Annotated in this window: 57 protein-coding genes and 2 pseudogenes (1 of these 59 cut by a window edge); 51 read left to right on the top strand and 8 right to left on the bottom strand. The window is 63.9% G+C overall.

All coding sequences use genetic code 11. The annotated features are described in order from the left end of the window. Nucleotides 1-256: 256 nt before the first annotated feature. The 3 genes from HYR72_22560 to HYR72_22570 all read left to right on the top strand — a co-directional run bounded on the left by HYR72_22560 (nt 257) and on the right by HYR72_22570 (nt 1,606). The gene (locus HYR72_22560) at nt 257-676 is read left to right on the top strand and encodes a hypothetical protein (protein MBI1817769.1); all 420 of its coding nucleotides are present in this window, start codon (nt 257-259) and stop codon (nt 674-676) included. A gap of 89 nt (nt 677-765) precedes the next feature. Further along, nucleotides 766-1,194 carry a hypothetical protein gene (locus HYR72_22565; GenBank protein MBI1817770.1) on the top strand — a complete coding sequence of 143 codons (429 nt, stop codon included), beginning with the start codon at nt 766-768 and terminating at the stop codon, nt 1,192-1,194. Further along, nucleotides 1,184-1,606, top strand: coding sequence for a hypothetical protein (locus HYR72_22570; GenBank protein ID MBI1817771.1), 423 nt, complete (start codon nt 1,184-1,186; stop codon nt 1,604-1,606). Before HYR72_22565 ends, HYR72_22570 begins: the two co-directional genes overlap by 11 nt. Nucleotides 1,607-1,632: 26 nt before the next feature. Here HYR72_22570 and HYR72_22575 read toward each other — a convergent pair whose 3' ends face one another. The 3 genes and pseudogenes from HYR72_22575 to arfB form a co-directional block, all read right to left on the bottom strand. Next, nucleotides 1,633-2,079, bottom strand: a complete 447-nt coding sequence (locus tag HYR72_22575) for an SHOCT domain-containing protein (GenBank protein MBI1817772.1) — start codon at nt 2,077-2,079, stop codon at nt 1,633-1,635. Nucleotides 2,080-2,423: 344 nt separating this feature from the next. Further along, a pseudogene (locus HYR72_22580) lies at nt 2,424-3,962 on the bottom strand (glycoside hydrolase family 44 protein). An 827-nt stretch (nt 3,963-4,789) separates the two neighbouring features. Beyond that, nucleotides 4,790-5,224, bottom strand: a complete 435-nt coding sequence (gene arfB / locus HYR72_22585) for an aminoacyl-tRNA hydrolase (GenBank protein MBI1817773.1) — start codon at nt 5,222-5,224, stop codon at nt 4,790-4,792. A 20-nt stretch (nt 5,225-5,244) separates the two neighbouring features. On the opposite strand from arfB, the gene HYR72_22590 reads away from it, so the two are divergent. From HYR72_22590 to HYR72_22680, 19 genes are all read left to right on the top strand, one after another. Beyond that, complete coding sequence (locus tag HYR72_22590; GenBank protein MBI1817774.1) at nt 5,245-6,573, top strand: MFS transporter; 1,329 nt, start codon at nt 5,245-5,247, stop codon at nt 6,571-6,573. Between the two features lie 50 nt (nt 6,574-6,623). Further along, the gene (locus HYR72_22595; GenBank protein ID MBI1817775.1) at nt 6,624-7,358 is read left to right on the top strand and encodes a class I SAM-dependent methyltransferase; all 735 of its coding nucleotides are present in this window, start codon (nt 6,624-6,626) and stop codon (nt 7,356-7,358) included. Between the two features lie 354 nt (nt 7,359-7,712). Then, nucleotides 7,713-8,786 (top strand): hypothetical protein, encoded by a 1,074-nt coding sequence (locus HYR72_22600; protein ID MBI1817776.1) that lies wholly within the window; start codon nt 7,713-7,715, stop codon nt 8,784-8,786. Nucleotides 8,787-9,613: 827 nt separating this feature from the next. Further along, nucleotides 9,614-9,829 carry a hypothetical protein gene (locus tag HYR72_22605; GenBank protein MBI1817777.1) on the top strand — a complete coding sequence of 72 codons (216 nt, stop codon included), beginning with the start codon at nt 9,614-9,616 and terminating at the stop codon, nt 9,827-9,829. 3 nt (nt 9,830-9,832) lie between these two features. Continuing rightward, the gene (locus HYR72_22610) at nt 9,833-10,162 is read left to right on the top strand and encodes a type II toxin-antitoxin system PemK/MazF family toxin (protein ID MBI1817778.1); all 330 of its coding nucleotides are present in this window, start codon (nt 9,833-9,835) and stop codon (nt 10,160-10,162) included. 194 nt (nt 10,163-10,356) lie between these two features. Continuing rightward, the gene (locus HYR72_22615) at nt 10,357-10,956 is read left to right on the top strand and encodes a DsbA family protein (protein ID MBI1817779.1); all 600 of its coding nucleotides are present in this window, start codon (nt 10,357-10,359) and stop codon (nt 10,954-10,956) included. Nucleotides 10,957-11,098: 142 nt separating this feature from the next. Continuing rightward, complete coding sequence (locus tag HYR72_22620; protein ID MBI1817780.1) at nt 11,099-11,935, top strand: alpha/beta hydrolase; 837 nt, start codon at nt 11,099-11,101, stop codon at nt 11,933-11,935. A gap of 315 nt (nt 11,936-12,250) precedes the next feature. Continuing rightward, complete coding sequence (gene pheA / locus HYR72_22625; GenBank protein MBI1817781.1) at nt 12,251-13,345, top strand: prephenate dehydratase; 1,095 nt, start codon at nt 12,251-12,253, stop codon at nt 13,343-13,345. Between the two features lie 19 nt (nt 13,346-13,364). Continuing rightward, nucleotides 13,365-14,483 carry a histidinol-phosphate transaminase gene (locus HYR72_22630; protein ID MBI1817782.1) on the top strand — a complete coding sequence of 373 codons (1,119 nt, stop codon included), beginning with the start codon at nt 13,365-13,367 and terminating at the stop codon, nt 14,481-14,483. Further along, complete coding sequence (locus tag HYR72_22635) at nt 14,467-15,324, top strand: prephenate dehydrogenase/arogenate dehydrogenase family protein (protein MBI1817783.1); 858 nt, start codon at nt 14,467-14,469, stop codon at nt 15,322-15,324. The genes HYR72_22630 and HYR72_22635 overlap by 17 nt, the downstream gene beginning before the upstream one ends. After that, nucleotides 15,321-16,601, top strand: a complete 1,281-nt coding sequence (aroA, locus tag HYR72_22640; protein ID MBI1817784.1) for a 3-phosphoshikimate 1-carboxyvinyltransferase — start codon at nt 15,321-15,323, stop codon at nt 16,599-16,601. Before HYR72_22635 ends, aroA begins: the two co-directional genes overlap by 4 nt. After that, on the top strand, nt 16,598-17,281 hold the full coding sequence (locus HYR72_22645) for a (d)CMP kinase (protein MBI1817785.1): 684 nt from the start codon (nt 16,598-16,600) through the stop codon (nt 17,279-17,281). The genes aroA and HYR72_22645 overlap by 4 nt, the downstream gene beginning before the upstream one ends. 61 nt (nt 17,282-17,342) lie before the next feature. After that, entirely contained in the window at nt 17,343-19,076 is a 1,734-nt protein-coding gene (locus HYR72_22650; GenBank protein MBI1817786.1) for a 30S ribosomal protein S1, read from the top strand. 7 nt (nt 19,077-19,083) lie between these two features. After that, nucleotides 19,084-19,392 (top strand): integration host factor subunit beta, encoded by a 309-nt coding sequence (locus tag HYR72_22655; GenBank protein ID MBI1817787.1) that lies wholly within the window; start codon nt 19,084-19,086, stop codon nt 19,390-19,392. An 8-nt stretch (nt 19,393-19,400) separates the two neighbouring features. After that, a complete protein-coding gene (locus tag HYR72_22660; GenBank protein MBI1817788.1) occupies nt 19,401-19,898 on the top strand; it encodes an HIT domain-containing protein in 498 nt (165 codons plus the stop codon). An 85-nt stretch (nt 19,899-19,983) separates the two neighbouring features. Next, nucleotides 19,984-21,381, top strand: a complete 1,398-nt coding sequence (locus tag HYR72_22665) for a sigma 54-interacting transcriptional regulator (protein MBI1817789.1) — start codon at nt 19,984-19,986, stop codon at nt 21,379-21,381. Nucleotides 21,382-21,489: 108 nt separating this feature from the next. Continuing rightward, the gene (locus tag HYR72_22670) at nt 21,490-23,082 is read left to right on the top strand and encodes a VWA domain-containing protein (GenBank protein MBI1817790.1); all 1,593 of its coding nucleotides are present in this window, start codon (nt 21,490-21,492) and stop codon (nt 23,080-23,082) included. Nucleotides 23,083-23,441: 359 nt separating this feature from the next. After that, nucleotides 23,442-24,170 carry a hypothetical protein gene (locus HYR72_22675; GenBank protein ID MBI1817791.1) on the top strand — a complete coding sequence of 243 codons (729 nt, stop codon included), beginning with the start codon at nt 23,442-23,444 and terminating at the stop codon, nt 24,168-24,170. Nucleotides 24,171-24,598: 428 nt separating this feature from the next. After that, the gene (locus HYR72_22680) at nt 24,599-27,439 is read left to right on the top strand and encodes a hypothetical protein (GenBank protein MBI1817792.1); all 2,841 of its coding nucleotides are present in this window, start codon (nt 24,599-24,601) and stop codon (nt 27,437-27,439) included. A gap of 62 nt (nt 27,440-27,501) precedes the next feature. Here HYR72_22680 and HYR72_22685 read toward each other — a convergent pair whose 3' ends face one another. Further along, a complete protein-coding gene (locus HYR72_22685) occupies nt 27,502-27,936 on the bottom strand; it encodes a hypothetical protein (protein MBI1817793.1) in 435 nt (144 codons plus the stop codon). 108 nt (nt 27,937-28,044) lie between these two features. On the opposite strand from HYR72_22685, the gene HYR72_22690 reads away from it, so the two are divergent. From HYR72_22690 to HYR72_22805, 24 genes and pseudogenes are all read left to right on the top strand, one after another. Further along, nucleotides 28,045-28,404 (top strand): nucleotidyltransferase domain-containing protein, encoded by a 360-nt coding sequence (locus HYR72_22690; protein ID MBI1817794.1) that lies wholly within the window; start codon nt 28,045-28,047, stop codon nt 28,402-28,404. Then, nucleotides 28,394-28,796, top strand: a pseudogene (locus HYR72_22695) (HEPN domain-containing protein). Before HYR72_22690 ends, HYR72_22695 begins: the two are co-directional and overlap by 11 nt. Before the next feature lie 2 nt (nt 28,797-28,798). After that, nucleotides 28,799-29,482: an NnrU family protein gene (locus HYR72_22700; protein ID MBI1817795.1), complete on the top strand. Its 684-nt coding sequence runs from the start codon at nt 28,799-28,801 to the stop codon at nt 29,480-29,482. A gap of 84 nt (nt 29,483-29,566) precedes the next feature. Beyond that, a complete protein-coding gene (locus HYR72_22705; GenBank protein ID MBI1817796.1) occupies nt 29,567-30,571 on the top strand; it encodes an NAD(P)-dependent glycerol-3-phosphate dehydrogenase in 1,005 nt (334 codons plus the stop codon). A 23-nt stretch (nt 30,572-30,594) separates the two neighbouring features. After that, the gene (locus HYR72_22710; GenBank protein ID MBI1817797.1) at nt 30,595-30,846 is read left to right on the top strand and encodes a hypothetical protein; all 252 of its coding nucleotides are present in this window, start codon (nt 30,595-30,597) and stop codon (nt 30,844-30,846) included. A gap of 162 nt (nt 30,847-31,008) precedes the next feature. Continuing rightward, nucleotides 31,009-31,167, top strand: a complete 159-nt coding sequence (rpmH, locus tag HYR72_22715) for a 50S ribosomal protein L34 (protein ID MBI1817798.1) — start codon at nt 31,009-31,011, stop codon at nt 31,165-31,167. 29 nt (nt 31,168-31,196) lie between these two features. Further along, nucleotides 31,197-31,520 (top strand): ribonuclease P protein component, encoded by a 324-nt coding sequence (rnpA, locus tag HYR72_22720; GenBank protein MBI1817799.1) that lies wholly within the window; start codon nt 31,197-31,199, stop codon nt 31,518-31,520. Then, nucleotides 31,517-31,774: a membrane protein insertion efficiency factor YidD gene (gene yidD / locus HYR72_22725; GenBank protein ID MBI1817800.1), complete on the top strand. Its 258-nt coding sequence runs from the start codon at nt 31,517-31,519 to the stop codon at nt 31,772-31,774. The genes rnpA and yidD overlap by 4 nt, the downstream gene beginning before the upstream one ends. A gap of 3 nt (nt 31,775-31,777) precedes the next feature. Continuing rightward, nucleotides 31,778-33,406, top strand: coding sequence for a membrane protein insertase YidC (gene yidC, locus HYR72_22730; GenBank protein ID MBI1817801.1), 1,629 nt, complete (start codon nt 31,778-31,780; stop codon nt 33,404-33,406). Between the two features lie 8 nt (nt 33,407-33,414). Then, nucleotides 33,415-34,179: a protein jag gene (locus HYR72_22735; protein ID MBI1817802.1), complete on the top strand. Its 765-nt coding sequence runs from the start codon at nt 33,415-33,417 to the stop codon at nt 34,177-34,179. Between the two features lie 32 nt (nt 34,180-34,211). Beyond that, nucleotides 34,212-35,582 carry a tRNA uridine-5-carboxymethylaminomethyl(34) synthesis GTPase MnmE gene (mnmE, locus tag HYR72_22740; protein ID MBI1817803.1) on the top strand — a complete coding sequence of 457 codons (1,371 nt, stop codon included), beginning with the start codon at nt 34,212-34,214 and terminating at the stop codon, nt 35,580-35,582. 38 nt (nt 35,583-35,620) lie between these two features. Then, on the top strand, nt 35,621-37,495 hold the full coding sequence (gene mnmG / locus HYR72_22745; protein MBI1817804.1) for a tRNA uridine-5-carboxymethylaminomethyl(34) synthesis enzyme MnmG: 1,875 nt from the start codon (nt 35,621-35,623) through the stop codon (nt 37,493-37,495). Next, a complete protein-coding gene (gene rsmG / locus HYR72_22750) occupies nt 37,495-38,145 on the top strand; it encodes a 16S rRNA (guanine(527)-N(7))-methyltransferase RsmG (protein ID MBI1817805.1) in 651 nt (216 codons plus the stop codon). The genes mnmG and rsmG overlap by 1 nt, the downstream gene beginning before the upstream one ends. A 58-nt stretch (nt 38,146-38,203) precedes the next feature. Next, the gene (locus HYR72_22755) at nt 38,204-38,998 is read left to right on the top strand and encodes a ParA family protein (protein ID MBI1817806.1); all 795 of its coding nucleotides are present in this window, start codon (nt 38,204-38,206) and stop codon (nt 38,996-38,998) included. 4 nt (nt 38,999-39,002) lie between these two features. Continuing rightward, on the top strand, nt 39,003-39,845 hold the full coding sequence (locus HYR72_22760; GenBank protein MBI1817807.1) for a ParB/RepB/Spo0J family partition protein: 843 nt from the start codon (nt 39,003-39,005) through the stop codon (nt 39,843-39,845). A 119-nt stretch (nt 39,846-39,964) separates the two neighbouring features. Then, nucleotides 39,965-40,432 carry a polymer-forming cytoskeletal protein gene (locus HYR72_22765; GenBank protein MBI1817808.1) on the top strand — a complete coding sequence of 156 codons (468 nt, stop codon included), beginning with the start codon at nt 39,965-39,967 and terminating at the stop codon, nt 40,430-40,432. A 132-nt stretch (nt 40,433-40,564) separates the two neighbouring features. Next, complete coding sequence (locus HYR72_22770) at nt 40,565-40,999, top strand: hypothetical protein (GenBank protein ID MBI1817809.1); 435 nt, start codon at nt 40,565-40,567, stop codon at nt 40,997-40,999. Continuing rightward, the gene (locus HYR72_22775; GenBank protein ID MBI1817810.1) at nt 40,996-41,583 is read left to right on the top strand and encodes an ATP synthase F0 subunit B; all 588 of its coding nucleotides are present in this window, start codon (nt 40,996-40,998) and stop codon (nt 41,581-41,583) included. The genes HYR72_22770 and HYR72_22775 overlap by 4 nt, the downstream gene beginning before the upstream one ends. Then, a complete protein-coding gene (atpH, locus tag HYR72_22780; GenBank protein ID MBI1817811.1) occupies nt 41,580-42,128 on the top strand; it encodes an ATP synthase F1 subunit delta in 549 nt (182 codons plus the stop codon). Before HYR72_22775 ends, atpH begins: the two co-directional genes overlap by 4 nt. A 26-nt stretch (nt 42,129-42,154) precedes the next feature. After that, on the top strand, nt 42,155-43,663 hold the full coding sequence (locus HYR72_22785) for a F0F1 ATP synthase subunit alpha (protein ID MBI1817812.1): 1,509 nt from the start codon (nt 42,155-42,157) through the stop codon (nt 43,661-43,663). Between the two features lie 18 nt (nt 43,664-43,681). Beyond that, nucleotides 43,682-44,539, top strand: coding sequence for an ATP synthase F1 subunit gamma (gene atpG, locus HYR72_22790; protein ID MBI1817813.1), 858 nt, complete (start codon nt 43,682-43,684; stop codon nt 44,537-44,539). A gap of 26 nt (nt 44,540-44,565) precedes the next feature. Then, complete coding sequence (atpD, locus tag HYR72_22795; GenBank protein MBI1817814.1) at nt 44,566-45,972, top strand: F0F1 ATP synthase subunit beta; 1,407 nt, start codon at nt 44,566-44,568, stop codon at nt 45,970-45,972. Continuing rightward, nucleotides 45,973-46,383, top strand: coding sequence for an ATP synthase F1 subunit epsilon (gene atpC, locus HYR72_22800; GenBank protein MBI1817815.1), 411 nt, complete (start codon nt 45,973-45,975; stop codon nt 46,381-46,383). A 76-nt stretch (nt 46,384-46,459) separates the two neighbouring features. Then, on the top strand, nt 46,460-49,825 hold the full coding sequence (locus tag HYR72_22805; GenBank protein ID MBI1817816.1) for an AAA family ATPase: 3,366 nt from the start codon (nt 46,460-46,462) through the stop codon (nt 49,823-49,825). Nucleotides 49,826-49,851: 26 nt separating this feature from the next. On the opposite strand, the gene HYR72_22810 is transcribed toward HYR72_22805, so the two are convergent. After that, nucleotides 49,852-50,304: an ATP-binding protein gene (locus HYR72_22810; protein ID MBI1817817.1), complete on the bottom strand. Its 453-nt coding sequence runs from the start codon at nt 50,302-50,304 to the stop codon at nt 49,852-49,854. Beyond that, nucleotides 50,294-51,640, bottom strand: a complete 1,347-nt coding sequence (locus HYR72_22815) for a SpoIIE family protein phosphatase (protein MBI1817818.1) — start codon at nt 51,638-51,640, stop codon at nt 50,294-50,296. The genes HYR72_22810 and HYR72_22815 overlap by 11 nt, the downstream gene beginning before the upstream one ends. A gap of 54 nt (nt 51,641-51,694) precedes the next feature. Between HYR72_22815 and HYR72_22820 the strand changes: the two genes are divergently transcribed. The 5 genes from HYR72_22820 to HYR72_22840 are packed head-to-tail and all read left to right on the top strand — an operon-like array spanning nt 51,695 to nt 56,061. Further along, on the top strand, nt 51,695-52,708 hold the full coding sequence (locus HYR72_22820; GenBank protein MBI1817819.1) for an ABC transporter substrate-binding protein: 1,014 nt from the start codon (nt 51,695-51,697) through the stop codon (nt 52,706-52,708). Between the two features lie 3 nt (nt 52,709-52,711). Next, nucleotides 52,712-53,929, top strand: a complete 1,218-nt coding sequence (locus HYR72_22825; protein MBI1817820.1) for an STAS domain-containing protein — start codon at nt 52,712-52,714, stop codon at nt 53,927-53,929. 10 nt (nt 53,930-53,939) lie between these two features. Next, complete coding sequence (locus HYR72_22830) at nt 53,940-54,872, top strand: ABC transporter permease (protein MBI1817821.1); 933 nt, start codon at nt 53,940-53,942, stop codon at nt 54,870-54,872. Beyond that, on the top strand, nt 54,865-55,677 hold the full coding sequence (locus tag HYR72_22835; GenBank protein MBI1817822.1) for an ATP-binding cassette domain-containing protein: 813 nt from the start codon (nt 54,865-54,867) through the stop codon (nt 55,675-55,677). Before HYR72_22830 ends, HYR72_22835 begins: the two co-directional genes overlap by 8 nt. 48 nt (nt 55,678-55,725) lie before the next feature. Continuing rightward, nucleotides 55,726-56,061, top strand: coding sequence for an STAS domain-containing protein (locus HYR72_22840; GenBank protein ID MBI1817823.1), 336 nt, complete (start codon nt 55,726-55,728; stop codon nt 56,059-56,061). Between the two features lie 32 nt (nt 56,062-56,093). On the opposite strand, the gene HYR72_22845 is transcribed toward HYR72_22840, so the two are convergent. Further along, nucleotides 56,094-57,410 (bottom strand): acetyl-CoA hydrolase/transferase family protein, encoded by a 1,317-nt coding sequence (locus tag HYR72_22845; protein MBI1817824.1) that lies wholly within the window; start codon nt 57,408-57,410, stop codon nt 56,094-56,096. Between the two features lie 179 nt (nt 57,411-57,589). Further along, nucleotides 57,590-57,671, bottom strand: partial view of a DEAD/DEAH box helicase gene (locus tag HYR72_22850; protein MBI1817825.1) — the end only. It continues 1,229 nt past the right edge of the window; only the last 82 of its 1,311 coding nucleotides appear in the window; its start codon lies off the right edge, out of view; it ends in the stop codon at nt 57,590-57,592.

A 57,671-nucleotide genomic window follows, 5' to 3' on the forward strand; every position in this document is an offset into this window, starting at 1 on the left:
TCACTCCGACTGTCCCTTTTGGGTTGTTGCATTCCGACTCGCTCGCGGCGCACCGCCCGCCACGGGTTTGCTCGTGTGCGGACCTGGCATCGCAGGTGCTCTCTGTCAGCTCAAGCATGATCACAAACGCCAGCGCGATTTTCACGCTGGAAACCTCGAGAGAGAAAGAGAGACCGCAACGATGGAGCAATCTCCGCAGCTAGAAAATTGCGACAGCATGACGCGCGTTCAACTGCACGACCACATGGTTGAACGAGTGCGGCAGGCGCTGAGCACGGAAGGCATTCGTGCCCATCACGGCGGCCGCCGCGCGGGGTCTCGCGAGGCCGCGAACCGGTTCGACCTGCTCACGGGCGATCTCACCATCGCGGTCCGCGTGGCCAAGCGGTCGAGCTTTTCCTGGCGCGTCTCGGTCAACGGCAAGCGGTACAGCTACCGCTACTCTGGCCATCGTTGGAATCTGCACTCGCGCGGCAGCACCAACCTGCGGCCTGACGTGTGGGTCTTCGTCGCGGCGGGCGAGGCCTTGCGGTTCTTCGTCGTGCCCGGCCGGCGCGTGCGCGGTTTCTACACTCTCACCTTGCGCGAACCGAGCAAGACGTGGCTGCGCGGCTACGCGGATCGCTGGGAAACGCTGCGCGAAGTCGTCAGCGCCCGGCATCAGAGGGCGGCGTGATGAGCAGCCCAGCGTTGCACTGCGGTGAAGCCAGCGAAGTCCCAGCAACTCACCACCAACAACGACCTGTGCAGAGAGAAGGATCGACCATGCGTGCCGCGCGAAGAGGAGCCGACTTCGATACCGGGCTGCCGGACAAGGATGCGGGCGGCGGCGAAGGTGTCCGTGGATTGATGCGGGCCGTCTTGCTGGACGCGATCATGTGTATGCGCGGGCGCGTCGGTCAGCCGCAGGAACGCGCTCGGCTGGCCTCGGAGGCGAGGCGTTGGATGATGTCGACGGTTCGTAGCTGGCCGTTCTCGTTCGAGAGCATCTGTGACGTTCTTGGGCTCAGCGCGCCCTATCTGCGGCGCACCCTGCTGCGCTCAGTCACCTCCGCCGCAGGCGAAGAGTCGGCAGAGGCTGGCGCAGCGGACGACATGGTGCGCCGGCTGAGCGTGTTGCGCATGCGCGGAAATCAAATCACGCAGGTGGTCGCCACCAGACAATGTGGAAGGAGAAAGAGCCGTGGCCGTTGAAATTCACACCAAGCATTCAGGTGCGGCGGTCGTAGCCGATCGTCGCGACGACCAGGTGCGCTGCAACCATGCGCACTGCGACACGGATGCGATCTTCTCGAACTGGCAGTTTCTCGCGGCCGTCGCCTGGCGTGGCTACCAGACCCATGGCTGCGGCGCGGTCGTGGTCAGTCTGGCCGCCGAGTGTGCAGATGTCGCGTACGCCAGTGGCGCGTTGCCGGCCAGCTACGCGCGTTTCGTCGAGCGCTACGATCCGCTCGAACAGATCGTCGTCGTGGTTCGCCACCAAGCCGACGAGCATATCTATGTGATGAATGGCTGGCCCTCACCGCAAAAATGTTTCGAAGCCGGCGCGGGCCACAGCATGAACGCGAGTCTGTATTGCCTGCCGCGCGACAGCTGGCAGCAGTAGCGGGGCGCCGCCGCAACACGCGGCGCTCACACGTGGGTCAGGATGGTTTCGCGCTTGCGCTGGAATTCCTCGGTTGTGATGAGGCCTTGATCGCGCAGCTTCTTTAATTCCAGCAGCCGGTCGGCGCCGATGCGCACGGGCTCGGACTTCGTCACGGGCACCGGCAACCGGCGCGCGCGGCGCTTGCCGATCTTCGTGAGACGCAACAGCACGTACGCGCTCCACGCCCCGGCGATGCCCCACAGCGCACTGTTGGCGAGCAGCACCTCGGTGAAATAGAGGTTCTGCAAGCGCCGCGAGATCAGCGCAAACAGCGGCAGCGAACACAGGTCCCACAAGCTGTCGCCGGTTGCCTCGAGCGCCTGCACGGAGAACGGGGCCTCATGGATGTGAAGCTTCCATCCATACCACTGCAGACTGAAGTGAACGGCGACTACCGCGAGAAACACGCCGCTAGTGATCATGTCGCGCATGCGCATGTTGCTTCTCCCGCGCTACCTCGTACGAATATCCCGAGTCATTCGCGCGTGCTCAATCTTTAGCGTGGTGTCGCTGTGCGCGTCGGCCGTCGCGTCGCGGTCGGCGTGGTGGTGGACGTACGGGTGCGGGTCACCGTGCGCGTCGGCGTCCGCGTGGGCCGACGCGTCGCGGTCCGCGTTGGAGTCGGCCGCCGCGTGGCCGTCTTGGTCGGCGTGATCGTCGGTCGCCGCGTCACCGTGCGCGTCGGCGTCCGCGTGGACACACGCGTTGCGGTAGCGGTCGCCGTCTGACTTGGCGCCCGCGTGGTTGTGGCGGTCGGTGGATCTGTGGGTGTGTGCGTCGGCGTCGGGGTGCTGGTGGCCGGCGGCGGAATCGGCGTCCCACCGCTCGCCACCACCAGCAACGTGATCGAGTTCGACGCGAAGGTTGTGCTGATGTCACCGGCGACGACTGTCAGATCGGCGAGTCGCTCGATCGCGCCGAGATTGTTGCTGCTATAGCGATAGACTTCGGCGCGCCCTGCCGTGACGAGGTTCGCCAGCGCCGCATCATCGGTGAGCGGTTGGTTTGTTTTATTGATGACCATCACGGTCAGCGCGCCATCCCCGCTGCGTTGCGCCGCATAGATCGCCAGCCGCTCCTGATCGTCGCTGCGCGCTTGGATCCCAACGTCACCGAACTCACCGCCAACACCGTCGTAGTTGCGGAACATGCGGAAGGCGAACGCGCCGGGCTGATTCGCGCTGGGCGGATCCCACAGCGTCGCGAGATCCAAGCCTTCGCGGCCGAAGATGCCGAGCACGTCGGCCTGCGCCAGCGCGCCGTTGATGTGATCGAGCGCGCCCCAGTTGTATTCGGTGACGGCGAGCCGAGTGCCGGGATAGTCGGCGTCGATCCATTGGTGCAGGCGCGGGATCAGGTTCACCGCTTCGCCGATCCAGCTCTCGTCGACGTAGGTCGAGTCCCACAGCGAGCGGGTCGAGCGCAGCCGCAGTGATTGCGTCGCCGCATCACCCGCGGGCGACAGCGTCACACCCGTCGCTTGCGGGTAATTGTGCACATCGAGATAGTCGAGGATGCGGACGCCGTGCGCTTGCTCGTACGCGCGCATCTGCTGCAGGTACCATTCGACGAACGGCACGTTGCCGTGCGCCAGACGATCCTGCGGGTTGTTCCACCAGGCGCCACCCGCCGACCAATCGAGCGCCGACCAGAAGTACGCCGTCCAACCCCACACCACCGGCCCGAGGGTCTGCGCGACCGGATCGATGGCCTTCACCGCAGCGGCGTAGGCGTAGGTACGATCGCGCATCTCGTCGTAGCTGGTGGGCGCCGGATGCACGTCGCGGTGCGTGTCGGGCCACAGCATCGGCTCATTGTCGAGATTGTAGAAGCGCACGCCGCCCGCGGCGGCGCTGCCGTACTTGCCGCTGAGGTGCGTGATCCAGTTCTGCACAAACGCCGGCGCGATCGCGCTGCTGGTGTCGGTCGGATCGTTGCCTGTGATCTCAGCGCCGTTCGCGCGTACCCCGTTGCCGCAATCGCTCGCCCACGGATCGGTCGACTGTTGCGCACCGTACTTCGCCACGCTGAAACCGCACGCGCGGGCGCGTGCCTTCGGCGTCCAGCCGATCAACGGGATGGTCATGATCGTCGCCGTGCCGGTGCGTCGGTCTTGTTCGACGAACTGATCGCTGCTCGATCCATCGGGCAATGCGGCGGGGTTGGCGTTGTCTTCGGGAATGTTTTCGAAATACCAATCGCTGGCGTGGTTGGTGGTATCGGTTTGCCAATTGTAGCGCGTGGTCGAATTGCCGCCCCAGCGTCGCACCGGCAGGCGCACCTCGCTGGCGAGCGCTTCGTCGGCGAAGTTCATTCCATAGATGAGCGGACTAATGGCGTGCCGGCCGCTGGCGCCATCGACGCTCAGCGCCGGACCCGCGCCGGGCGGAATTGCCGTCGGTGTCGCGGCACCGGTTGCAACGAAGGCGATGTCATCGAGGTAGAATGTCGCCTGCGCCCCGGCGGTGTTGTTGAACCAGTGAATGTAGTTGACTTGTAGTGGTGCGCCCAGGCCCCAAATCGGCACGTCGACACGCGTCCAGGTGCCGGCGGTCGGCGTTACCGATTGCCTGACGGTTGCGCCGCTCTGGTTGTCACCGAATTCGACCTCGATCTGTTGCCCGCCGCTGCTGCCGCCGTGGATATAGAAGCGAAAGGTGTCGGTGCCGGTGAGATCGAGCCAATCGAGCCGGCCGAGCTGCAAGCCACTCCACGCGCCAGTGTAGGTAACGGCGAGGGAACGCGCACCGCCGTGGACCGGGGTGGTGTGACTGAAGTCGTTGGTGATGCCGCCCCACGACCAATCCTGCCACGGGGTGACCAGCGCGTCGCCGTACACCGGCGCATCGGCGTGCGCGGGCGTTGCATGCGCCACGGCGAAGCCCACGGCCAGCAGCACGAGCAGTGCGGTGGCTCGACCAAGCTTCCCACATCTCCAATGATCGCTGGGCAGCATGCGCTTCGAGGCCCTTCCTGGCCCTCTGAAGTGAGCAGCTTTCGTACCGATTCGCGGTGGTGCGGTGCGCCACATCGCGCGCGTGCCGAGCGATGTTTGTGCGACGGCGGTGGCGAGGCCGAGTCAGAGTTGTGCCGGCGCGCCGCAGCGCAGCCGCGCAGGTGCGTTAGCGTGTGCCCTGCGGCTCACTCGTCGTTACGCGCGCTCGTACGCGCCTGCTTCAGTTTGCTGCGGGCCTTCTTCTCGCTCAACCGACGCTCGCGCGCACCCGCCGACGGCTTGGTCGGTCGCCGCTTCTTCTCGATGTGTGCAGCGGCCGCGAGCAACTGCCGCAGTCGTTCGAGCACGGCCTCGCGATTGCGCGGCTGATCGCGATAGGCGCTGCTCGACAGCACCAACTCGCCGTCGCGCGTCAGACGCGATGCGAGCTTCGCCAGCATGCGCGCCCGCATCGCTTCGGGGATCGACGGCGAAGTGCGCAGCGCGAACCGCAGCACCGCTTTCGAAGAAACCTTGTTGACGTTCTGGCCGCCCGGCCCGCCGCTGCGCGCATAGGTCAACTCGATCTCGCGCAGCGGGATGGCGATCCGTCCGTTGATCCGGAGTGCGTCGGCATCCATCGCCGCAGTCAACCACAGCCATGCGCCGTTCAACAAACGTCGACCAACGATTGTGTCCCGACCCCGATGCGGGTTACGAAGGAGCGTTCCCAACCCGTCCCAAACCCATGACCATGACCCGCACCGAGCGCACCTACTATCTGATCTTCGGCTGGTACAGCATGTCGTGGTCGTTTCTCGGCCCGATGTACGCGTTGTTTCTGCTTAGTCGCGGGCTCGATCTGTTTCAGATCAACGTGGTGCTGGCGACCTACTTTATCGTCTCCTTCCTCTTCGATGTGCCGACCGGCGCTATCGCCGACCTCGCCGGCCGCAAGGTGTCGTTCCTGTTGAGCTGCGCAGTCCGGACGGGCGCGTTCGTGATGTACTACTTCGCCCAGAGTTTCACCGACTGCCTGATCGCGGAGTTCGTCGATGCGATCGGCACGACGCTCGCCAACGGCGCGCTCGACGCCTGGGCGGTCGACAGCATGCAGGCGGAAGGCGGACAACCGGCGGATAGGTTCTTCGCGCGCGCGCAGATGTTGTCGCGCAGCTTGATGATCGGCAGCGGCCTGGTCAGCGGCTACATCGCCACCTACAACATGGCTTTGCCATGGCTGGTCGGGGCGGCGGGATTTGGCGTAACGGGAGTGTTGGCCCTCGTGTTCATGCGCGAGCCGCCGCGCGCGCAGCAGGTTGGTGCACGCCCCTCGTTCCTGCGCACCATGAACGGCGGGCTCGCGGCAGTGCGCCAAACGCCGGTGTTGCTGACCATGTGCATCCTGACCGTGACCATCGCCTTCGGCGTGATGCCGGCGCATCAACTGTGGGCGCCGCGCGTCAAGGCGGTGAGCGGACAAGAGGTGTGGGTGATCGGTTGGATCTGGGCGCTGCTCAACGTCGCCGCGGTGATCGGCAGCGCGGTGATCCCGCGGATGCTGGATCAATTCGCGCGCGAGTATGTGTTGTGCGCGATGACCTTGTGGCGCGGCGTCATGCTAGCCATCGCCGCGCTGGCGACCTCCGTGTACCCGGTGGTGGCCGGACTGCTGCTGATCGAGATGGGCTTCGGCGTCAGCGAGCCGCTGGTGCAAGCGTGGATGAACGAACACATCGCGCCCGAACAGCGCGCCACCGTGCTGTCGGTGCGATCGATGAGCTTCACCCTCGGCGGCGCGATTGGCTTGGTGTGCATCGGATGGATCGCGCGCGAGTCCGGCATTCCCGCCGCATGGCTCGTCTCGTCCGTTGTGCTGGCGCTCAGCGCGCCCGGCTACCTGCTCCTCGGCCGTCAGGCGCGTCGCGTTGCCACGCCAATCATCACGCCGCACGGTGTCACCCCCGCCATCCCGCCCGCACTGGGATGAGGCGGCGTGGCCCGCGGACTACGGGGATGAAGTATGGATAGCCTCTCGCCATGAAGGACTACAAACCAGTCAGGAGTTTCGACGCGGAGAATGCAGAGGTCTACGATGTCCTCGCCCAACGCGGGGATGAGGACGCCGCCGTGGCATTCCTTGAGTCACTGGCCGCGAACGGACCTACTTTGGAACTCGCGATTGGCACCGGTCGCATCGCTTTGCCCTTAGCTGCACGGGGCATTCGCGTCGATGGGATCGACATCTCACCCCACATGGTCGCCAGGCTGCGCGCCAAGCCGGGCGGCGACCAGATATCTGTCACGATGGGGGACTTCGCCGACGTTGCGGTGTCCGGCACTTATCGATTGATCTTCATTGTGTTCAACAGCCTCTTCAACCTGCTGACGCAGGACGACCAAGTGCGCTGCTTCGAGAATGTCGCCGCCCATCTCACCGATGACGGCTCCTTCGTCGTCGAGGCGCTCACGCCTACCTTCCTCCATCGCTTGCGGAATGACCAATATGTTGATGCGGAAGCGATCGAGGTCGACGAGGTTCGACTCGATCTGCTGCGGCACGACGCCGCCAAGCAGATGATCGAGGAGAACCATGTGTCGCTCTCGCGCACCGGCCTCCGGTTCAATCCCGTCGTCCAACGGTATGCATGGCCCGCCGAGCTCGACCTGATGGCGCGAATCGCCGGTCTGCGCTTGAAAGATCGCTGGGGAGGTTGGCGCCGAGAGCCCTTCACATCCGCAAGCAACAACTGCGTGTCTGTCTATGGGCGTTGAGCCTTGCCGTAGATTCGCACTCGCGGCCGATAGCGACACTTGACGGTGTTTCCTGGATCATGGCAATGGTCCTCTACGGTTCGGACCGTACGGGAACTCCTCGGCCACCGTGCTACACCGTATGTCCCGAGTCGCGGAGCGTATCGAGGGATGATCTACACTCACGCGTTGAATCGCGGCGGTCGCGGGGTCGAGAGTCCAGCCGTTGAACCGAACCCTCCGGACTCATGACGAGACCGCGCGTGCATCCGTTACTCGTTCAGCCCGATACCCCGCGAGCCCCGGCGTGGGGCAGGCTTTTCATTGGTCCGGATAGATGTAGTTAGCCCGAACTGGCAGAGAGTAGAGATCGACGTGGAGGAAGGTTACTCGACTCTTGTGCAGTATGCGTATCTGGACATCGTCCGGTTTACGCAGGGGCGCACCGTTGAGGCGCAGGTCGATGTCATTCGCAGCTTGAACAAGCTGGTACGCGAGGGCTTGGGACAGGAAAACATCGGAGACGGGGACTGCATCCTCCTTCCAACCGGAGATGGGATTTGCATAGCTATCCCTCGAGCGGCACCGTTTGATACCGCTTTGCGCGTGGCCGCACACATCCTCAACGGGCTTGCAACTCACAATAGCGGTATTAAGGATTCGAAACGCCAGTTCAGCATTCGTATTGGCATCAACCAGAACATCGACAACCTCCTAGTCGATATCAACGGTAATCCAAATGTGGCGGGCCGTGGGATCAATATGGCCGAGCGAATCATGAACCTCGCGGATGGCGGCCAGATTCTTGTCGGCCAACCTGCTCACGAGGTCCTTTGCGAAAGAGAAATTTACCTTGACTCCTTCCGGGAATTCGAGGGAGGAGACAAGCACGGCAATCGCTTCAGCGTTTTTCAGTACCGTAAGGACGGCGTTCAGGGGCTAAACACCGACATCCCAGAAAGATTCAGGCCAAAGGAGACACCCCCAACTCGCCTGAACTCATACTCGGCGCATTTCATCGCCAATGCTGTCTGCCACCAGCGGTTTCTTCTCAGTCACAGGCAGCAGAGCGGCTTCGAATATGCGGCTGTCATTCTTCTTCACCTGCTAACGCTCGATTCGATGGACGCGATGAACCGCAGCCCGTATGAAAGTCCACGCGATCGCGTGAAGCGGGCACCTGACGGTTCGCCATATCCAATGTACAAGTCTGTCGACGAATCGGAGTTTTGGCTGCGGGCGGAATTGGCGTCTTGCATTCACGATCGCATTCGTGAAGCTGGCGACTGCTTTGAGGGGGGTGAGTACGTGAAGCTTTGGCCATTTCCTTCTGAGAATGGGAAGAAGAGAGTGCAGCAGGAGCATCCCGATGTATGGGCTCGCGTGGTGGCCGCCGACGCGGAAACCGGCCCTGCTTACTTACCGAGTCCCGATCCGGCCAAGGAGTGACCTTTGCCGGAGGATCAAGCGCATGGAGACCGACGCGCCAGAAGACGCGCGCGGCTCAGGCGCAGCGTGTTCGCCATCGCGAGGGAGACCAGCGGTTGCGTAAATTCAAGGACGTGCAAATCTCCGACTGCTGTCGGCAAGCGGTCGAGAAGCGCAATGCCACGGTGTGTGCCCTTGGTCTCAGGCCGGTAGAAGCAGGCGACAACAATGGCACGCCGTGATTCGGACAGTACTTCGATAAAGGTCGCCATCATAAGTGCCACAGCGACGGTTATTGCGGCCATTATCGGCGGCGTTGTAGCCTACCGCGCGAACTCTGCGGGCGATCCGAAGGCTGATTCTATCGAAGGCGTATCTCATGCCTCGGCCAAGTTGAAGACATGCAGAACCGATACGGACTGCAAAGGTGATCGCATCTGTTCTCTTGGTCGCTGCAATTTTCGAGACGCTAAACGTGAATGTCAGGACGACACCGACTGTGTTGGAGGGCTCATCTGCGACGGAGGAACCTGCGCGGTTCTAGATCGCAACTGCACCATCGATGTGGAGTGCAAAGGTGATCGTATATGCCTCGCTGGTCTATGCTCTCCTTGGCCACGCCGTTACTCGGATGAAGACTGAGACTTGAGCCCGCCAAGGGGCTGGTGGAAGAGACGAGAGACTATGCCGAACAAGGCGGCTGCAGGCGCCGGCGGGGGTTTACTCCCTTCGTCGGTGTTCCTCAATTGTGGCTTACTGCCGGTGCGCCGCCGCGCTTGAGCCGCGGCGTTCGGCTAGATTCCGAATCAAAGTTTGCAGCGGCTGCGAAACGATGCAATCCTCCACATATGGAACCGCCACTGACCGCTCAGGATCTTTGGCCGTTGCTCCTCAAGTTGCCACACGATGAGCAACTGCGCCGCGCCAAGCTCGCGTTGTCTGCCGCCTCGGGCGGTGGCCGCGAGGACGCTCGCGCGTATCAGGCTGCCCCGCCTGCGGCGGACGAGTTCTCGATTGCCGACAACCCTCTGGCCTGGGAAGGCGAGGGCTGGAACGAGTGCTGATCGATGCGGCGCGGAGAGATCCGCTGGTATACGTTTGCCTCGCCCGATAAGCGCCGGCCTGTACTGCTTCTCACCAGAGACGCGGTGATCGATACGCTGAACGAAATCATCGCCGTCCCTGCAACACGAACGATCCGAGGTCTTTCGACGGAGGTTCTCCTGTCATCCAACGACGGCATGCCGGCTGGTTGTGCCCTGAACTTCGACCACGTCGGCATCGCGCAACGTGCTCGTCTCGGTGCAGTCCTGACAACATCGGCGGAGTCTCGTTGGCCGGGAGTAGAGAACGCGCTGTTGATCGCCCGCGGCTTCGAACCACGCGGTGATCACTGATTGTGGTCGGCGGCGCCATCGATTGCACAAGGCCCGCAGCGCGCCACCGCGGGTATCAGGTATCCAATGAAGTATGGCGTAGCACGCCGAACCAGGCGATGGAGACCGACGCGAAACGAACGTGCGCCTCATCGCCAGGACGGTTGGTCGTCGAACGCATCGCGGTCGAGTCGCCGCATGTTCTAGGAGCCGCCATGGCACGAAAGGTCGTCCGCTACTACTTCAGCTTCGGGTCGCCGTTCGCGGCGTTGGCCGACGCGCAAATCGACGTACTCGTCGAGAACGTGGGCGCGGACCTCGACCCCATCCCCATCAACGCACCGCCCTCCGAGCCGCCCGAGGGGTTCGCCGCTACGCTGCTGGAGTACAAGCACAGCTATCAGTACGAGGACGCCGCGCGCTGGGCGCGCAAGCTCGGTCTCGCGTGGTACACGTCGTCTCCACCCCAACGACCAGTCAACGCGGAGGAGGCGTCGATCGGCTACTACATCGCGCGTGAAGAGCGCGCCGAGCGCGCCTACCGAAACGGAGTCTTCCGGGCGTGTTGGGCGCAGGGGCGGGACATCTCCGACCGCGGTGTGCTCGCTGACTGCGCCTGTGATGCGGGGCTCGCGCGCGACGACTTCGTGAAGCGGCTCGATCACGAGCAGTATCGCAACTCGCTGATGGAGCGCGCCGTGGGCGGGCTCGGGGATCGAGTCTTCGGTGTGCCGTTCTTCGTCGTCGACGGCGAGCGCTTCTGGGGCAACGACCGCATCGAGTTCTTACTCGATGCGCTGAGGGGAAGGACGTGAGCATCACCGTGGAACCGGACGATGAGGCGGCAGGTGGGTGCGCCCCATCAAGGCGATCGAGCCGACCGGCTTGAGCTTGGCCGCTCGCCTCCGCGCGTCGGCGGCTCATTGCCAAGAGGTCTAGCCGGACGAGAGAGAAGCGATGGATGAATTGGAGCCCATTCAGGTTCGCCGGTGCGGCTCACATGGACCGCCGGTGGTAGTCCTTCACGGCGGGCCCGGTGCGCCGGGGTCGGCTGCCGGTCTTGCACGAGCCATTGCTGACGATTTCCAAATTTTGGAACCACTGCAGCGGAGGTCCGGGCGCGTTCCTCTGACCGTGTCACGTCATGTTGATGATCTCTCGGCCGTCGCGCCACGACCGGTGATGCTGATCGGAACGTCCTGGGGAGCGATGCTCGGGCTCTCCTTCGCGGCTCGTTATCCGCGGGACGTTTCAGCGCTGGTACTGGTTGGATGCGGTACCTACGATGAAAACTCCCGCGTGCTCTTTCGAGCATCGCTCGATCAGCGCCTGGGAGCGCCGGGACGGGAACGTATCGCCACCTTGAAGAATCGACTCGCGTCGGAACTGAATGCTGCAAACCGCAACGTCATCCAGGCAGAGCTGGGCGCCGCGTATATGAAAGCCGAGTCCTACGACTTGATCGAAGAGGACGGCGACGTGGCAGATGGCGCTTGGGTCGATGAAGCCGGGCACGTCGAAACCTGGAACGACGCGCTACGCCTTCAGCGCGAGGGAGTCGAGCCAGACGCCTTCAGTCGAATATCCGCGCGAGTCCTGATGATCCACGGAGATGTGGACCCGCACCCGGGCCCAGCGACCCGCGATCTCCTCCGCAGATTCATTCCTCAGCTCGAATACGTCGAACTCGAGCGTTGCGGCCACGAGCCGTGGCGCGAGCGTCATGCCCGCCATCATTTCGTGGAACTCGTTCGAGAATGGTGCAACCGGCAGACCGCGCAACCCAATCCCTGAGAAGGAGAACTCAACGCAACGTCGCCAGGGCGCAGAGACGCCAGGGCGTTGGTCCGATCGCTCGGTATGAATGAACGCCACGCGTAGCGCCCTTCGGAGCAGTGGACTGTCCTCGCGGAATGCTCGCGTTGCGCCTTCGCGCCTTTGCGTGCCAAGGTCAGCGGCTGCGATGCCGTCGGTTGCAATCGCCGTCGGGCTACGCTAACCACTCCAACGCTTCCACTGAATCCATGAGCGGGCATCTCCTCACTGCATACGGGGCACGGGCGCTATTGGCGCATCGTGCTGCTGAGGGAACGCCCGCGGGGGACTCTCTTGCCGCGCAAGACCACTGGGCTTGATGCACTGCGGGCGCAAATCGATCACATCGACGACCAATTGCTTGCGCTGCTCAGTCAGCGGGCGCGTTTGGTGGTCGAAGTGGGTGAGCGTAAGCGGGCGAGCGGCCACGACGCGATCTACGTGCCCGGGCGCGAGAAGCGCATCTACCAGCGGCTAACCAGGCGCAACCGCGGCCCGCTGCCGCCTGAAAGCGTCCGCGCCATCTTTCGCGAGGTGATCTCCAGTTGCCTCGCGATGGAGCAGCCGCTGCGCATAGCCTACCTCGGACCCGAGGCCACCTTCTCGCACCTGGCTGCGCTTGAGCAGTTTGGATCGCGCGCCACGCTTCAACCCGCCGATTCGATTCCCGGCGTCTTCGATGAAGTCGAACATCGCCGCGCCGACTACGGCGTGGTTCCGGTAGAGAACTCGACGCAAGGCGTGGTGGCCCAGACCCTCGATCGCTTCGTGTCGTCGCCACTGACGATCAAGGCCGAGCTGCTGTTGCGCATCGATCACTACTTGCTGTCGCGCGCCGGCCGGCTCGCCGGCATCCGACGCGTTGTGTCGCACGCGCAATCGTTCGGCCAGTGCCGCCAATGGCTCGCGGACCATCTGCCGAGCGTGCCGCTCGAAGAAGTATCGAGCAACGCCAAAGCCGCGGCAATTGCCGCAAAGCAACCGGGCACCGCAGCCATCGCCGGACGCTTGGCGGCGGAGCACTACGATCTCAAGGTCGTGGCCGCACACATTCAAGATCAGGCCACCAACCTGACCCGCTTCCTCGTCATCGGCCACGACGGACTCGCCGCGCCGACGGGTGAGGACAAGACCACGGTGCTGTTCTCGGTGCGCCACCAACCCGGCGTGTTGTTCACGCTCCTCAAACCGTTCGCCGACCATCACGTCAACCTCACCAGCATCGAGTCGCGTCCGATGAGCGGCCGGCCCTGGGAATATTTTTTCTTCCTCGACTTCGAAGGCCATGCCCGCGATCGCCGTGTCGCGCGGGCACTGCGCGCGCTGCAAACGCAAACGATCACTTGCCGTGTGGTCGGTTCGTATATCGCCGCGCGGCAACCGAAGTAGGAGGAGCGCGAGTACCTCTATGGATCTGGCTCAACTCGTGCCCGATTGGATTCGCAGCCTGTCAGCATACCCACCGGGTATGCCGATTGAAGAACTCGAGCGCGAGTACAGCATCTACGATTCGATCAAGCTGGCCTCCAACGAGAATCCGCTCGGTCCTTCGCCCAAGGCCGTGGCCGCGGTGGCGAAGGTGTTGTCGCAGATGCACCGTTACCCCGACGGCGGGTGTCACTACCTGCGGCGGGCGCTGGCGCAGCGGCTCGGCGTCGCGCCCGAAGCGCTGATCTTCGGCAACGGCTCGAACGAAATCATCGAACTGGTCGTGCGCACGGTCTTGTGCCGCGGCGAGCACGCGGTGATGGCCGATCAGGCCTTCGTGATCTATCGCATGGTCGTGCAAGCCGCCGGTGGGCGCAGCACGATCGTGCCGCTGCGCAACTTCACGCATGATCTCGAAGCGATCGCCGAGGCCATCACCCCGTCGACGCGGCTGGTGTTCCTCGCCAACCCCAACAATCCGACCGGGACCATCTTCTTTCGCGAGCAGTGGCGCGAGTTCCTCGCGGCGGTGCCGACCAACGTCGTCATCGTGCTCGACGAAGCGTACGCCGAGTTCGTCGAGGATCCCGAATATCCCGACTCGCTCGCCGACCTCGGCTCGGATCGTCTGCTCATCGTGCTGCGTACCTTCTCGAAGATTTACGGACTGGCGGCGCTGCGCATCGGCTATGGGGTGGCGCGCCCGGAGCTCATCGAGCTGATCAATCGCGTGCGGCAGCCATTCAACGTCGGCACCCTGGCGCAGGTCGGCGCGCTTGCGGCGCTCGACGATCTCGATCACGTCGCCGCAACGCGCCGCACCAATCGCGAGGGTTTGGCTTTCTTGCGCGCCGCATGCGAGCGCCTCGGCATCGCCTATGTTCCGAGCTGGGCGAACTTCCTGCTCATCGACGTCGGCAACGGTGCGCGGGTTTACGAGCGTCTATTGCGCGAAGGTGTGATCGTGCGGCCAATGGCGTTCTACGGATTGCCTGACCAAATTCGGGTCACTATCGGCTTGCCAGCGGAGAACGAGCGCTTCGTGACCGCGCTCGAAAAAGTTCTCCGCGCGGGAGGGGCGGGTGCCGCGCCTTTTTGAGCGAGCCGCGATTGCCGGCGTCGGATTGATCGGCGGATCGCTTGCATTGGCGGCGCGCCGCGCCGGTTTGATCGGCGAAGTGGTCGGTCTGGCGCGGCGTGCGGAGACGCTCGCCGAGGCCAAACAGCGCGGCCTGGTCGATCGCGCCACCAACGATCCAGCCGACGCCGCGCGCGGCGCCGATCTGCTCGTGCTCGCCGTGCCGGTGCGCGCCATCGCCGGCGTCGCACGCGCCTGTGTGCCGACACTCGCAACCGGTGCGGTCATCACCGACGCCGGCAGCGTGAAAGCGATCGTGGTGCGCGAGTTGGAAGCGGTCGCGGCGGCTGGGCAGCACGTCGTCGGCGCCCATCCTATCGCCGGCACCGAGGACACTGGCCCGGCGGCGGCGACGGCGGATCTGTTTCGCGATCAACTCTGCATCCTGACGCCAACGGCGCGCACTGACACCGCCGCCGCCGACCGCATCCAAGCGCTGTGGGAAGGCGTCGGCATGCGGGTCACGCGCATGACACCGGAGCGCCACGATGAAGTCCTCGCCGCGGTGAGCCACCTGCCGCATGTGATCGCCTTTGCCCTCATGAACGCCATCGCCGCCGCCGGTGGCGACCTCCCGCACTACAGCGGTGGTAGCTTGCGTGATGCGACGCGCGTAGCCGCGAGCTCGGTCGACATGTGGCGCGACATTCTGTTCGCCAATCGCGAGGCGATCGATCACGCACTGACCGGCTTCACCGCCGAGGTCGATCGGGTGCGCGATGCGATCCGTCGTGGAGACGAAGCGGCGCTGACGGAATTGCTGACGCGTGCCCGTGTGGCGCGACGCGGGTGGAAGGCGTGACCGACGCCATCGCGATTCGCCCGCTCACGCAACCGCCCGACGCAGTGGTCGCAGTGCCGGGCTCGCGCAGCGTGACCAACCGCGCCCTCTTGATCGCCGCACTGGGGGAAGGTCGTTCGACTCTCGACGGCGCATCGTTCAGCGACGATACCGATGCGATGGCCGCGGCTTGGCGCACCCTCGGCGTGCCGGTGGCGGAAGATGCGGCCGCCCTGCGCTTCGTCGTCGATGGATGCAGCGGTCAGTGGCCGGTAGTGAACGCGGTGTTGGACGCGCGTGCCGCCGGTACGGCGATGCGTTTTCTCACCGCGGCCTTGTGCGTCGGCCGTGGGCACTATCGCCTCGATGGCACCGCCCGCATGCGCGAACGGCCGATTCAGGATCTACTCGATGCGCTGAGTCAACTCGGGGCACGGGTCCGCAGCGAGCACGACACCGGCTGCCCGCCGGTCGTGATCGACGCGAGGGGACTGCCCGGCGGCACCGCCACGGTGGCGGGCGACAAGAGCAGCCAGTTTCTATCGGCGCTATTGATGGCAGCGCCGTACGCGCAGCGCGACGTGACGATAGCCGTGCGCGGCCAGTTGATCGCCCGGCCGTTCGTCGACATGACGCTCGGCGTGATGGCCGACTTTGGCGTCGCCGTGGAGCGCGATGCTGATCTCCGTTTCCGCATCCGCAGCGGACAGCGATACCGGGGCCGCACGTACCGGATCGAGCCCGACGCGTTGGGCGCGCACTACTTCTTCGCGGCCGCAGCGGTAACCGGCGGGCGTGTGCGCGTGAACGGCATCGGCCGGCACTCGACCCAAGGCGACGCGCGCTTCGTCGAGGTGTTGGCCACGATGGGCGCGACGGTGACGCGCACCGACGAGTTCATCGAAGTGATCGGGCCCACGCAGCTCCACGGCGTCGACGTTGACTTGAACGAGATCTCCGACACCGCGCTCACGCTCGCGGCAATCGCGCCGTTCGCCAGCACGCCCGTGCGCATTCGCAACGTCGCCCACATTCGGTTGCAGGAGAGCGATCGCTTGCACGCCGCGGCCACCGAGTTGCAGCGACTCGGGGTGGCAGTGAGCGAACACGACGACGGGTTGGAGATTCAACCGTCGCCGGTGCAACCGGCGACCGTACAAACGTACGACGACCATCGTGTCGCCATGAGCTTTGCGCTCATCGGCTTGCGCGTGCCCGGCATTCGCATCGCGGATCCGGCTTGCGTGGCAAAAACCTTTCCGGACTATTTCGCGCGCCTGGAGAGCTTGCGCCGATGAAGCCCATCGTGATCGCCATCGACGGACCCGCAGGCGCCGGCAAGAGCACGGTGAGTCGCACGCTCGCACAGCGACTCGGCTATCGCTACGTCGATACTGGCGCGATGTATCGGGTGATCGGCGTGCTGGCCGCAGAGCAGAGTATCGAGTTGACCGACGCCAGCGTCTTGGCGACGTTGTGCGATACCGTCACCATCCGTTTCGAGACCACGGGCGATCGTGTGCGCACGTTCGCTGACGGCCGCGATCTCTCCGATCTGATTCGCAGCGCGGCCGCCGGGCAACTCGCCTCCAAGGTGTCGACAGTGCCGGCAGTGCGCGATCGGCTGGTCGCGCAGCAACGCACGCTCGGCGCCGGCGGCGGTGTGGTCATGGAAGGGCGCGACATCGGCACGGTGGTCTTCCCGAGCGCGCCGCTGAAGGTTTTTCTCGATGCGTCGCCGCTGGAGCGTGCGCGCCGCCGCGCCGCGGAGCTGCAAGCGCGCGGTGAGCGCGTTGACGTCGACGCGATGGCGCGCGAGATCGCCGACCGCGATACGCGCGACCGCACGCGCGCGCACTCGCCGCTGCGCCCGGCCGACGATGCGCACGTGATCGACAGCACCGGGCGCGGCATCGAGGCCATTGTCGACGAATTGGTGGAATTGGCGCGGCGCGCGCAAGGTACGCAAAGGGGTTGAAACTGTATGGCGTCAGGGATAAGGACACTGCACCACATCCGATTCAGGGGGTAGGTTTCACATGGATCAGCAAACCAAAGCGGCCGCAGGCGGCGGCCAAGAGGATTTTGGCCGCCTGTTCGAGCAGAGCCTGCGTTCAGTGCGCCCGGGCGGTGTTGTCCGCGGCCGCGTTGTCCTGGTGTCGCGGGACACGGTCACCGTCGACATCGGCTACAAGTCGGAGGGCCACATTCCGCTGCGCGAGTTCATCGACCGCGACGGCACCGTCGGCGTGCAAGAGGGCGACGAGATTGACGTGTACTTTGACACCGCCGAAGGCGAGCAGGGCGGCATCGTGCTGTCGCGCGCCAAAGCGGAGCAGTTCAAGGTCTGGCACGACATCGAAGAGGCGTTCGAGAAAAACGGCGCGGTCGAAGGCGTAGTCGTCGGCAAGGTGAAGGGCGGGTTGAAGGTGGATGTGGGAGTGCCTGCCTTTCTACCCGGTTCGCATACCGACATACGCCCGGCGCGTAATCTCGATCGCTACATCGGTCAGCGCGGACGCTTCGCGGTGCTCAAGTTCAACCGCGCGCGCGGCAACGTCGTGGTGTCACGCCGCGCTGTGCTCGAACGCGAGCGCGAATCACTGAAAGAGGAAACGCTCAAGGTGCTCGAACCCGGCATCGTGCTCGAAGGCACGGTGAAGAACATCACCGACTACGGCGCGTTCGTCGACCTCGGCGGCATCGATGGTTTGCTGCACGTCACCGACATGTCGTGGGGGCGCGTCAACAAACCGTCCGACGTGGTGCAGGTGGGCGAACACGTCAAAGTGGTGGTGCTCAAGTACGATCCGGAACGCGGCCGCGTCTCACTCGGCATGAAGCAGATTCTACCCGACCCGTGGTCGACGGCCGCCGAGCGATTCTACGCCGGCGCGCGCGTCAAGGGTAAGGTGGTCAGCTTGGCCGACTACGGCGCGTTCATCGAACTCGAACCCGGTATCGAAGGCCTCGTCCACGTCTCCGAGATGTCGTGGTCCAAGCGCATCGCGCATCCCTCGAAAGTGCTCGAACCGGAGCAAGAGGTGGAAGTCGTCGTGCTCGATGTCGACGCGCCGAACAATCGCATCTCGCTGGGCCTCAAGCAGACCGAGCCGAATCCGTGGGAGATGATGCGCATCAACCACCCGATCGGCAGCCACGTTCAAGGCAAGGTCAAGAACGTCACCGACTTCGGGGTCTTCGTCGGCATTGAAGACGGCATCGATGGCTTGGTGCATGTCTCCGATCTGCACTGGACCAAAAAGATCAAGCATCCGTCGGAACTGTACAAGAAGGGCGACGATCTCGACGCCGTCGTGCTCGGCATCGACGTCGACAACGAACGGGTTTCGCTCGGCGTCAAGCAAATCACCGAAGACCCATGGTCGACGATCAGCAAGCGCCATCCGGTGGGCACCCGAATCAAGGGCCGCGTCACCAGCGTCACCGACTTCGGGTTGTTCGTCGAATTGGAAGAAGGCTTGGAAGGCCTGATCCACGTGTCGCAGATAAGCCACGAGCGCATCGAGAAACCCCAGCTGATGTTCCAGCCCGGGCAGGAAGTCGAAGCCGAGGTTACCCAGATCGACATCCGCGAGCGCAAGATCGGCCTCAGCATCAAAGCGCTGCGCCGCAGCGAAGAGCGCGAAGAGGTCGAGTCGTACATGAAGAAGGAAAGCGAAGGGGCGCGGTTCTCGTTCGAGGACATCCTCAACGAGGAGCTTCGCCTCGATCGCGATGCGCCCCGCGATGTCCCAAAGGATCGGAGCTGAGCCGCCGATGACGAAGCGCGATCTCATTGAAGAGGTCGTGAATCAGTATCCGCAGTTTTCGCGGCGCGACGCTGAGGTGATGGTCAACTCGGTGTTCGACAGCATGGCCGACGCGCTACGGCGGGGGGATCGCATCGAGATCCGCGGTTTTGGTAGCTACGTGGTCAAGCCGCGTCAAGCTCGCCAGGGCCGCAATCCGAAGACCGGTCACCTCGTAAACGTCGCGGCCAAGCGCGTCCCCTTTTTCAAGGTCGGCAAAGAGCTGCGCCAGCGCGTCGACGGCAAACCCGTCGATCCCACCTCGGCCACCGGCTGAGTTCGCCGATGGAGACGCTCTGGGCTCCGTGGCGCATGGCGTACGTGGCGGGGCCCAAGGAGTCCGGCTGCATATTCTGCACTCACCCCGTTGCCGCGGATGCGCGCCAGGCCCTCGTGCTGGCCACCACGCCCACGAGTGTCGTCATGCTCAATCGCTTCCCCTACGCCAACGGGCATCTGATGGTCGCGCCGCGCGCACACACCGCCGAGTTGGATCAATTCTCGGCGGTGGAGTTCGGCGCGCTGATGGAAACCGTGCGCCGCGCCGCACGCGTGTTGCGTGAGGTGTTTGCCCCCGAGGGAATGAACATCGGCCTCAACCTCGGCCGCGCGGCGGGTGCTGGCGTTGCCGATCACCTGCACTGGCACCTGGTGCCGCGCTGGGTCGGCGACACCAACTTCATGCCGCTGATCGGCGAGGTGCGGGTCATGCCTGAACATCTGCTCGCTACCTACGACCGTCTCCGACCGCACTTCGCGACGGCGGCCGCGTCGACCGGCTAACTGCACGCACTGTGTTGCCCGCAGCGTAGTGCCCCCCTATAATCATCAGAACTCGACGGATCGACGTGATCGAAAGGTGAGCGTGATGCAGACAGCGCGGACTCTGGGGGAATTGCGAGCGGCGGGCTATCAGGTGCGGGGCGTGCGCGCGGAGATGCGACGCAACTTACTCGACCGTCTCAATCGCCGCGAGCGCATCTTGCCGGGCATCATCGGCTTCGACGATACGGTCGTGCCCGAGATCGAAAACGCCATCCTCGCCGGCCACCACATGGTGTTCCTGGGTGAACGCGGCCAGGCCAAGTCGCGCATCATTCGCGCCCTGACGGGGCTGCTCGATCCGCTCGTGCCGGCGGTGCGCGGTTGCGAGATCAACGACAACCCGTTCGATCCGATCTGCAAGGAGTGCCGCCGTCGTCTCGCCGATCAGGGCGACGCGCTCGAGATCACGTGGATCGGACCCGATCATCGCTATGCCGAGAAGCTGGCGACGCCCGACGTGTCGATCGCCGATCTCATCGGCGAGATTGACCCGATCAAGGTGGCCGAGGGTCGCTACCTCGCCGACGAGGAGACCATTCACTACGGCCTGGTGCCGCGCACCAACCGCGGCATCTTCGCCATCAATGAGCTGCCCGACCTCACCGAGAAGGTGCAGGTCGGATTGTTCAACCTGATGGAAGAGAAGGACGTCCAGATCAAAGGTTACAAGATCCGCCTTCCCGTCGACGTCGTGATCGTCGCCAGCGCCAACCCTGAGGACTACACCAACCGCGGCCGCATCATCACGCCCTTGAAGGATCGCTTCGACGTGCAGATTCGTACCCACTATCCGCGCACGCTCGACGACGAGATCGCCATCATGCAGCAGGAGCTGCCGCCGCTCGACCGCGTCGAGCGGACCCTCGGCATGCCGGCGTTCATGCTCGAAGTTATCGCGCAGCTCACCTTCGAGGCGCGGGCCTGCAACGAGATCAATCAAAGCTCCGGCGTCAGCGTGCGCGTGAGCATCAACAACTACGAGAGCGTGCTCAGCAATGCTGAGAAGCGCGCGTTGCGCGTCGACGAGCGCGAGATCGTGCCGCGCCTCACCGATCTGCACTCGATGCTCGCATCGACCTCGGGCAAGATCGAATTGGAGTACGCCGGCGAAGACAAGAAGGCTGAGGACCTGATTGATCGACTGCTCAACCGCGCCATCCTGAAAGTGTTCGACAAGTACCTGCAGATCGACAAGCTCAAGTCGATCAGCGAGTACTTCGAACAAGGATGGGGAGTCGAAGTATCCGACAGCATGCCATCAGCCGACTACCTCGATGCGCTGCGCGCGATTCCCGGCTTGCAGGAAGCCGTGCGCACGCTGGGCAGCGTCGAGAGTCCCGGCTTCATTGCGGCGGCCATTGAACTGGTCCTCGAAGGACTCCACCTCCATCAGAAACTCAACAAGGACCGCGACGGCGGCCGCTATTCGTATCGCGCGTGAAACAGGCAGATGGCTGATCGCGTGTCGCAGATGGTCGGAAACTGCTCTCGATCCGAGCCATCCGCCATCCGCCATCCGCCATCAGCTATCAGCCATCGGCCACAAGCCATGTTGAAGATCCGCTACACCGAGTGGGATGGGAGTCAGCGCATCAAGCTGACCGCCGACCAGGTGTTCGAGAAACTGTCGGAATACCTCTCCTACACCGATGACGTGCAGCAGGCGCTCGACTGGATGATGCGCCAGGGCTTCGACTGGGAGGGCATGCAGGTCCTCGGCCTCGACGACTTCCTCGAACAATTGCGCGAGGCGATGCGCCAGCGCTATCGCGATTTCAATCTCAACTCGGCGCTCGACGAGATGCGCCAGCGCCTCGACGAGATTGTCGATCTCGAACGCGACACGCTCGAGCACGGCGAGGTGCCGCCAGAGCGCGCGCAGGTGAAGCGTGACTTCCTCGATCAGCTTCCTCATCGCTTGAGCGAGGCGATCGAGCGGATGAAGTCGTACGACTTCGAGGATTCACAGGCCGCCGGCGACTTCGAGAATCTGCTGGAAGAGCTGGAGGACATCAGCGAGCTGGAGGATTTTCAGCGCCGTCACGGCGATATGTTCCACGGGCCCAAGTCGCTCGGGTATCAGGATGCGCTCGATCTGATGCGCGAGATGAACCAGCTCAAGCAACTCGAAGAGGCGCTGTCGGACGGCGACTTCGAGCGCGTCTCACTCGACGAGTTGCGCGATCTGCTTGGCCCGCAGGCGTTTCAGGACTTCCAGACCCTCAAGCAAGTGCGCATGCTGTTGCGCGACGCCGGCTACCTCGCCGGCAAAGAAGGTCGCGCGCAGCTGTCGCCCAAGGGCGTGCGACGGATCGGACAGTTGGCGCTGCGCGACATTTTCCAAGGTCTCATGCGCGATCGGCCGGGCAGTCATCAGGTCGACCATCGCGGCCAGGCCGACGCGCGTCCCGACGCCACCAAGTTGTATCACTACGGCGACCCGCTCAACCTCGATCTCGTGCGCACGCTGAAGAAGGCGCTGGCGCGCAAACGGGGCGCGCCGCTGGCTCTCGAACCAACCGACTTCGAAGTCTTCGACACGCAGTACGCCACCACCACGTCGACCGTATTGCTGCTCGACATGAGCTGGTCGATGAGCTGGGAAGGGCGCTTCGCCGCCGCCAAGAAGGTCGCCCTGGCGATGGAGAGTCTGGTGCGTTCGCGCTACCCGCGCGACTACTTCGCGATCGTCGGCTTCTTCACCCGTGCGATCGAGTTGAAGGTGAAGGATTTGCCCGAAGCGAGTTGGAACATGGGCGATCCGTTCACCAACTTGCAGGACGGCCTACGGCTGGCGAGTGACTTACTGCGACGGCACCCGAGCAACAACCAGCAAGTGATCGTCATCACCGACGGCCAGCCGACGGCGTACTTCTCGCGCGGGCGTTTGTACTGCGAGTGGCCGCTGTCGTTCGGCGGCATCAGCATGCGCGCGGCGCAGGAGACGCTGAAGGAAGTCGAGCGCGTCACCAAGCGTGGCATCACCATCAACACGTTCATGCTCGACGACAGCCCCAGCCTGCGCGCCTTCGTCGAACGCATGACCCGCATCAACAAAGGTCGCGCGTTGTACACCCGCCCGGACCATCTCGGCGAGTACCTGTTGGTCGACTACATCGGCAAGAAGCGCAAGAAGGTGTGAGCGCGGCGGTAGAACTATCTTGAGAATTTTTCTGCATAAAATTGCGCTTGACACAGAACTGGGCTCCCATCTATGGACCCATCAGCATGTCAACCGACCGCGCATACCGGAGGAGCCGGGCCACGAGAGGTTTCGGGCAGGCTCGGCACGATGTGCTCGGCCCGCTTTCCCCGTCGAGTGATGGACTCTCTCTCGATGAGCTGAGCGGCGATCCAGCGCCGCCGCAGGCTAGCGCGTGGCGCGGATTGTCGGCGGCACCCACGCTGTTGTACGAGCGAGGCCTCCAGCACCTGTCGCAGGCGGTCGACCTACTGACACGCTACAACTTAGCCGATGCTGACAAAGCGTGCGGACTCATCGTGCGCGCGCTTGCGACCTACCACGCGCTGCTCCCTCGACTACAAGGACCCGCTCCCACCGCGACGGCGGTCGCGAGCAAGGGAGCGCTCCGGGCTGACCGTTCAGCGTGGGGAGACGGCGCCCATGCGTTTTGTCGGGAAGGCGACTACTGGAGCGTAACCTTCGAGCGGCGAACGGTAAGACTGAAACATACCAAGGGGCTTGGATACATTGCCTACTTGTTGCGTACTCCGCTGCAGGAAGTGCACGTACTCCAACTTGTGGCTCAAGCCGGGTTACAAGCGAGCGGTGCTTCCATTGCCTCCACGCCCCGTGACCGCCTTGGCAGAGATCTCGTTCCGCTATCCGATCAAAGCATTCCGGTGATCGATGCCCAAGCGTTCGCGCAGTATCGGCAGCGTTTGCGGGGGCTGCGCGAAGAACTTGACGACGCCGAGCGGAATCACGACCTGGGCCGCACAACCTCGCTCGGACACGAAATGCAATTACTCCATGCCCAGTTGGCGGCGGCGAGCGGCTATCACCGCGAGGGCTCGCCCCGATCTATTCCCACGGCCGCAAGTCGCGCGCGCGTCGCGGTGCGAAACAACATCGCGACGGCGTTGAAGGGGATTCACCTGTATCACACGCCCCTGTGGCGCCATCTCTTCACCGCCGTGAGGACGGGCTTGTTCTGCTCGTATGCTCCGGAACAGCCTGCGATGTGGGATATCCGCGACTCGCTCTGAGCTGCCCCGTCTGCGCCTGATTTCCTCTACGGTACCCGGGCGCGCCCAAGAGGGTACCCGACGGAAGCTCGCAACGATTGTTACGCACAACGCAACATTGTTACGACGAATTTAACCCCTTCCTTGTGGCATCATCATCTGACCCGGTACCGGCGGTACGTCAGCACCGTGTACGCGCCCAAAGGAAGGGAGATCGCATGATCAACAGGCGGAACAAGCAGGCTGAGAGACACCTGAACCGGAGCACGGCACCGAGTGCATGGCTGGTCTCCGCACTTGCGGCGACCGCTCTCTTTGCGGGCAATGCTAGGCCAGGAATCGCCGCGACGCGTCTATACGTCCAGAACGCCGCTGCGGACGCTTCTCCCTCCGGGCTGCGCGGTGCTTGGGATGATCCCGACCATGCAACCACCATTAAACTATCGACCGTGAAGGCAGGGACGTTCGCCACGACAGCCGCCGCGGAGACGGCGACGACAGCTGGCTACGACGTGGCCCTGCTGCGTGCGATCGGCGAGCCGCTCGACACGCAAACGCCGATCCTAAAGTCCGGTACGCTCTCATGGGTACTCGGCGTCAAGGAAAGCCTGGCGGCGGCCGACCTGTACTGGCACGTTCATGCTTACGTATGCCGCAAACAGACAAGCGATTGTGACACGAACGTGGGCACGCTCGTGAACGACTACGTTGAGAACACGAGTAACGAGTTCCCAACAACCGGCCAAGGTTTGGGCGTTCAGGGCGGTGTGGTTCAGCTCAGCAGCTATATGACTGCCGATCTCGCCGTCTTGCCTGGTGATCGTATCGTCATCGAGGTGGGCTACGTTGCTCGCAATACGTCGGCGACGACCTACACAGGCACATTGTGGTACGGCGGCACCGGCTCCGACCTAACCGTAGGTATTGACGCGACACTTCGCGCTGGTTGGTTCGAATTATCTCAAGACATCTACTTCCCCCTCTACTGGGTGCCGGGCTCCACTGGCGGGGGTGGGGCGTTCGGTGAGGCAGCCCACTGGGCTGCGACGTCAGGGGGCGTAGGCAATTACAGCACCCCAAATCTGCACAGCAATGTGCGGTTCGACGGCTCTTCCTTCACTGCGGACGGGCAGACGGTCGCTTCTTCTCAATCGTACCCGGTCCACGACATGGACTGGTCCCAGGTGGCGTCGGGGATGACGCCGCATAACCCCACGCTGTTTGTCGGCGGGGCGTCGGGCGTGCGCGGCAACCTCACGCTGGCGGAGGTAACGCAAATGACGGTTGTCTTTGGCAATGCCTGCACCCCGGGCGGTAACGTTATCCTTTCGTTCCTCTTTCAATCGAGTGTCGCCACAATTGACGCGAAGGGCCACGATCTCGGTTGCCCGGCATTCTTTCCTGGCAGCTACACGCTTCTGAGCGACCTGAAGGGTTCGCAGCAGATCGATGTCGAGAGTGGTGCCAGCCTCGCCACTAACGGCTACAAGGTTTCTACTGCGAGATTCATGGGCGGAGCCGTGCAACTCGGCAGTTCTGAATTTCACCTCCTCGCATCATCCACTCTCCCCACCGTCCTCTTCAGTACAGGTTGGAACATCGGAACGTCGAAACTCTTCATCGAGGCGCCAACGGCTTTGGTTGGTGGCCCTGCCTTTTACGACATGATCGTATCCGCTGGTTCAAGCGTCACGTTCCCACCGGATCAGACGGCCAGTTCGTTCAATTCGATCTCGTTGGGAGCCGGAGCCAGCTTGACCCTGCCGGCTGCTGCGACCACGACAATCAACGGCGGCAGCACCGCATGCCCGGCTGGACTCTGTGGCGACGGGGCAGCGACCCTTCGATCGGACACCCCTGGCGTTGCGGCAAGCCTTGTCAAGACAAGCACCGGCGCCGTGACGGTGAACTACTGGGACATCAAGGACTCGGCCGCATCGGGCGCTGTTTTCACCGCGAACAATAGCATCGACAGTGGCAATAACACCGGCTGGAACTTTGGCTCGGGTTCGATCACGGCGACACCGACTCCCACCGGAACCTTCACGCCAACTTTCACGTCGACCACGACGGCCACGAACACTCGCACCATCACGCCCACGAGTCCCCCAACGTACACATTCACGTGGACGCCGACGCCGACGTGGACGCCGACGCCGACTGCGACTCCAACACCTACGACTACCCCCTACAAGGGCCATCTCGACCAGCTTACGTTCGAGACGGACGCGCTGATCGAAGCGTCATCCGTCACTGGTCCTGCTGCTTGCACGCGTCTGAGTGGTGCCGCCAACTGTGCGACCGGTACAGGCTGTTATCGGTGGAATCCCCCAGCCAACGGGGCCTGCGCTGTGGTCAAGAGTGGCTTCAGCAACCCAGAGTTGCGAGTATCTTACAGGATGAAGTTGGCGAGCGTGGATGGGGGTGTCTTCGAAACGCTCGAAGTCGCAGCGAACGGTAAAGCCACTACTGTGCGAGTGGATACCAACAACAAGCTTAACCTCTTCGTCCGCGGCCAGGGCACGGCGTGCGCAACCGGGACCGCGACACTCCTGGTCGACGGCACCACCTGGTACCGAGTCGAGCACCGCATGAGTATCGGAGTAAACGGCGTTGCCGACGTGCGGCTGTTTGCGAACGATAACACGCAGCTGGACTCGCTGAGCTGCAGCGCCAATTTGGGCACCACCAATCTGACGCGTGTCGTGATTGGCGACAACACCACTCACGGATCAGCGACACCCGATGTTGTGTTCGACGATGTCGACATCCACGACGGCACGGCGTGGCCAGGCAACGTGCGCTGGGCTCCTGTTCTGCCGCTGGATGCGATCCCGCCACAGTGCAGCGAAACGCCGACCGGAACCGCGCATGGGTGTTCAGCAACCGCCCTCTCGGCCTGCGTCAACGAGAATCCTCCGAGCGATGGTGACACAACGACGCTGTCATACTCGACCGCGAACTGCACGTTCGCACATGCCCCGTTAGGGGTGGTGCCGGCGCCGGCCATCCATGCCGCCGAAACGTGGCTCAACGCGAAGCGCACGAGCAGCTCGGGTATTCTGGGCCGCGTCTTGATTCCGCCAGGGTCAGCCCCGAACGTCAGTGCGCTTGGTACGTTTCCAACGGCCTATGGGGACTGGATAAGGACGGATCAGCGCAATCCGTTCACCGGGAACGCCTGGACAGCGCCCGAGATCGACAACACCTCATTTGGATACGCTCGGACATCCTCACTGGGGAGCGGGCGTGTAACCGACGTGCGCTGGATCGTGGGCTACGAGCTATAAACCCAACAATTGGCGGCCGCCCGGAGCAGTCGGGCGGCCGCCAGCTTTTTCCGGCCTCTTCCTCACTTCAACTGCGGCGGCTCGTCGACTTCTTCGGCTTCGGTGGTGTCGCGGTGGACTTCCTCGCGGATGATGCGCTCGGTGGCGCTGTTGAGGTACTCGTTGAGCGCCGCGTGCAATTGCCGAAACTCGGGCCACAGGATGCTCTGCACGAAGGAATCGGGGGCGCGCAGCATCACGGTGGTGTAGCGCTGGCGCTTGTAGCGGTATGGATGCAGCTCGTAGCGCCGACACAGCGCCACGAACAACCGCCGCGCCCAGTGATCGGGAAACGTAAACTTGATCTCGACCGGACGCTCTTCGCGTTGAGCCGCCTCGAGGCGCTCGCGAATCCGCCCCAACGCTGCGGCGGCGGCTGACCGTTCGCCTGCCGTGGCGGCGCCAGCGAATAGCGCCTCGATCTTGCGCAGCTTCGCGCGCAGCTCGGCATCGTCCATCGCGGCCTTGTGCCACGATTCGATGGACAGGGCGAGGCGGGCATTCCGGTCGCGGCACGCATTTGCTGGTCACCCGCGAGAGTGTCACAATCCGTTCGCAGGCAGGGTATGGGAGTCAATCAACCTAACGCGAGCCGGCACGTGCGCCCACGAGGAACTGTCAGCGAAGGCATCTTGCAGGAGATTGTCCGTCGCATCGTCGAGGCTGTGCGCCCGGAGAAGATCATCCTATTTGGCTCGGCCGCGCGCGGCGAGATGGGACCGGACAGCGATGTTGATTTGCTTGTGGTGAAGGCCGGGGTAGACCGGCGTGCCGTGGCACAACTGCTCTACCGACGGCTGGCCGGTGTCGGCGTGGCGAAGAATATACTTGTAGTGACACCAGGGGACGTCGAACGCCACAAGGACAACATCGGTTTGGTGATCTCCCCGGCCCTGCGCGAAGGAAGGGTGATCTATGCCGCTTGATGATCTGGGTGAAGGGACCCCAGACGAGTGGTTGCGGCGCGCGAAGGGAAATCTCGCGCGAGCCCGACAACCCAAACCGACCGAGGCGTTCTGGGAAGATCTGTGCTTCGATGCGCACCAAGCGGCGGAGAAGGCAGTCAAGGCGGTGCTCATCTTCCGTCGCATTCGTTTCCCGTACGTCCATGACATCGGCGAGTTGTTGGCAACGCTTGAGCGAGGCGGGCAACAGATAGTTGCCGATCTTTACGACGCTGCGGCAGTACTCTCCCCGTACGCCGTGCAGACTCGATACCCCGGCGCTGCCCCGCCGGTGTTGGAAAGCGGATTATCGGCGCGCCGTCGCGCTTGCTGAACGCGTTGTTCAGTGGGCGGAGGAAATGGTCGGAACGTAGCGATGACATCCCTCATCCTCGCCGCAACCTTCTTTGTCGGGATTCACGTCTTCATCTCGGGCACGCGGGTGCGTGACGTCGTCGTGCGCGCGATCGGCGAGCGGCCGTTTCTCGGACTCTTCTCGCTGTTGTCGCTGGCCGGCCTCGCGTGGCTGGGCCGGGCGTACGCGCAGGCGCCGCTGATCACGCTGTGGGGAAAGGTCGACGGCCTTCGCTCGGTGGCACTGTTGGTGATGTTGGTGTCGGTCCAGTTCGTCGTCATCGGCCTCACCACGCCCAGTCCGACGGCGGTGGGCGGCGAGGCCCATCTGGATGAATCGGAGCCCGCACGCGGAATGTTGCGCGTGACCCGCCATCCATTTTTGTGGGGCGCGGCCATCTGGGCCGCGATGCACTTCGTGCTGAACGGCGACGCCGCCGGAGCGGTCTTGTTCGGTTCGATTTTGCTACTGGCTCTCGTCGGGCCGTTGTCGATCGACGCGAAGCGACGGCGTGCCTTCGGCGAGCGCTGGAACCGCTTTGCCGCGACGACATCCAACGTTCCGCTTGCCGCCATCGCACAAGGACGCAATACCTTCCAGCTCGCTGAACTAGGTTGGTGGCGCATCGCACTTGGGGTCGCCCTGTACGTGATCCTGCTGCTGAGTCACCGCTGGCTGTTCGGCGTCTCTCCGCTGTCGCTCTAGCCCGGCGTTCGACCACTCGCGCTTCACCGACACGACTCATCATCTCCTTGCGCCACCGCGGCAAATGCCGTATTCGGCGCGCATATGCGCATCGGGGTTGTCGGCGGCGGTAGTTGGGGCACCGCTTTGGCCAAACTGCTCGCCGAGCTTGAGCACGAGGTCACGCTGTGGTTCCACAACCCCGAGGTCGAACGCGCCACGGCGGCCGCGCATGAGAACACGACCTATCTGCCCGGCTTCCGCTTGCCTGACAACGTGCACACCACGGCCTCGCTGCGTGACGCGGTCGCCGACGCGCTGGTCGTCCTCTCTGTCGTGCCGTCGCATGCAACCCGGGAAGTCCTCGCCGCAGCCGCGCCGTTCGTTCACAAGGACGCGTTGCTAGTGAGCGCTTCGAAAGGGGTCGAGCAAGGAACTCTCAAGCGTATGTCGGAGGTGCTGGTCGACGTCATCGGTCATACCCGAGCGGGCCAGGTGGCATCGCTGTCGGGACCGAGTTTCGCGCGCGAGGTCGCGGCGGGCATGCCGACCGCGGTAACGCTCGCGGCCGCCAATATGACGGTGGCCGAGCGGCTGCAGAAGATCTTCCTCGCGCCGACGTTTCGGGTTTACGCGAGCAGCGATCTGATCGGTGTCGAGATCGGCGGCACGGTAAAGAACGTGATTGCGATTGCCGCCGGCGTCAGCGACGGGTTGGGGTTTGGTAGCAGCACGCGCGCGGCGTTGATCACGCGTGGCGTGGCCGAGATCGCACGGTTGGTTCAGAAGCTCGGCGGCGATCCGCGCACCGTGTCGGGGCTGTCGGGCGTGGGCGATCTGGTGCTGACCTGCACCGGCGACCTGAGCCGCAACCGCACCGTCGGCCTGCGCCTCGGGCGCGGCGAGAAGCTGCGCGACATCCTGGCCGATATGAAGATGGTTGCCGAAGGTGTAAAGAACAGTGCGACCGTCTGCGAGTTGGCGCGCCGCGCGGGCGTCGAGCTGCCGATCGCCGAGCAGATCCGCCTATTGCTCCACGAGGACAAGCCCGCTCGCCAGGTCGTGGGCGACCTGATGAGCCGCCAAGCGCGGCCAGAATTCTGGAATTGATCTGAGGAAAGGACGCAACGCGAATGGGAAACAAAGGAACCTGCAAGGCCGCCGATTGCGGCAAGGACGTGAAGGCCAAGGGCTACTGCGAACGGCACTACAGCCAATGGCGCAAAGGCAAAATGGGTAAGCCGCGCTATAAGATCTGCCACGCCGAAAACTGCCGCAAGGCGATTACTCGGCGCGGCCTGTGTCAGGCGCACTTCGAGGCGCAGTTCACCAAGAAGAAGGCCGAAGCCACGGCACCGGCCGTCGAGGCACCGGCGGCATCATAGAGAAACTCCCTTCATCACGGAGAAACTCCCTTCATCACGCTGCGTACCTCCAAATTGACTTGGCGGGCGCGGTGTGGTGTTAATGCGCCTTTCCGCCAGGGGCACAACACCAGCAGCGGTCGCGGACGATGAGTACGAAAGCCCCGGGCCGCGGGGGAACCAATGAAACGCACCTATCAACCCAGCAATACCCGACGCAAGCGAACCCACGGGTTTCTCACCCGCATGGCGACAGCGGGAGGCCGCGCCGTGATCAAGCGCCGGCGGGCCAAGGGCCGCAAACGTCTGACCGTCAGCATCCCGCCGAAGCAACCGCGCTGAGTCCGGCCACGCCGATCACGCGGCAGCGGTTGCCGCGGCGTTGGCGGATCCGCAATCGACGAGAGTATGTTTGGTTGCAACGCGACGGTCGCCGCCGGAGCACGCTGCACTTCATTGTTCTGTGGCGCGGGCGGACGGACGGTGTCAGCCGGCTGGGCCTTACTGTCAGCCGCAAGGTCGGAGGCGCGGTGATTCGCAATCGAGTGAAGCGTCGGGTGCGCGAATGGTTCCGCCGCCAGCGGCTGCAGCTCGTCCAGGCGCGCGACTTTGTCGTGATCGCCCGGCCGAGCGCAGCCATCTTGAGCGCCGCGGAGATCGCCGTCGAATTGACGCAAGCCGGACGCGCATCATGATCACTGTTCAGTCTCTGGCGACGCGCGGCCAGCGCCGCCCGTTCGCACGCGCGCTCATCGTCGGCGTGATTCAACTTTACCGAATGTCTATCTCTCCGCTATTGGGACAACATTGCCGCTTCGCTCCCTCTTGCTCGGTGTACGCGCGCGACGCCATCGATCGGCACGGCTTCTGGCGCGGTGTTCGGCTCAGCCTGCGGCGCGTTGCCCGCTGCCATCCTTGGCACTCTGGTGGATGGGATCCGGTGCCTTAGGTGATGGAGCGGCGCGCATTCATCGCAGTCGTCATCTCGATTGCGATACTTGTCTTCTATCAAGAAGTGGTGCTGAAGCGTCTGTATCCACCGCCACCAGCCGCGCTAGATGTGCCGGGCGAGCCACCGAGCGCGGCGCCACGCGCCGAGACTGTGCCGCCGCCGGCCATCGAAGCTGAAACAGCGGCACCCGCGCCGCTTCCGATCGTCAATGATCACCCGATCGAGATCGACACCGATCTCTATCACGCCACCATCACCGCCACGGGAGCGCGTCTGACCAGCTTCCAACTCAAACGGCAGCGCACCAGCCTTGCGCCGGACTCTCCCCCGCTCGAAATGGTACGGGTCACCAGCGGCGAGTACCCGCTCGCGGTACAGCTCCGTGGGGCGAAGGAGTCGCTCAACGACGCGGCGCTGACGTATCACGCCGATCGCGATGCGGTAGCCCTCCACGACGGTGGCGAGGGCACGCTAACGCTGACCACCACTTCGGCCGACACCACCATCACCAAGACCTTCAGCTTCCGCGACGATTCCTACCTCGTCGGACTCGACATCACGGTCGACGGCGGCGCGACGTTCAGCGAAATCGGCGTGGCCTGGCACAAGGGGATCGAGGCGGCAGCGCTTCCGGGCGTTGAACAGCTCTTCGACCAGATCTCGCTGCTGCAAGACAAAAAGCTGTTGCACGAAAAGTTCGACGCGCTGGCCGCCGGCAAAGTGATCGAGAAAAACATTTACTGGGCCGGCTACGACGGGCGCTACTTCATGGCGATGATGGTGCCGGGTGATCCGGCGCCGGCACGGGCGTGGCTTAAGCAACGTGATCACAGCGTGGAAACCATGGTGCTCATGCCACGCGCGGAAGCCCGAGTCGCCACGCACATGGATGTGTATGTCGGGCCGAAGGACTACAACGCTCTCAAAGAAGTCGGCCACGAACTCGATCGCGCCGTCGATCTGGGCTGGTTTTGGTTCATCGCTTGGCCGCTCTTGCTGGCCATCAAGTTCTCCCACCGCATCACCGGCAACTACGGCATCGACATCATCCTGCTCACCGTGACGATCAAGATCCTGTTCATCCCGCTCACTCAGCGCAGCTTCAAGTCGATGAAGGCGATGCAGAAGTTGCAGCCGCAAATGGCGAAAATCCGCGAGCGCTACAAGGACACGCCAGAGGAGATGAACAAGGAGATCATGGAGTTGTACCGGCGCCACAAGGTCAACCCGCTCGGCGGCTGCCTGCCGATGGTTCTGCAGATGCCGGTCTTCTTGGGCCTCTACGCGGCCCTCTCGCACGCCGTTGAGTTGCGCCACGCGCCGTTCTTTCTGTGGATCACCGATCTTTCCGCGCCCGATCGCTTGGGCTCGCTGGCCATCCCGTTCGTGTCGCCACCCGGAATCCCCGTGCTCACACTGTTGATGGGCGGCAGCATGTTCCTGCAGCAGTGGATGACTCCGAGCACCGGCGACCCCCAGCAGCAACGAGTCATGATGATTATGCCGCTCATGTTCACCTTCATGTTCGTCAGCTTCCCTGCCGGCCTGACGTTGTACTGGTTGGTGAACAACCTCTTGACCATCGGGCAGCAATACGTGATCAATCGTCCCGAGCGCCGATCCGAATAGGAGCGTCCATGGGCCACGTGGAGGTCGAGGGGAGCAGCATCGACGAGGCGATCGACAAGGCGCTGCAGCAACTGGGCGTCGCTCGCGATCAAGTCGCGGTCGACATTCTTTCCAGCCCGACGAAAGGTTTGCTGGGCATCGGCGGCCGCAAAGCCAAGGTGCGAGTCGCCCTGCGCGCACCGATCAGCATCGAGGAGGAGCCGCTGCCTGCTCCGCGCGCGGCCGCACGCCGTGCGGAGGCAGCCCCCTTACCCATCGATCCCGAATTGCTGTCGCGCGCCCGAGAGTTGCTACAAGACATCCTGAACCGTATGGGGTTCGCGGTCACTGTCAACGCCACCGAGGACGACGGCATGATCCATCTGGCGATCGTCGGCGACAGCACGGGGGTATTGATCGGCCGGCACGGTCAAACGCTCGACGCCTTCGAGTACTTTCTGCACCGCGCGCTCTCCAAGCAGGAAGACGGCGTGGGACGCATCATCGTCGACTGCGAGGACTACCGCGTGCGTCGCCGCGAGAGTTTGGAAGCGATGGCCAACCGCCTTGCCGAACAGGCGAAGATAAAGCGTAGATCGCTCTCGATCGAATCGTTGAGCCCGCGCGAGCGGCGCATTGTTCATCTCGCGCTGCAGAACCAGCCAGGGGTGACGACGCGTAGCTCGGGTGACGGGCACTACCGCGATCTGCTGATCATTCCCGACGGCGCGCCCGCCGGTGCGCGTGAACGCGGGCGACCGCCGCGCACGAACCCAAGCGGCAGCACCCGCTGACGCCGGCTCCCGCCGGCGTCTCAGTCAACGAGATGTACGCCGTTGATACCATCGCCGCACTCGCCACTCCGCCGGGTGTGGGCGGCATTGGTATCGTACGCATCAGTGGGCCTGGCGCGCTCCAGATAGCGACGGCCATGTTCCAGGGCCGTCCGGACAACGATTGGGCGTCGCATCGGCTCTATCACGGTGCCGTGCGCGATTTGCACGGTCGAACGCTGGACGACGGGCTCGCCGCACTGATGCGTGCTCCGCACAGTTACACCGGAGAGGACGTCCTCGAGTTGCACTGCCACGGTAGCCCGGTGGTGCTGCGCCGAGTGCTGGCGACGGCATTGGCACTTGGTGCACGACTCGCCGAGCCTGGAGAGTTCACGCGTCGCGCGTTCCTCAATGGTCGGATTGATCTGGCGCAAGCAGAGGCGGTCATCGAGCTGATCCGCGCGCATACTGACGAAGGTGCAGCGCTGGCGACGGATCAACTACTCGGCCGCCTCTCTCACGCGCTGAGTGATGCTCGCGAGAACTTGATTCAGATTCGCGCCTCGCTCGAAGTACAGATCGACTTCAGCGAAGACGACGTCATGGTCGACCAAGTGGAGTTGTCCAACATGATTGAGGCTGCGCAGACGCATCTACTCGCGCTGCTGGAGTCATACCGCCATGGCCAACTGGTCCGCGACGGTCTGCAGGTCGTCATTGCCGGCAAACCCAACGTCGGCAAATCCAGTCTGCTCAACGCGCTATTGAGTCAGGAACGCGTGATCGTCACCGCGGTTCCCGGCACCACGCGTGACATCGTTGAGGAAAGTGTTGATTTTGGCGGGATTCCGGTGCGCCTCAGTGATACCGCCGGACTGCGTGATGCCGGCGATCCGGTCGAAGAGATCGGCGTTTCGCGGGCGCGTGCCAAGATCGTCGCGGTTGATGTGGTGATCGCCGTCTTTGACACCTCACGTCCGTTCGACGATCTGGACGAAGCAATGGTCGCGCTGCTGGCAAACCGTCGAGTCGTCGCCGCACTCAACAAGAGCGACCTGCCCAGCATCCTAGATGCGGCCGAAGTCACCAGGCGGCTGGGCAACGCTCGGCTCGTGCGGCTGTCGGCGCTTCACGGTGAGGGCTTGGATGATCTGCGTCGAGCCGTGCTCCGGATAGTCGAGGATGATGGGGAGCCGTCCACGGATCAGCCGACGGTGATACTGGCGAGGCATTTCGACGCCCTCACCAAGGCCGCCGACAGCCTGAGGCTTGCACTCGGCAGCATCCGAGCGCAGGCACCTCCCGATTTGATCGCGATCGATGTACAGGCCGCCACCGATCACATCGCCACGATCACTGGCGCGATCACGTCGGAAGATGTACTAGACCGGATCTTCGCCGAGTTCTGCATCGGCAAGTAGGCGTTTCACGTGAAACGCCCGGCGCGCAGGAATCGCACATGGGCTCGTTCTCAAAACCGTTCGACGTGATCGTAGTCGGCGCCGGCCATGCCGGCATCGAAGCCGCGCTCGCCGCCACTCGGATGGGCTGCGAGACGTTGATGATCACGCTCAACCTCGACCACATCGGGCAGATGTCGTGCAATCCGGCAATCGGCGGCATCGGTAAAGGGCACCTCACCAAAGAGATCGACGCGCTCGGTGGCGAAATGGCGCGCGCGATCGACGAGACCGGGATTCAATTCCGCCAACTCAACACTCGCAAGGGACCTGCGGTGCGCGCCTCACGCGCGCAAGCGGACAAAGCGGCCTATCGCCAGCGCATGAAGGCACGGCTGGAACGCACCGAACGGCTTACGATCTATCAAGGCAGTGTGAGTCACCTCCTATTGGACGATGGCGCAGTGTGCGGCGTCGCAACCCAAATGGGTGAAGAAATTGCGGGTTACCGCGTGATCCTCACCACCGGCACGTTCCTCAACGGCCTGATCCATGTCGGGTTGAAGAACTATTCCGGCGGCCGCGCCGGCGACGCGGCTGCGGTCGGTCTCAGCGGACAACTGGCCGAACTCGGCTTTCGGGTCGGCCGTCTCAAGACCGGGACCTGCCCGCGACTGGATGCGCGTACGATCGATTTCGCCGCCCTCGAAGTCCAGCTCGGCGACGATCCTCCCTTGCCTTTCTCATTCAGGACCGAGCGAATCACGCAGGATCAGATTCCCTGCCACATCACGTACACGAACACGCGCACACACGACATCATCCGTTCAGGACTTGATCAGTCGCCGATGTACTCGGGGCGCATTCAGAGCCGCGGCCCACGCTACTGTCCGTCGATCGAGGACAAGGTGGTTCGCTTCGCCGACAAGGAACGTCATCAGATTTTCCTCGAACCCGAAGGTCGCGACACCGTCGAGATCTATCCGAACGGCCTGTCGACCTCGTTACCGCTCGGTGTGCAGACCGCGATGGTCCACTCGATCCCTGGCCTAGAAGAGGCGCGCATCATGCGGCCGGGCTACGCAATCGAGTACGATTACGTCGATCCGACGCAGATCCAGCCCTCACTGGAGACCAAGCTGATTCGCGGCCTGTACCACGCGGGACAGATCAACGGGACGACTGGTTACGAAGAGGCCGGCGCGCAGGGATTGATGGCCGGAATCAATGCAGCCCTCAGCCTGCGTGGCGAACCACCGCTGATTCTCGGCCGCGCGCAGGCGTACATCGGGGTGTTGATCGACGATCTGGTCACCAAAGGCATTGCCGGCGAGCCTTATCGCATGTTTACCTCGCGCGCCGAGCATCGCCTGCTGCTGCGTGAGGACAACGCCGACCTACGGCTCGCGGGGCTCGGCCGCCAAATTGGTGCAGTCTCTGAGCGCGACTATGCCCGTACGGGCGACAAGCTGCGACGCGTCAAGACGGAGGTGGCGCGGCTCGAAGGCACCATTCTCAACCCGACACCGGAGATCAACGATCGACTCGCAACGCTACAGACCTCGCCGCTGCGCAGTCCCACGTCGCTGGCCCAGATTCTCCGGCGGCCAGAGATCCGCTACGAAGACATTGTGCAGATCGGCGCGACGAGTGCACTCCCGGCCGATGCCGCCGCGCAGGTCGAGGTCTCCATCAAGTATCAGGGCTACATTGAGCGCCAGGAGGAAGCGGTGCGTCGCCATCAACGCATGGAGGACGCGCGCATCCCGAGTGACCTTAATTTCGCAGCCTTGGAAGGTCTGTCGCGTGAGGTTCGCGAGAAGCTAGTCGCGATCGCCCCGCTCACGCTTGGTCAAGCCGCTCGCATCGTTGGGGTCACTCCAGCTGCGGTAAGCCTACTGGCGGTGCATCTCAAGCGGCGCAGTCACAGTTGATGTCGGCGCCGAGCGGGGAGCACGCGCAGCTACGGCTGGCGGCCCAACGATTCTCGCTTGAGCTCTCGGAACATCAAGTCGAGGCGCTGGAGCGCTACCTCGATCTACTGCTCCGGTGGCGCTCCTTCGCCCGCCTCGTTTCGCGACGGCAGACCCGTACCGAAATCATCCGCAAGCATGTCGCTGATTCGTTTGCCGTCGTCGAACACCTCACCAAGTGCCGGCGGATCGCAGACATCGGCAGCGGCGCAGGATTCCCGGGTATTTCGATCGCAATCGCCTTGAGCGACTCACGGATCACGCTGGTTGAGCCCAATCGTCGCAAGGCCAACTTCCTTCGCGAGGTTGTGCGCACGTTGTCACTCACGAACGTCAGCGTTGTCGAGACACGTGCCGAAGACGCCGTGATCGAAGCCGACGCCGCCGTGTCACGCGCCGTCTGGCCGTTGGCTGAGTTGCTCGATCGCGTGCGAGATCTCGTCGTTCCCGGCGGGCTGGTAGTCGCGATGAAAGGTCCAACCATCGAGGTTGAACTCGCCGAAGTTGAGACCGATGCATATGGTTTCAGCATTGAATCGAAGATCACGTACGGGCTAAAATCTGGCGAGCAGAGAGTCCTCGTATTGCTACGCCGGCAGCGTTCCACGTGAAACAGCTTTCCATCGCTTGGGGGGTGTGGTACGAGCTGCGCTAACGCGGGCGGTGGTGGTGGGGCGAATCATCTGTATCGCAAACCAGAAGGGTGGCGTTGGGAAAACCACGACGGCGGTGAATCTCTCCGCCAGTTTAGCGCTCTCCAAGCACCCTACTCTCCTGATCGACATCGACCCGCAAGCCAGCGCAACAAGCGGTGTCGGACTCCGGCCATCTGAACTCAGCCAGACCGTCTACGATGTACTGATCAGTGGGCAGCCTGTTGCTGACGTGATCCGCCCGTCGGCCGTCGACTCCCTGTGGATCTTACCGGCGAATCGCGAGCTGATCGGTGCGGAAATCGAGTTGGTCCCGTTGCTCGCGCGCGAGTTCCGTCTCGCCGAAGCGCTGAGGAGCGTGCGCGACTCTTATGCCTACATCATCATCGACTGCCCGCCATCACTCGGCTTGCTGACAGTCAACGCGATGACCGCGGCCGACAGCATCTTGGTCCCGCTCCAGTGCGAGTACTACGCGCTCGAAGGACTCACTGCGTTAACCGAGACGGTCGAGCTGATTCGCCAACGCCTCAACCCCCGGCTGCAGATCGAAGGCTTGGTGCTGACCATGTTCGATACCCGTAACAGCCTCAGTCACCAAGTCGCCCATGAAGTGCGATCGCACTTCCCTGGCCAGACCCTTACCACGGTGATTCCTCGCAACGTGCGGCTGAGCGAAGCACCCAGCCACGGATTGCCCGCCGTCGTCTACGATCCGGAATCGCGCGGAGCTGAGGCGTACGAAGAGCTAGCGCGCGAGATTGAAAGCCGCGTTGCCAAGCAATCATTGCAACAGGCGGAAGGAGGATGATGGGATGGAGCGGAAGGCACTCGGACGAGGTTTGGGGGCATTGATACCCATAAATCGCGGCGATCGTTTTGGAGAGACGAATGACGTTCTTCTCTCCGAGATAGTCCCGAACAGATTCCAACCGCGCGAGCAGTTTGACGAGACCGCACTGGATGAACTCGTCGCCTCAATCCGCCGTAAAGGGGTGTTGCAGCCCCTGGTGGTGCGCAGGGTCGCGGACGGCTACGAACTGATCGCGGGTGAGCGCCGCTTCCGCGCGGCGCAGCGCGCGGGCTTGCAGCGAGTGCCCGTTTTCGTCCGCGACGCTGACGACGACGAGTTGCTCGAGCTGGCGCTGATCGAGAACTTGCAGCGCGAGGACCTCAACCCACTCGAGGAGGCGCGCGCGTATCGCCGGCTGATAGGCGAGTTCGCCCTGACCCAAGAGCAGGTGTCGGAAAAGGTCGGGAAAGACCGTTCCACTGTCGCCAACACATTGCGGCTGCTGCAGTTGTCGAACGCGGTACAGGAGCTGATTGCCAGTGGCAAACTAGCCGCCGGCCACGCGCGCGCCCTAGTGAACGTCAGGTCCGAAACCGAGCAACTGCGCATCGCCCGCGAGATCGTCAGTCGCCGTCTCAGCGTGCGCGACACGGAACACCTCGTACGAGCGCAGCGCCGGCCGGCCACCGACCCCGATCACCGCGCCATTGAGGAACACCTCGCACGCAGCCTCGGAACCAAAGTGAAGATCCATCTCCGTCGCGGTGGCCGCGGAAAGATCGAGGTGCAGTTCTTTTCGCTCGCCGAACTCAACGGCCTGGTGGAGCGCCTGACGGATTCGGTGCGGGCTGCCACAAACTTTTGACAACTCCAGAGGTGGGTGGTAGAAGAACCGCGCTTTTTTCCATCCTAAAGTAATGGGAGAGTGCGATGGCCTTGTTTGGCAAAGACGACCGCGCCCAACGCCCCGAGGACGCCTACACAATGTCCTCAAGCCCACGGCTCGACGACCGCGCGAGTTCCACGGAACCCGCCGAAGCCCAGGTTCAAACGCACCTTGGCAAAGGCAGCCGAGTGGAAGGCAAGCTGACCTTCGAGGGCAGTGTCCGCATCGACGGACAAGTCGACGGCGAGGTGCAGGCGCAGGAGACAGTAATCGTCGGCGAATCGGCGGTGGTCTCGGCCCAAATCATCGCCAATACGATTATCATCAAGGGAAAGGTGAGTGGTGACATTACGGCGCGCAAGCGCGTCGAGCTCAAGGCGCCCGCCAAGTTGCTCGGCAACATCATCACCCCTAGCCTCGTGATTCAGGAGGGCGTAGTCTTCGAAGGCCATTGCTCGATGGGTAGCGAGGCGAAGGCAGACAAGCCCGATAAGAAAGTCGCCCTGTTCTCCAAGGAGGACCGCGGTCCCGTGGCCGTCCGCATGTCGTCGGAGGCTATCAAGTAGCGCTCGCGCCGCGAGCAGTTGCAATCACCGCGTTCCTTCGATAGCTCCCCGGTACCTCACGGTTAGTGGCTGATTCGGATCGCGCATCGCTTTCGTGGTGTGCCGCGACCGAGCGCCGAACACGAGCAAGGTATGTTGACGTTTCCCCCAGACTTCTCGTTTGTCATTCAGATCGTTTCGTTCTTGTTGCTGCTAGCCGCCTTGAAGCGTCTGGCCTTCGAACCCGTACTGCATGTGCTCGACGAACGGACCGCTCGTACGCAAGGCGCGCTCGCGCAGGCTGAGCGGCTCACCGCGCAGGCGCGCGAAGCTGAGGAAAAATACGCCACCTCGCTCCGCTACGTGCGCCAGCAAGTTCAGGTCGAAGCCGAATCGGCGCGCAAACGCGCGCAAGACGAGCAGCAGCGCGAGCTGACCAGCGCACGGGCCGCCGCCGACGCGGATCTCGCCACCATGCGCACCGACATCGCGGCACAGGTCGCCCGCGCGCAAGCCACACTCGCCAACGAAGCGCGTACCATCGGCGCCCTGATGGCTGAACGCGTTAGCGGGAGACCTCTCGCGTGAGAGTCCGCGTGGTCACCGCCGCCCTTGCCTCTGCGTTGCTCCCGGCATTGGTGTGGGCGAGCGAGGAAGCCCACGAGCATGGCGCGCACGGCCACGAAGGTATTCCGTGGGGGACGCTTGCTTTCAATCTCGTCAACTTCCTCATCTTCTGCGGGCTGATCGCCCGCTATGGCATGCCCGTGATTCGCGACTACGTCCGCAACCGCCACCGCCGCATCGTCGACGAATTGGAAGCGGCGGCCAAGGCTCGCTCGGACGCCGAACAACTCAAAGCCGAGTGGGAGGCCCGCCTCGCCGGACTCGACGCTGAGATCAAACAGATCCGCGCTGAGACCGCGGCCGATGTCGCGCGCGAACGCGACCAGATTCTCGCGGCCGCGAAGAAGACCGCCGAAACCATTCGCAACGACGCCCGCCGCACCGCCGATCAAGAGGTTCGCCGCGCCGAGGCCGACCTGCGACAGGTCGTCGCTGAACAGGCCACCGCCGTCGCCACGCAGCTCGTGCGCGAGAAGCTCACCAACACCGACCAGGATCGCTTCACGAGCGAGTTTCTCAGCCACGTGAAGGAGACCGCCGCATGAGCGGTCGCGTCGCCCGTCGCTACGCCAAGGCCCTCTTCACGTTGGCGCGCGACGCGCGCGCCCTCGATGTCGTCGCCGGTGAATTGGCCGGCCTGCGCGCGGCGTTCGCCGATCCCGCCACGATCGCCATGTTGGCGAGTCCGGCGATGACGGAAACCCGCCTCGGCGATCTCGCCCGCAATCTGTCCGCGCAGTTTCAATTGTCAGCACTGACCGCGAGCTTCCTTGGCGTGCTGGCGGACAATCGCCGCCTCGATCAGCTCGCCGGTGTCAGCGACAGCTACCGCGACCTGTACGACCGCGCGCTCGGACGCATCCGCGTCACCATTCGCAGCGCCACGCCGCTCGACGTCGTCCGACAGCGCGAACTCGTCGCTGCCTTCGAACAGCGAACCGGCAAGACTGTGCTCGCGACCATCATCATAGATCCCGAGCTACTCGGCGGCGTCATCGTCGAAGTCGAGGGCAAGGTCTTCGACGGCAGCGTGCGCACCCAGCTCGGCCGTCTCGCGCACGAGATCACCGGCGCTCGAATCCATTTGTAGATCCACTCCGAGGAGGCTCAGCCGCGATGGAAATCCGCGCAGCGGAAATCAGTGAATTCATCAAGAAGCAGATTCAGGACTTCGGCCGCGACGTCGAAGTGCGTGAGACCGGCCGTGTGCTGTCCACCGGCGACGGCATTGCACGCATCTACGGCCTCGACAAGGCCGCCGCCGGTGAGTTGCTGGAGTTTCCGCACAACATCTTCGGCATGGTCCTCAACCTCGAAGAGGACAACGTCGGCGCGGCGATCTTCGGCGAAGCGCACGAGATCAAAGAAGGCGACGAAGTCCGCCGCACCGGCCGCATCGCCGAAGTGCCGGTGGGCGACGCGCTCCTCGGCCGCGTCGTCGACGGCCTCGGCCTGCCCATCGACGGCAAGGGGCCGATCGACACCAAGGAATTGCGCCGCATCGAGTTGAAGGCGCCCGGCATCATCGCGCGCCAACCGGTGAAGGAGCCGCTGCAGACCGGTCTCAAAGCCATCGATAGCATGATCCCGATTGGCCGCGGCCAACGCGAGCTGATCATCGGCGACCGCCAAACCGGCAAGACCGCGGTGGCGATCGACACCATCATCAACCAAAAGGGCGGCGATGTCGTCTGCATCTACGTGGCCATCGGCCAGAAGCGCTCGACGGTGGCGCAGGTGGTCGACCGGCTCACGCGTTTCGGCGCAATGGAGTACACCATCGTCGTCGCCGCCACCGCCTCGGACGCGGCGCCGCTGCAATTCATCGCACCGTACACCGGTTGCACGATGGGCGAATTCTTCCGTGACAACGGACGTCACGCGTTGTGCATCTACGACGATCTTTCCAAGCACGCGGTCGCCTACCGCCAGCTCTCGTTGCTGCTACGGCGCCCGCCGGGCCGCGAGGCGTTCCCCGGCGACGTGTTCTATCTCCACTCGCGACTGCTCGAACGCGCCGCGAAAATGAGCGACGACCGCGGCGGCGGCTCGCTCACCGCGCTGCCGATCATCGAAACCCAAGCCGGTGACGTGTCGGCGTACATTCCCACCAACGTCATCTCGATCACCGACGGGCAGATCTTTCTCGAAAGCGATCTCTTCTATTCGGGCGTACGCCCCGCCGTGAACGTCGGCATCTCGGTGTCGCGCGTCGGTGGCAACGCGCAGATCAAAGCCATGCGGCAGGTGGCCGGCTCGCTCCGCCTCGACCTCGCGCAGTACCGGGAAATGGCCGCCTTCGCGCAATTCGGTTCCGATCTCGACGTCTCGACGCAGAAGATGTTAGCCCGTGGCAGTCGTCTGGTCGAGGTACTCAAGCAAGGGCAGTTCGAACCGCAACCCGTCGCCAAACAAGTCCTCATCGTCTACGCCGCGACCAACGGATTCGTCGACCACATCGACCCGTCGAACCTCAAGCGCTACGAGCAGGAGCTGGATCGCTTCATCGAAAATCGCCATCCTGACGTGTTGCAAGACATCGTCACCAAGAAGCAGCTCGACGACGCGCTCAAAGCGAAGCTGAACAGCGCGCTCGAAGAATTCAAGACCGCGTTCGTCGCCTAGCGTTCGATTTTCGCCGCCATGCCCAGCTTGAAAGCCATCCGCAAGCGGATCAGCTCGGTCAAGAGTACCCAGCAGATCACCAAGGCCATGAAGATGGTGGCCGCCGCGAAGCTGCGCCGCGCGCAAGACGCGGCGATGGCCGCGCGCCCCTACGCCGACAAGCTCGGCGCGCTGGTCCGCAACGTCGCCGCGCGCGTCGGCGCCGAGGCGCATCCGCTGCTGGCGCCGCGCGATGACGTCCGCACGATCCGCGTGCTGCTGGTCACCAGCGACCGTGGTTTGTGCGGCGGTTACAACGCCAACCTGATTCGCATGACTGAGGCGTTCCTCACCGAACACGGCCGCGAGCGCGTGCGGCTCACCATCGTCGGACGCAAGGGTTTCGATCATTTCAAGAAGCGCGACGTCCAGATCACCGACAAGTACATCGCGATTTTCGGCGGCCCCGGTCACGACCTCGCCGACGCGATCGGCCGCGACCTCGCGCGCGAATTCGCCGCCGGCGAGACCGACGCGGTCTATCTGATCTACAGCCAGTTCCGCTCCGCCATCTCGCAAGTGCCTACTCTCGAACGCCTCCTGCCGTTGGCGGCCGGTAGCACCGATGAAGAAGGCACCGAGTATCTCTACGAGCCCGACGCCGCCTCGCTGCTCGAACGCTTGTTGCGCCAGTACGTGACCGTGCTGATTCACCGGACGTTCCTAGAATCGAACGCCAGCTTCTTCGGCGCGCAGATGACGGCGATGGACAGCGCCAGCAAGAACGCGTCGGAGATGATGGATCGGCTCACGCTGCAGATGAACCGCGCCCGTCAAGCCACCATCACGACGGAGCTGATGGAGATCGTCAGCGGCGCCGAGGCGCTCAAGGGCTGACCGAGATCACAACTGAGGACGAAACTATGAAGGTTGGAAAGATTACCCAGGTCATCGGCCCGGTGGTCGACGTCGAGTTCGAAGACAGCGCCGTGCCGCCGATCTACAACGCGCTGCGGATCACCAATCCCGCCGTCAGCGATCAGCCGTGGAACCTGGTCGTCGAGGTCGCGCAGCATCTCGGTGAGCACACCGTGCGCTGCATCGCCATGGACACCACCGACGGGCTGGTGCGCGGCATGGACGTGCAGGACACGGGCGAGTTCATCACCGTGCCGGTGGGGCCGCAAACCCTCGGGCGCATCATCAATGTGATCGGCGAGCCGGTCGATGAAGCGGGTCCGATCGAATCCGCCAAGCGCTACCCCATTCATCGCCCGGCACCGTCGTTCGCCGATCAGGCGACCGACATTCAGATTCTCGAGACCGGCATCAAAGTCGTCGACTTGCTCGCCCCGTACGTGCGCGGCGGCAAGATCGGTCTCTTCGGCGGCGCCGGCGTCGGCAAGACCGTCATCATCCAAGAATTAATCAACAACATCGCTAAGCAGCACGGCGGCTACTCGATCTTCGGCGGCGTCGGCGAGCGCACCCGCGAAGGTAACGACTTGTTCCTCGAAATGCGCGAGTCGGGCGTGCTCAGCAAAACCGCGCTGGTGTACGGCCAGATGAACGAGCCGCCGGGCGCGCGCGCGCGCGTCGGTCTCACCGCGCTCACCGCCGCCGAATATTTCCGCGACGAAGAGGGCAAGGACGTGCTGCTCTTCATCGACAACATCTTTCGCTTCACGCAGGCGAACTCGGAAGTGTCGGCGTTGCTCGGCCGCATGCCGTCGGCGGTCGGCTATCAGCCCACTCTTTCGACCGACCTCGGCGAATTGCAAGAGCGCATCACGTCGACCAAGAAGGGCTCGATCACATCCGTGCAGGCGATCTACGTGCCCGCCGATGACTTAACCGACCCCGCGCCGGCCACCACGTTTGCGCATCTTGACGCCACCACCGTGCTGTCGCGTCAGATCGCTGAGCTCGGCATCTATCCCGCCGTTGACCCGCTCGATTCGACGTCGCGCATCGTCGACCCCAACATCGTCGGCCAAGAACACTACGATGTCGCGCGCCACGTACAGGAGGCGCTGCAGCGCTACAAGGATCTGCAAGACATCATCGCCATCCTCGGCATGGACGAGTTGTCGGAAGACGACAAACTTCTCGTCGCGCGCGCGCGCAAGATTCAGCGCTTTCTATCCCAGCCGTTCCATGTCGCCGAAGCGTTCACTGGACGCAAGGGCATCTACGTGAAGCTGGCCGACACCATCCGCAGCTTCAAGGAAGTGGTCGAGGGCAAGCACGACGATCTCCCCGAGCAGGCGTTCTACATGGCCGGCACGATCGAAGACGTTATCGCGCGCGCCAAGGAGATGGCCGCGTAGATGAGCGACACCTTCCAACTCCGCATCGTCACGCCGACGCGCCAACTGCTGGACGAGCCGGCGAACGAAGTCACCGCGCCCGGCACCGCCGGTGAGTTCGGCGTCTTGCCGGAGCACACCACCTTCCTCGGTTCGCTAGAGACCGGAACCTTGAGCTTCCGCGTCGGCCGCGCCACGCGCCGGCTGGTGATCCGCGGCGGCTTCGCCGAAGTCATCAACGACGTGATGACCGTCCTCGCCGACGCCGCGCAGTTCGCCGAAGAAGTCGACGCCGCGAAGGCGCAAGAAGATCTGCGCACCGCCGAAGCTCGTCTCAAAGACCACACGCCCCTCGACGACGAATACATCCAAGCCGACACCGACCGCCGCTGGGCCGAGGCGCGGCTCGCGGTGGCGGGTACCAAACCGTAGTCTCACCAACCCTAGTCCCCGTGCACCTTCCGAACTTCGCGCCGGGTGTGGTAGTCACCGCGTGCGAAGACACACGATGCACTGCCCGTCCTGCAACCACGACAACCGCGCTGACCGCCGCTTCTGCACGGAATGCGGCGCGACGCTCTCCGTCGCATGTCCCTCGTGCGGTGCGCCGGTCGAGGCTGGCGAGAAGTTCTGCGGCGGCTGCGGTGAGCGGTTGCGACCCATGGCGGCAGCGCCCGCCGTCTCGACGCAGCCCCGCGAGCCCGAAGTCGCATTGCCGGTCGGCGAGCGCCGTCAGCTGACGGTGCTCTTCTGCGATCTGGTGGGCTCGACGGCGATCGCCGCGCGGCTCGATCCCGAGGAGTGGGGCGACATCGCGGCACGCTATCAACGCACCGCCGCCGAAGCGGTCACGCGCTTTGGTGGGCACGTCGCAAAGTATCTCGGCGATGGACTGGTGGTGTACTTCGGCTATCCGCAGGCACACGACGATGATCCTGAACGCGCCGTGCGCGCGGGCCTGGCGATCGTCGAGGCTGTGCGGGCATTGAACGAGGGCCTGACTCAGATCCCCTCCTCTGCGAGCACTTCTGCGAGCGGAGGAGGGTTAGGGAGGAGGCCTCCTCTCTCCGTCCGCGTCGGTATGCACACCGGACCCGTCGTCATCAGCCAAGGGGGCGGGACCGATGTCGAGATCTTCGGCGACACGCCCAACGTTGCGGCCCGCGTCCAATCCGTTGCCCATGCGGATACGGTGTTGATCACCGCCAGTACGCAGCGCTTGGTCGCGGGGATCTTCGTCGTCGAAGAGTTAGGCGCACACACGTTGAAGGGCGTGCCCGAGCCGGTGCCGCTTTACCGCGTCCTGCAGCCGAGCGGCGTGCGCAGTCGTCTCGATGTCGTCGGCCATCGGTTCACACCGTTTGTCGGCCGTGACCTCGAGCTGGGGGTCCTCCTGGACCGGTGGGAACGCGTCGAAGAGCGCGACGGCCAGTCGGTGGTGATCAGCGGTGAAGCCGGTGTGGGCAAGTCGCGGCTGATGCACACGCTGCGCGAGCGGCTGGCGGACGCGCCGCATACCTGGCTCGAATGCCGCTGCATACCATACATGCAGGACAGTGCGTTTCGACCCGTGATCGAGCTGGTGGAGCAGGGCCTGGCATTCGCAGCCGCCGATACGACAGCCGAGAAGATCGGCAAACTCGAGACGGCCCTCGAACGCGCGGGATTGCTGGTGTCCGACACGGTGCCGTTGTTCGCAGCCTTTCTCTCCGTCCCGATCACCGATGCCTACACCCCATTGCAGCTGAGCCCGGATCTGCAGCGCAAGAAGACGATCGAGGCACTGGTCTCGTGGACGCTGGCGTTGGGCGAATTGCAGCCGCTGCTGTTGCTGGTCGAAGACCTACACTGGTGTGATCCCTCGTCGCTCGAATTGCTCGGCCGCCTCATCGAGCAGAGCCGCACGACGCGGGTGATGATGCTGTGCACGACGCGGCCCGAGTTTCAGGCGCCGTGGCCGGCGCGCGCGAATCTCACCCTCATGCAGCTCAACCGGCTGACGAAACGGCAGGCGCGTGAGATGGTGGCGGCACTGAGCCCGGACCGCGCCCTGCCACCGGCGGTGGTCGAAGCGGTCGTGGCGCGCGCAGACGGCATTCCGCTGTATGTCGAGGAGCTGGGGCGCATGGTGCTCGAATCCGGCCTGCTGCGGGAACGGGAGGGACGCTACGAGCTGAGCGGGTCGTTGGACGACGCGATCCCGGCCACGTTGCAAGACTCGTTGATGGCGCGGCTCGATCGGCTGAGCGCGGCCAAGGACGTGGCGCAGCGCGCCGCGGTGCTGGGCCGGGAGTTTGCGTACGCTTTGTTGGCAGCGATCGCCGGCATCGATGAGCCGACCTTGCGTCAGGGGCTGGCGCAGCTCGTGGACGCGGATCTGCTGTTTCAGCGCGGCGAGCCGCCCGGGGCAACCTACACGTTCAAGCACGCGCTGATTCAGGATGCCGCGTACCAGTCGCTGCTCAAGCGCGCGCGCCAGCAGCTCCACGCGCGGGTGGTTGAGGTGCTCGTCGCGCTCCCCGAGCGCCTCGAGAGCGACCCGGGCATCGTGGCGCGGCACGCCGAGGCGGCGGGGCGGATCGACGACGCGATCGCCTACTACCAGCGCGCCGGCGAGGCGGCCAAGCGGCGCTCGGCTCACGAGGAAGCGATCGGCCAGCTGCGCACCGCGATCCGTCTCTTGGATGGGGTGTTGGAGACGGCTGAACGCGACGCGCGTGAGTGCGCACTGCAGATCGCGCTCGCCGCGTCGCTGCAGGCCGCGCGCGGCTATGCACACGAGGAATACGGCAAAGCCTGGGATCGAGCGGGCGCGCTCGCTGCGAAGTCGCACGACCAAGAGGCGCTCACTATGGCGCTCCTGCAAGGATCGCTCGCCCCGCTGGCCCGCGGCGACCTGGTCCGCGCGGACGAGAGGAACACACGCGCGCTCGCCATCGCTCGCGCCCGGCGCCACGACGAGCACATGCTCCTCGGGTGCGTAAACCTCGGCATCTCGAAACTGTACCAGGGTCACTTCGTCGAGGCGCGAAAGCTGTGCGAGCAGAGCATCGCGCTGTACGATCCCGTTCGAGACGCCGATCTCGGGGTCAAGTACGGGACGGACGGAGGCGTTTCGGCGCGCTCCTATCGCGCATGGGCTCTTTGGTTCCTCGGCCATCCGGACCAGTCGGCTGAGGAAGGAAAGAAGGCGATCGGGCTGGCTCGTACCATCGGCCACCCGCACTCGCTGGCATTCGCACTGATCATCGAGGCGAGCGCCGCATGGACCCGTCGCGACCTCGCATCACAGCGCGCACTCGCCGACGAAGCGATCGCTCTGAGCGAAGCGCAGGGCTTCCCGCTCTGGCTGGGCCTGGGACGGGCCATTCTGGCGGGCGCCGCGATTCAGGCCGGGGATGTCGAGGCACTCGCGGCGCTCACTGACGGCCTGGCCTTGGCCGGGAGCACCGGTCTGCAGGCCGGCATGCCGGCCTTCCTCACAATACTCGCGCAGGCACAGGCAGCCGTCGGACGCCCCCAAGACGCGCTGAGCACGACCGAGATGGCGCTCACCGTGGCAGCCCAGACAACCCAAAAGTTCTTCGACGCTGAGCTGCATCGGCTGCGGGCAGAGATTCTCCTCAACATGGCCGGCGATGCGGTCGAGGAGGCCGAGGTGCTCTTCAACCAATCGCTGGAGACCGCCCGGCGGCAAAAGGCGAAGACGTTGGAGCTGCGCACAGCCACCAGCCTGGCGCGGCTCTGGCAGCGGCAAGGTAAGCGCGCCGAGGCCCGCGCCCTGCTCGCCCCGCTCTACGCCTGGCTCACCGAGGGCTTCGACACGCGCGACCTCATCGAGGCCAAGACGCTGCTGGCGGAGTTGGGTTCATGAACCGCATGCCACACGCGCGGCGCGCCTCATCCCCTCTTCGCGCTTCCATAATCGATCCGCTTCTTGATGCGGAGGTGATTGTGCCGGCCGGTGCGCCGATAGGTCATTTCGTCCATCGCGCGTTGGACGAAGTGCAGGCCTAGTCCACCGACCTTGCGGTGCTCCAGATCGGCCGCGAGATCGACGGCAGTAGGTTGGGTCGGATCGAATGGGCGGGCGTCGTCTTCCATTTCGACAACGACGTCACCCCCGGCCATCGACAGAGCTACCTGGATCTCATGCTCGGCGTGGTCACCATAGCCGTGTACGATCACGTTGGTGACGAGTTCATCGAGCGCCAGAGAGAGGGCGAAGGCATCGTTGGACGGCAGGCCGCCGGCGTCGCAGAACTGCGCAACGAAGGGGTGCAAGCGGTTGAGCTCCTCGAGGTGATTGCGCAAGCGGATGACACGCGGAGGCGGATCGGTCTCAGGCGGCATCGCGGTCTCCTCGATAGGTCACCGCCAGCAGCGTGATGTCATCGCTTTGTGTCGCCTCGCCGCTATGCTGTTTCACGTCGGCGATGATCCCGTCGATCAGCGTGCGCGGCGAGTCCACAGGGTTGTGCAAGAGCTGTTGCAAGCGTTCCTCGCCGTACAGTTCGTCGATGCCGTTCATCGCCTCGGTGACGCCGTCGGTATAGAGCACCAATGTGTCCCCCGGCATGAGGGCGCTCGTGGCGTCGGCGTAGACGGCGTCGGCGAGAACGCCGAGCACGCATCCGGGCTTTGCGTCGAGGAACTCCGCACGGCCGCCGGCGCGGACGACCAGCGGTGGGTTGTGGCCGCCGTTGCTGAAGACGACGCGGCCGCTGCGCGTATCGAGAATGCCGTAAAAAAGGCTGACGAACATCTCGGCGCTGTTCTCTGCATTCAACAGCCGGTTGACCCGCTGCAAACACGCGGCCGGGGAGGGCGCGCTCAAGGCGGTCGCCTTCATCAATGTACGGCTGACGGCCATGAAGAGGGCGGCCGGGATGCCCTTCCCGGAGACATCGGCGATGACGACGCCGAGCTGCGACGGACTGAGCAGAAAGAAGTCGTAAAAGTCGCCGCCCACGTCACGAGCCGGGATCATCGCGGCATAGAGATCGAAGTCGTCGCGCTCGGGGAACGCCGGAAACGTGCGCGGCAAGATCGACTGCTGGATCTCGCTGGCGATCTCGACCTCGCGCCGCAGCGCGCGCAACGCACTGCGCTCTTCGATGGCCCGCGCATTGTCGATGGCAATGGCGACGCTGCCGGAAAGGGCTTCGAGAAACCCCAGGTCGTCGTCCGAGAAACCGGCGCCTCTCTCGGCCGAGCCGCGGCGGTTCACCGCCTGGATCACTCCGATGGTCCCTTGCTCCGAACGCAGCGGTGCGGCGATGAGATTGCGCGTCGTAGTGCGGGATTTCTGATCGGCCCCCGAGTAGAAGCGGCTGTCACTATGGACATCGTCGACGCGAATCGGCTGGCCGCTGCGCAGCACTTCACCGGCAATGCCGCGGTCAGCCGCGAAGCGCATTTGCCGCAAGCGTTCGGCCGCCTCCGGGTCTTCGTTGGCGACGTAGGGAAAGAACAGTTCCTGGGTCTTCGCGTCGAGCAGCAAGATGCCGACGCCTTCGGCATTCAGCGCCTCGCCGCATTTCGAGATCACCAGGCGGCAGAGGTCTTCGAGCTCCGTGCGCGCCGCAAAGGCGCAGCCGAGTTCATGCAACAGACGGAGGCGCGTGCTGTCCTCGAACATGGCGCGGTAGCTTGTCACAATCACCGGCTGAATGCTTGCGCGCGCCACGTGCCCACTACCTTGGTAGACGCCGCGACGCACGTGGGATATGCGGCGGCGAGGATGCGGGCAGCTTTGCGGCGACTTGGTCTGGGTGTGGTGCTGATCCTCGCCGTGTCTCTCCTGCTGTTGCTCTCCGACAACGCCAAGATGCGCAGCCAGGTGCGGCCAGACGAGGCGCGCCGATTGTGGAAGGTCCACATCCTCGAGCTGGTGAGCTCGATCGACAGCGACGAGAACGAGCGCGGCATGCGCGAGGGCCTGGCAAGCCGGCTAGTCGAAGGTCGCGACTACACGGTGACCATCCGCAATGCACAAGGCGACATGCCAACTCTGAGCGGCATCGTCGATGCGGCGGTGGGCGATGGTGCCGATCTGCTCATGACCCTATCGACGCCAACCTTGCAGACCGCGGTGCAGCGCGTGAAGACGCTGCCCATCATCTTCTCGTTCTCGTCCAACCCGATCGGTGCCGGCGCCGGTCGCACCTACGATGATCACTTGCCCAACGTGACGGGCGTGCCCACGACGGCGGCGTACGAGGACATCCTCGGGCTCATTCACGAGCTGCTCCCCAACGTCCGTCGGCTCGGCACGTTGGTTGTACCCGCAGAAGTGAACTCGGTGTTCAACACCAAGCGGGTGGTCGAAGCGGCGGCGAAGCGAGGCTTCGAGTTTGCGACAGTTGCCGTGAACAGTAGCTCGGAGCTGTCGGATGCGACCCTGGCATTGCTGGCACAGAACGTCGATGCCATCTGCCAGGTAGGCAGCAACCTGACCATTTCGGGCTTTGCCAGCATCGTGCGCTCGGCCCAGCAGGCGCACGTACCGGTGTTTGGCTTTCTGACCAGTGATGCGAAGAACGGCGCGGTCGCGGTGATTGCCCGTGACTCGCACGAATCAGGCTGGGAGGCGGGCCTCTTGGCAGCCCGGGTGATCCAAGGGGAGTCGCCGGCGAACATTCCCTTCCACGAGGTGCCGAGCTCGAAGCTGGTCTTGAATCTCGCAGCCGCGAAGATCGCAGGGATCGCCGTGCCGGAGAGGCTGCGCCGACAAGCGGCGACGCTGTTGGAGTAGCGCATGGAGATCACCAAGACGTTCGAGGCAGGCGTCGCCGAGCTGGTCGTGGTCGGGCGCTTGGATGCCTATTGGGCCGATCACCTCACCAGCGCGATCGAGGACATCCTGCACGCCGGAACGCATCACCTGCGCGTCGACATGTCCAGCGTGCCGTACATGAGCTCGGCCGGCGTCCGTCTGCTGCTGCGCTTTCGCAAGCAGGCTCAACAACTATCCGGATCGTTCATCGTCATCGAGCCGTCCGTCGCGGTGCGCACCGTGCTGGAGATGGCTGGGCTGGTGGTGCTGTTTGGCGATGAGGTGACGCGCGCGCCGGCGCCGGTGGAGGGCCAGCGCTTCGAGATCGATGGCGCTGCCTTCGAGCGCTTCGTCCTCGACGCCAACGCTGCGTTGCGATGCCGCGTGCTCGGCGATTCGCTCAAGCTGCAGCGTGAGGGCTACGCCGACGCCGATTGCCGACCTCTCGATGCCGGGGTCTCGACCATTGCCCTTGGGTTGGGTGTCTTGGGTGGGGATTACGAGGGCTGTCGCGGGCGGTTCGGCGAGTTTCTGGCGGCCGGTGGTGCTGCGGCGTGCCAGCCGGCTGACGGCACGAACCGTTCCGACTATCTCGTCTCGGCGGGAGCCTTGGTACCCACGCTGCAGGTTCTCTACGGCGTCGCGTGCGAGGGAACGTTTCAGAAGCTGGTGCGCTTTGATTGCGACGTGGCCAAGGGGCCGGTGACGCTCAGCCGCATCGTGCGCGGATGCTTGGATGGAGATGATGCCGCGGCCGTGGGGATCGTCATCATTGCCGAGTCGGCGGGCCTCATGGGCGCGACACTGCGCCGCTCACCCGATACCGGGGACCGGTTGCACTGCGACATGCCCGCAGTGCGCGAATGGTTGTCGTTCACGCCCGAGCGCGTGCACAATATGGGAGTCGCCCTGGCCGTCGGTGTGGTTGCACGAGCCCCCTCCCGGCTGGATCCATTTCTCCGCCCCCTCGAGGTCCGCAGTTCGCTGACGGCGCACTTTCACGCCGCAACGTTTCCCTATCGGCCGCTGCGCAAGGGGCGTATCGACCTGCGCGAATCGGTGCAGGGCCTGTTCGAATCCGAGACGGTGCAGAGTGTGTTGCATCTGCTGAACGACGATCGCGAGATCGTGGGCGGCGGCGAGAGCGCCTTCGTCCGCGGCGCCTGCTGGGTTAGCCCTCTCAGCGAGATTTCTGGGTAGAGGGTCTGAGATGACGCTCCTGGTTGGCGCCTGGACTGTCGGTCTCATTCTCTCGCTGTTGGCGTTGGGAGTGTTCATCAGTTTTCGCGTCTTCAAGTTTCCCGACATCACCACCGAAGGTTCGATCACACTCGGGGCAGCGACTGCGGCGGTGCTGCTCGTTCACGGGGTGCCGACGCCGCTGGCAACGCTGAGTGGATTCGCCGCCGGGGCGCTGGCCGGCACCGTGACCGGGGTGCTGCACACCAAGTTCAACATCAACGGCCTGCTCTCCGGCATCATCGTCATGACCGCACTCTACTCGGTCGACCTGCGGATCATGGGCCAGAGCAACATCCCGTTGATCAATGTGCCGACCTTGGCGACGGACGCCGAGCGCTTGGGCCAGGCGCTTTTCGGCGTCGAGTCGTTGGCACTGTGGGGTTGGACGCTCGGTGTGCGCGACGCGCTGACGTTGGCGGCGAGCCTCGCCATTGTCGTCGTCACTGGCGGCATGTTGTACCTCTTCCTGCGCACGCATCTGGGAACGGCGATGCGGGCGACCGGCGACAACGACCAGATGATGCGTGCCCTCGGAGTGAATGTGGGCAACATGTTGATCCTCGGGCTGGCCCTGGCCAACGGATTGGTCGGGCTTTCCGGGGCGTTGCTCGTGCAGTATCAAGGCTTCGCCGACGTGCAGATGGGAATTGGCATGGTGGTGTGGGGTCTGGCGAGCGTGATCATTGGCGAAGCCTTAGTCGGTACTCAGCAGCTCGGGTACGTGATCATCGGAGCCGTGATGGGCTCGGTGCTCTTCCGGCTGCTGGTGGCGGTGGCCCTGCGCGCCGGCCTGAGCCCGAACGATCTGAAGTTGATCACGGCGGCGTTCGTCTTTGCGGCGCTGGTGTTGCCGAACGCGTTGGCCCGTCTGCGGCGACACGCGGTGGAACAACATGCTTGAGATCACGGGCATCGCCAAGACGTTCCATCCGGGTACTCCCAACGAGGTGCTCGCCTTGCGCGGCATCGATCTGACCATCGAACCCGGCTCGTTCGTCATCGTCATCGGCACCAATGGATCGGGGAAGTCGACGCTGCTCAACGCGGTGGCCTGCACGTTCTTCGTCGATCGCGGTAGCATCCGGCTCGCCGGCCATGACGTGACGCGCTGGGCCGAGCACCAACGGGCTCGCTTCATCGGTCGGGTCTTTCAGAATCCATTTAGCGGCACGGCGCCGGAGATGAGCATTGCCGAGAATCTGGCGCTGGCGACGCGGCGCGGCAAGGGTCGCGGCCTCGGCTGGGCGCTGCCACGAAGCTTTCGCGACCAACTCGCTGATCGGGTCCGCGGCCTGGGAATGGGTTTGGAAGATCGACTCGACATTGCCATCGGCAGTTTGTCGGGCGGGCAACGCCAGGCGCTGACTCTGGTGATGGCCACATGGGTGAAGCCGCAGTTGCTTCTCCTGGACGAGCACACCGCGGCGCTGGATCCAAAGAGTGCCGAGCAGGTCATTCGCCTGAGCGAAGGAGTGATTGCCCGCGATCGACTGACGACGTTGATGGTGACGCACTCGATGCAGCAGGCGACAGCGCTCGGCGATCGGCTGATCATGATGCACAAAGGCCGGCTGCTGCACGACTTCCGTGGCGCCGAGAAACAACGCATGCGCCCGGAGGATCTGTTGGCGCGCTTCGAGGAAGTCCGGCGCTCCGAGCAGCTCGACGAGTCGGCTGCGGAGATGCTGCGGCAGACGTACATCTGAACGCGCGCCTTCCCCTTGCGCCGGCATGGTGATAGCGCTGCGTCGCAAATGGAGATCGCCGAAACCAAGAGCGGTGGCACGTTGGTGATAACGCCGACGGGGCGACTCAATGCCGAGTCGGCGCAAGCGTTTCAGGAGCACCTGTTGAGTTGTATCGACGCCGGCGAGACTTGCGTGGTGTTGGATCTGGCGCAACTCGATTACATCAGCAGCGCCGGCTTGCGGTCGCTGCTGATCGCCGCCAAGCGCGTGCAGGCACGCGACGGGCGGTTCGCCATCTGCGCCCTCACCGCGAATGTGCGCGAAGTGTTTCGCATGAGCGGCTTCGACACGATCATCGACGTCCATCCCAACCGCGCCACGGCCCTGCGAAGTTTCGCGTAGGCCGTTTCAGAAATCGCTCCCCGTTTCGGCGGTCAGACGATGTACATATCCTCGGCGGCACGCAGCAGTTCGTCGCGGAAGTCTGGGTGCGCCAGACTGATGATCGCCAGCGCCCGGTCGCGCGTCGACTTGCCCTTCAAGTTGGCGGTTCCGTACTCGGTGACCAGGTAGTGTGTGTCGTTGCGCGGCGTGGTGATCATGGTGCCACTTTCAAATCGCGGGACGATGCGTGAGACGGTTCCTTTGCGTGCCGTGGAGTGAAACGCGAGAATCGATTTCCCCCCCTTAGCGTCATAGGCACCGCGGACGAAGTCGAGTTGCCCGCCCGAGCCGCTGAACTGATGACCGTCCATGAACTCGGCGTTGGCCTGCCCGAGGAGATCGACTTCGATTGCGGCATTGATCGAGATCATGTTGTCGTGACGCGCGATCACCGTCGGGTGATTGGTGTACGACACCGGGTGGCTCTCCACCGATGGGTTGTCGTGGATGAAGTCGAGAAGGCGCTGGCCGCCGGCGGCGATGGTGAAAAGGTGCTGCCGCGGGTGCAGCGTTTTCCTTTCGCCGGTCACCACCCCGGATTGAATCAGCTCGACCATCACCGGGGAAAAGAACTCGGTGTGGATGCCGAGCTGTTTGTGGTCCTTCAGGTAGCTGCCGACGGCGGTCGGTACATTGCCGATTCCGAGCTGCAGCGTGGCGCCGTGGGGAACCATCTCGGCGATGGTGCGGCCGATGAGCTCGTCGACGGGTTCAGGGACCGCGGCGGGGAACTCAAGCAACGGGGAGTGGTTCTCGACGACGTTGGTGACCTGCGAGATGTGGATGCGCGAGTTGCCATGGACTCGTGGCATGTACTCGTTGACTTCGACGATCAGGCGTTTGGCGCAGCGCGCCGCAGTGGAGATGAAGTCATTGGCGACGCCGAACGTGAAGAAACCGGCGGGGTCCATTGGTGAGACGACCGTGGCGGCGACGTCCACATGCATGCCTTCCTCGATCAACCGAGGCACTTGATGGAAGTGAGTGGGTACGAAGTAGTTGAGCCCGACGCCGACGCGGCCGCGATCGCTCGCGCCGACGAAGAATGACTCGCGTTCGACACAATCGGCAAGATCGAGCGCCAATACCGAATCGATCGAGTGCGGCGAGGCCGGTCCCGCAAAAATGCGCAGCTTCTTCAGATCCCCCGTGCGCAGCCGACTGGCGAAGGTCCAGAGCACCGCGGGTGGTTCGGCCAGCATGGCGCCATAGATCAGCAGACTGTTGTCGCCAACCGGAGCGACCGCGTCGTCGGCATCGCACAGCCTGTCCTTGTATTGCGAAGCGTAAGGATTGGAGGAATACATATCGCCCTCCCACGGCCCGAAACGCGTACGAGCCGGGTGATCTGCGTTCAGGTACGCGACGTGAGCTGGGGTCATGACCTACATCGATGGTTTCGGTCAAGGGTCAGCGCCCGATCAGGCCATCGGAACTCTCCCGACCAACACGAGCCACGAGCCCACCTCACGAACACGACTCATAATCAACGCGGGCGCGCCCTTCCTCCAGGGTGATGTAAGCGGGCGTCCAAGCTGCGGCGTCCCGGCGCCGGCGTGTGACCCGCG

This window comes from Deltaproteobacteria bacterium (assembly GCA_016178705.1).
Classification (GTDB): Bacteria; Desulfobacterota; Binatia; order HRBIN30; family JACQVA1; genus JACOST01.

Coding starts and splice junctions, on each gene's coding strand:
- HYR72_22565 (MBI1817770.1), top strand. CDS start 766: ATGCGTGCCGCGCGAAGAGGAGCCGACTTCGATACCGGGCTGCCGGAC.
- HYR72_22575 (MBI1817772.1), bottom strand. CDS start 2,079: ATGCGCGACATGATCACTAGCGGCGTGTTTCTCGCGGTAGTCGCCGTT.
- arfB (MBI1817773.1), bottom strand. CDS start 5,224: ATGGATGCCGACGCACTCCGGATCAACGGACGGATCGCCATCCCGCTG.
- HYR72_22590 (MBI1817774.1), top strand. CDS start 5,245: ATGCGCCGTTCAACAAACGTCGACCAACGATTGTGTCCCGACCCCGAT.
- HYR72_22595 (MBI1817775.1), top strand. CDS start 6,624: ATGAAGGACTACAAACCAGTCAGGAGTTTCGACGCGGAGAATGCAGAG.
- HYR72_22605 (MBI1817777.1), top strand. CDS start 9,614: ATGGAACCGCCACTGACCGCTCAGGATCTTTGGCCGTTGCTCCTCAAG.
- HYR72_22610 (MBI1817778.1), top strand. CDS start 9,833: ATGCGGCGCGGAGAGATCCGCTGGTATACGTTTGCCTCGCCCGATAAG.
- HYR72_22615 (MBI1817779.1), top strand. CDS start 10,357: ATGGCACGAAAGGTCGTCCGCTACTACTTCAGCTTCGGGTCGCCGTTC.
- HYR72_22620 (MBI1817780.1), top strand. CDS start 11,099: ATGGATGAATTGGAGCCCATTCAGGTTCGCCGGTGCGGCTCACATGGA.
- HYR72_22630 (MBI1817782.1), top strand. CDS start 13,365: ATGGATCTGGCTCAACTCGTGCCCGATTGGATTCGCAGCCTGTCAGCA.
- HYR72_22645 (MBI1817785.1), top strand. CDS start 16,598: ATGAAGCCCATCGTGATCGCCATCGACGGACCCGCAGGCGCCGGCAAG.
- HYR72_22650 (MBI1817786.1), top strand. CDS start 17,343: ATGGATCAGCAAACCAAAGCGGCCGCAGGCGGCGGCCAAGAGGATTTT.
- HYR72_22655 (MBI1817787.1), top strand. CDS start 19,084: ATGACGAAGCGCGATCTCATTGAAGAGGTCGTGAATCAGTATCCGCAG.
- HYR72_22660 (MBI1817788.1), top strand. CDS start 19,401: ATGGAGACGCTCTGGGCTCCGTGGCGCATGGCGTACGTGGCGGGGCCC.
- HYR72_22665 (MBI1817789.1), top strand. CDS start 19,984: ATGCAGACAGCGCGGACTCTGGGGGAATTGCGAGCGGCGGGCTATCAG.
- HYR72_22670 (MBI1817790.1), top strand. CDS start 21,490: ATGTTGAAGATCCGCTACACCGAGTGGGATGGGAGTCAGCGCATCAAG.
- HYR72_22685 (MBI1817793.1), bottom strand. CDS start 27,936: ATGGACGATGCCGAGCTGCGCGCGAAGCTGCGCAAGATCGAGGCGCTA.
- HYR72_22690 (MBI1817794.1), top strand. CDS start 28,045: ATGGGAGTCAATCAACCTAACGCGAGCCGGCACGTGCGCCCACGAGGA.
- HYR72_22700 (MBI1817795.1), top strand. CDS start 28,799: ATGACATCCCTCATCCTCGCCGCAACCTTCTTTGTCGGGATTCACGTC.
- HYR72_22705 (MBI1817796.1), top strand. CDS start 29,567: ATGCGCATCGGGGTTGTCGGCGGCGGTAGTTGGGGCACCGCTTTGGCC.
- HYR72_22710 (MBI1817797.1), top strand. CDS start 30,595: ATGGGAAACAAAGGAACCTGCAAGGCCGCCGATTGCGGCAAGGACGTG.
- rpmH (MBI1817798.1), top strand. CDS start 31,009: ATGAAACGCACCTATCAACCCAGCAATACCCGACGCAAGCGAACCCAC.
- yidD (MBI1817800.1), top strand. CDS start 31,517: ATGATCACTGTTCAGTCTCTGGCGACGCGCGGCCAGCGCCGCCCGTTC.
- yidC (MBI1817801.1), top strand. CDS start 31,778: ATGGAGCGGCGCGCATTCATCGCAGTCGTCATCTCGATTGCGATACTT.
- HYR72_22735 (MBI1817802.1), top strand. CDS start 33,415: ATGGGCCACGTGGAGGTCGAGGGGAGCAGCATCGACGAGGCGATCGAC.
- mnmE (MBI1817803.1), top strand. CDS start 34,212: ATGTACGCCGTTGATACCATCGCCGCACTCGCCACTCCGCCGGGTGTG.
- mnmG (MBI1817804.1), top strand. CDS start 35,621: ATGGGCTCGTTCTCAAAACCGTTCGACGTGATCGTAGTCGGCGCCGGC.
- rsmG (MBI1817805.1), top strand. CDS start 37,495: ATGTCGGCGCCGAGCGGGGAGCACGCGCAGCTACGGCTGGCGGCCCAA.
- HYR72_22760 (MBI1817807.1), top strand. CDS start 39,003: ATGGAGCGGAAGGCACTCGGACGAGGTTTGGGGGCATTGATACCCATA.
- HYR72_22765 (MBI1817808.1), top strand. CDS start 39,965: ATGTCCTCAAGCCCACGGCTCGACGACCGCGCGAGTTCCACGGAACCC.
- HYR72_22770 (MBI1817809.1), top strand. CDS start 40,565: ATGTTGACGTTTCCCCCAGACTTCTCGTTTGTCATTCAGATCGTTTCG.
- atpH (MBI1817811.1), top strand. CDS start 41,580: ATGAGCGGTCGCGTCGCCCGTCGCTACGCCAAGGCCCTCTTCACGTTG.
- HYR72_22785 (MBI1817812.1), top strand. CDS start 42,155: ATGGAAATCCGCGCAGCGGAAATCAGTGAATTCATCAAGAAGCAGATT.
- atpG (MBI1817813.1), top strand. CDS start 43,682: ATGCCCAGCTTGAAAGCCATCCGCAAGCGGATCAGCTCGGTCAAGAGT.
- atpD (MBI1817814.1), top strand. CDS start 44,566: ATGAAGGTTGGAAAGATTACCCAGGTCATCGGCCCGGTGGTCGACGTC.
- atpC (MBI1817815.1), top strand. CDS start 45,973: ATGAGCGACACCTTCCAACTCCGCATCGTCACGCCGACGCGCCAACTG.
- HYR72_22805 (MBI1817816.1), top strand. CDS start 46,460: ATGCACTGCCCGTCCTGCAACCACGACAACCGCGCTGACCGCCGCTTC.
- HYR72_22810 (MBI1817817.1), bottom strand. CDS start 50,304: ATGCCGCCTGAGACCGATCCGCCTCCGCGTGTCATCCGCTTGCGCAAT.
- HYR72_22820 (MBI1817819.1), top strand. CDS start 51,695: ATGCGGGCAGCTTTGCGGCGACTTGGTCTGGGTGTGGTGCTGATCCTC.
- HYR72_22825 (MBI1817820.1), top strand. CDS start 52,712: ATGGAGATCACCAAGACGTTCGAGGCAGGCGTCGCCGAGCTGGTCGTG.
- HYR72_22830 (MBI1817821.1), top strand. CDS start 53,940: ATGACGCTCCTGGTTGGCGCCTGGACTGTCGGTCTCATTCTCTCGCTG.
- HYR72_22835 (MBI1817822.1), top strand. CDS start 54,865: ATGCTTGAGATCACGGGCATCGCCAAGACGTTCCATCCGGGTACTCCC.
- HYR72_22840 (MBI1817823.1), top strand. CDS start 55,726: ATGGAGATCGCCGAAACCAAGAGCGGTGGCACGTTGGTGATAACGCCG.
- HYR72_22845 (MBI1817824.1), bottom strand. CDS start 57,410: ATGTATTCCTCCAATCCTTACGCTTCGCAATACAAGGACAGGCTGTGC.